This is a genomic window from Cryobacterium sp. M15 (genome assembly GCF_002929675.1).
In the GTDB taxonomy this organism is placed as follows: domain Bacteria; phylum Actinomycetota; class Actinomycetes; order Actinomycetales; family Microbacteriaceae; genus Cryobacterium; species Cryobacterium lyxosi.
On sequence record NZ_PJJW01000030.1, the window covers coordinates 1 to 56,763 of the forward strand.

Here is a 56,763-nt window from a genome sequence, read left to right on the forward strand (position 1 = left end):
GCGCACAATGCGCGCAAAAAAGCGGCCGGACCTGCACTAACAGGCCCAGCCGCATCCAATTGCCAAAATAAACAAATTTCGCGTTTGTGCTTCGCGCGCGCGCCGGGCTACGCGGCTACGGACCATGGGCGACGGGCATGGGCGTGGGCGTGCGAACGCACGCTACTGGCCGGACACGGTGGAGTGGCGCGGGCGAGCGGGGTCAGGAGTCGACGGGGGGCCAGATGCCGTCGCATCCGCTTTGATCACAAGCGAACTGCCATGCATCCCCGTTCGGCACGACCTGCATCGGCATGAGGCAGCGCACGCAGTTGGGCGGGCCGAGCACGACCGTGTTGTCGCTGGCTAGTTCGGCCTCGGTATAGGGCGGACCGCAGTAGACAAGCGAGCACGCATAGTTCTCGCAGCCGTAGTCGTAGGAGATGCCGTGCCAGGAGACCTGCATGGGGTCGTTGCACTGCGGGCACAGGCGCGGCCGGGCCACGTCTTTCTTTTGAAAAACCCACGACACGTTGTCGTCCATGAGGTGAGACTAGTCCTGCTAATGGGAGCTCGGTATGGTTTTGCCAATTTGTGGAGAGCCGAGCGGTTCCTACTCCGGTCGACGTTCACACGTGCGCAGAACTTGGGTCAGCGCAGGGGCATAGTGGCGTCGCTGGCGCGGCTGGCGAAAATTTGCCCAGGTATTCGCGGCATCAGACTCCTGCCGCGATGAGGGCTGCCGTGATCGTGGTGACGGAGCCGTTGATGGCCGCCGCCGCACGGGCGTACACAATCGCGGACTGCCGGTAGGGGTCATCGACGTCGTCGAGAGTGGCGGGAGTGGGCGAAGGATGGAGTCCGCGGGTCAAGGCGATGTCGGCGATGAAGGCTGCGAAGTCGAGGTGCGGCCGGGCCCTGGAGACGGGGGGCAGGACCCTCATGGAGGTCTCGACAGGCTCGACCGCCGAGTTCCGGGCTGCGGAGCCGGCGCCGGCGCCGGCCGAGGCCGACGCGTCGATGAGAGCAGCCGGGGCTACCAGACGCGCAAACTGGTTGAGGGTGAAGGTATAGCGGGTTGCCTTAGGCAGCATCGATACGACCTGACGACGGTGCTCTCTGGTGGCAGTCAGCACCAGGTCAGCATCGGCGATAAGTTCTTCGGTGAGTTGCCGCGCTACGTGCCTGGTGTGTGACGCACCGTACTGCGACGACAGCGCCGCTGCCTCGGGTGTCATGTCACTGCCGGTCATGGCTCGGGTTCCGGCACTGGTGATGACGGCGTCGATGCCTGCTGTGCGCAGGTCTTCGCGCAGCAGCTGCTCGGCCAGCGGTGATCGGCAGATGTTGCCGGTGCAGACCATGAGAATACGGGGGGCGCGAGCGGACACGGCGCTCACGTGCGCGGATGCAGCGGCCTTCAGGTCTCTACTGGCCTGGGGTTCGTTCATGTTTTGCTCTCGATCGGCGGGAGTTTGTGGGGACGATAACTTCGGGGCCGGAAACGTCACCGTCGGTGTGTCCATTTCCTCAGTGGCTTTAGCCGTCAGTATCCGGTCTCTCAGTATCCGGCCTCTCAGTAGGCATCCTCTCAGCATGCAGCATGGTCACGACGGCTCCGCGAGCACGACCAGAAGTTTTCGAAGGTGAATCCCTTGTAGTGCGTTGGCACCAAATGGCTCTGATCACCCAGGATCACGGCGTTCTGCGATCACTGTGGTCATTCGTGGCGAACCTAACACGTGAATTCTAATGATGCGGTGTCGTTGAGAACGATCAGTGGTGTGCTGCGCAGTTCGAGCTGGCCGGTAAAGGGCTCGGCGCCCAGCCAGTTGAAGCGCAGCACGGTGCTCTCGCCGGGTGCCAGTTCGATGCCGATCGAACTCACCGGATACCCGGCATCGGCAGCCGGATGGTACGGCACTTCGACGCCGTCACGGGTGAGGCCGAGGTTTTGCACCTCGGGGGTGCCGTAGCCCGCGATCATGGTCTTAATATTGCCGGGTGCCACACCGAAGGCGCCGCCACCGGTGATGTAGGCCGGGAGGCTGGTGGCGGCATCCGCTGGGGCAGTGTTGGTGAGGGTCACCTCGAACGCATACTGCGGGCGCCGGTCCTCGCGGCAGGTCTGCTGGCCGATAGCTGTCTGCACGTCGAGGTAGAGGTCCATTTTGGAACCGGTTCCGTCGTTCAGGTAAAGCCCGAACCGGTTGGTCTTGTCGTCACTGACCGGTCTGGCGCCGGCCAGGGTGGTGTCGTTGAGAATCGTCTGCTCGGCTTCGTCGGCATTCCAGACCAGCACCCGGTTCTCGTCAGCGGCCCTGGCGAGTGCTGCGATGAGCTTGGTCGGGTCGGCGTTGCCGCTTTTTACTGCGTTGAACACGGCGCCGGCTGCGGCCGCGAAAAAGATGTCTTGCTGCTTCGGGTCGTCATACCGCGCGTACACGTCGCTCAGCAGCAACTGCACGGCATTGTCGGCGTTGAGCTGGTCGCCGGTGGGGAGGGTGATCGGACCGGTGGCCTTGAGCAGGTAGCTGAGCGCGACCGGGTCGATCGACAGCACACCGTTTGCTTCCAGGCCGAATTCCAGGCGCCACATTTCGCGGGCGAGCTCACCGGTTTGCGCAAAGTCAGGGGCCATCGAGACATTCTGAATGAACTGCCCGGTGATGTCTCCGTAAATGCTGCGAATCTCGTCGCCGAGGGGTAGCACCGGAGCCGGGTATTGCGGAAAGGAGGTCGAGCTGGCCTGCTGGGTGAGTTCAATGCTGCCGTTGTCAGTGTGGAGTAGCGCGAGCGCACCGGGGATGCCGCCGGTGGAACGCAATTCGGCCGGGTTTTGGAATAGCAGAATGTAGTCGCGCGGCTCGGTAGCGCCGAGCATGGCCGGCAGCAGGGTCACTGCCCGGTTCATACCGTCGAGCGTGGCCGACGTTTCACCGGTGACCGTCTGCAGCCGGGTGACGGCACCGCGCACGACGTCGAGCACGTCGTTGGTCTCGATGGCTTTCACGTTCGTGACTGCCCGGGCCAGGGCTGCATCGGCAGCTGCTACTGCCGGCTGCGCATCGAGCAGCGGTTGCAGGGCAATGGCGCCGTCGACGGGCTTGAAATCGGTCAGGTCGAGATTGCCGGCCAGCGCAGCCAGGGGGGTGACGGCACTCAGCGCAACGTCGTCGACGACCGCGGCGATTTGACGCACGGCCACGAGGTTGGAGCCGAGAAAGGGCAGCAGCTCGTAGGTGCGCCAGACCGGATCGCTCGTGCGTGACCGGGCGGTGTTGGTGTATGCGGCCAACAGTGCAGCGGTCCGGGCAGCAGCCTCACCGTCACCGGAGACGACTTGGTCGGTGATTTTCTCGGCCAGCGGCACCGCAGCTTCGAGTGCGTCCTTGGCCTGCAGGCCACGAATGCCGACCCAAGCGGTGGCCGCCACCACGATGACCAGCAGGCCGAGCACGAGGAACCCCACGGTGGTGCGTGTTCGCGAGTGCTTCGGAGGCATGGTCTGGGCCGAGCGAGAAGAGGACATGGCCATATTCAAGCAGACCTCGGATGTCGGCTACGGCTTGACGCGCGCCGATGCGGCATCCGTTTCGCTGGCCTTCGGGCGGAGCGCTGGCGCAATCATCGCGGACGTGACTTTCACCGGCCTCGTGATCGAGCCAGCGCTGGTGATTTTCTGACGATATGCGTGCTGGGCGTGCGCTCACATTGTGGCACCGATCTAACTGTCCCCAGAATTGGGGCTGGGTTATAGCTACCTAAGCGAGAGACTCTGTGTCGGAGTTCACTAGGCTCGGCAGCACATGGAAATTGTCGTTCCCGTTTTGGAAATGAAACCCGTGGTTGTATGCGATTCGGCCTGCCGTTCGCGTTCGCCGATGAACCAGCGCGAGGCAGAAAAATGGGCAAGTTGACGTATGACTCGAGCCTCACCGTCGATTTCGACGACCGAGTACTCGCGCACATTCAACTCGTGGTCGGCGCCAAACTGCGCCGCGGCGAATCGTTCTATTTCTCTTGGCGCGACGACCCCCCCGTCGGGGGAGGCCGCAGCACCGTTTGGATGCACCCCGGCATTTCCTTGGCCTATAAGTACTTCGGCAGCAAGGTGCCGGTACTCAACCGCGACTGGGTTGAGGCGCTGTCGCTCTCGGCCAACTCCGCGACCGGCCTGCAGCTGATGGCGGAACCGGCGCAACGCACCCCCCTAGCGCTGCGTCCGGGCGGTTAGCCCCACGTATGCCCCGGCTGCTTCCAAGGGGCTGAACTCGCACGGGCTGGGCGTCGTCTCCCCCGGTGAAGGCGCGCACGGCCGCGCCCCGGGCGCGGAGGCGGTCGACGTTGCTCGTGGTTGTTGGCCCGTCCGAGAGGCGCGATCATGGGAACGAGCGCCCCACCGGCTTTATGCGGGCGCTGGCCGGCTGCGATTGTTCAGCACGCCGTGGCTCTCATCGAGGTAACAACTGCCGCAGAGTGACTCGTAGGTGACTTCTTCGCCATCGATGGCTACCTGGTCGCCGTCGAACACGAAGACGCCGTCGATCTTGCGACCGTTGAACACGGCCTTGCGCCCGCAACGGCAGATGGTCTTGAGCTCTTCGAGGCTATGAGAAACTTCGAGCAGGCGGCGACTGCCGGGAAAAGCGACGGTCTGAAAGTCCGTGCGGATGCCGTAGGCCAGCACGGGCACGTTCTCCAAAATCGCGATGCGCAGCAGGTCATCGACCTGGGTTTCGGTAAGAAACTGAGCCTCGTCGAGCAGCAGTGCACTCACGTCTCGGCCGGACCTGTGCAGAACCTGCGCGCGGTGCTGTTCGAATGCGGCGTACGCATCCGTCTCGGGGGTCAGCAGAAAATCGACGGTTCTGGTGACGCCGAGGCGGGAGAGGATGCCGCGGTCCCCCTTGGTGTCGACGCTCGGCTTGGCCAGCAGCACATGATGGCCGCGTTCCTCATAGTTGTAGGCCGCCTGAAGCATGGACGTGCTTTTGCCGCTGTTCATGGCGCCGTATCGAAAGTACAGTTTTGCCATTATTTGATGCCCTTGATCGTGGTGCGTTCAGCATTGAATTCTAGCGTGAGCAGCGCATGCCGACTGGTCACCCGCACCCGAGTGAACACGGCGCGCAGCACACTGAGGTACGGTCGCAGGGCGCGGCGGCGCTGGTGCGGCGGCAGTGAGAGTACGACCTGGATGGTGATGGTGTCTACGTCGCGGTCATCTCGGCGGGCTTGTATCTGGGAATGCAGCTGCGCTTGGGCACGCGCCTGGGTGCGGGCCTGCGCGGATGCCTGTTCCTGGGCGGCGGTGACGATGGCAATGGTCGTGGTGTCGGTAGCCGGCGTGGGAAGAGATCCGCGCAGTCCGAAGGCCTGGGTGACCTGGGCGGTATCGGTCGGGGCGGCGCCGGATCCGTCGATCTGCACGACAAGGCTGGTCGGGTCGAATCCCTTGAGGGTGCACAGAGCCACGATCATGGCGCCAGCGGCGGCGCGCTGGTCGGAGTCGAAAGCGGTCGCTCGACGGTCGGGGTCGGCGATGACGCAGAGCGGGTCGAGGCCGCGATCGGTGAGGCCGATGCGTTCGCGTCCGATGAGGTCGTCGAGCCAGGTGTGGTCGACCTCGGCGACGAGCACCCGCCGCACCTGGAAGGCGAGGGAGCGTGCGCGTTTGATGTCGGCGGCAGTGAGTTCTTGCCGAACGAGGACGTCGGCCAGAAAGGGGAGTACATCGGCGCCGAGATTGGTCAGGCGATGGTCCACCACCTCGTGCGCGAGGGGGCCGCGGCTCTCTTCCGTGCGCGCGCGGATGGCGCGGCGGGCATCCGTCTGCCAGCGGTGAATGGAGTTGACGACCTGTCGGGAGTATGCGGCGGAGGCCAGGGCGGGCGCGAGCACCTGCGTCATGGCGATGATGGCGAACAAAACGGGCGGCGTCTGCACACCGAGAAACAGTGACTGAACCAGGGCCGTGATGCCCACTACGGTAGCGGACGAGCCGCCGAGCACGAGGATTTCTTTCCACGGCCGGAACGGCGCGAGGGCCAAGAGCAGCAGGCCGAGTCCGATCGGGGCGAAGTCGTCCTGGATCATGCCATTGAACTGCCAGGTGCTCGCCGCGGCGAGCAGGTGCGCCGCGAGCCCCAGGGCCACGATCACGATGGCGCGGATGCGAGTGAACGGGGCCAGGTCGGGACGAGCGGCCCAGACGAGCACGGCGGCTGCGATCATGAGCACGCCAACGGACACCACCGCGAGCTCTATGAGCACAATCTCATGCATGCGCGAGATCGTCGCGGCGACGGCGTAGGTGACGACGATAGCCGAGACAACCGGAGCGAGCGGCCAGGCGGCAAGGCCTCCGATCGGGTCGAGCCGCTGCTGAGAAGCGGATGCCGGCGCGCGCGGCCGACGCGGAGTGGGGGTCGCGCGGGTCATGCGGCGGGCCGTTTGACGCGGTTCGGCTGATCCTGGGGCTGTATTTGTGCCGCCGGCACCGTCAGGCGCACGTTTGTGCCGGCGCCCGGCCTGCTCCAGATCAGTACGGATCCGCCGAGTTGTTCGATACGGCGCCGCACGGACTGGCGGATACCGAGGCGGTCGGATGCGGATTCCGATTCGGTGAAGCCGCGGCCCGCATCTGTTATGAGGAGTGAGATAGTGCTCAGGTCGGATTCGACGGCAACCTCGGCGGAGGCGACGCCGGCGTGCAAGATGACGTTGACGAGGCAGTGCTGTACGGCGAGGCCGACGTCGCGGTCGCTTTCGGCGTCGAGGCGGGCGAGGGCGTCGCGGTCACCGGTGACCTCGACGACGAGTCCGCGGTCACGGCTCCGTTCGATGGCTGTGTACACGGCGCTGGAGAGCCAGGCGTCGCTAGGCAACTTCTGGGTGTCGGTCGGTTGTAGGGCGGTGTTGGTGCGGGCGTCGATGTCGGTGAGCCAGTTGGTGTCGTGCAGGGTGGTCAGAGTGTATTTGAGGCTCGCGGTGAGGCCCGGTGAAAGCGCTCCGGGCTCGGCGAGCGACAGCGCGACGAGCTGAGCCACCGTCGTGTCGTTGAGTAGGGCAATGGCGCGGGTGTCGAGGGCATCACGCAGCTGCCGGTTGGCGCCGTCTTGCACTGCGCGGTGGATCGCGGGCTGGGCGGCGTTGCTGGCCCGACGGTCGATTCCGGCGAGCACCATGGCGCCGACCAACACGAGGTAGGTGGACAGGGTGAACAGATCGGGCCGGTACGGCACGGTGGTGGTGAGGATGGCAAGGAAAGCGGAGGCCTCGGCAAGAATAAAGGCGGCGGTGCTCCAGAGCACGCCGCCGACAGCGGTGATTCCGGCGCCGCCGACCATGACGAGCGCCATCTTGGGCATGGCAACGAGGAACATATTCGACGCTGGGAATGCGTCTGGGACGCCGAGCACGGTCGTGGTGAAGACGTAGACGCCGAGGGTTCCCACGACAAGGTAGGCGACCGCGAATGCAATGCGGCGGTGCCGGGTGAAGAGCACGAGCAGGGCGCCCATGGCCACGACGACCCCGACTGTCACCCAAAGTTCGGGACTGTGCAGACTAAGAACGGCAACCGAGACGACTGCGGCCATGAGACAGGTCAGCACAAACCAGTGTGCGGCCCGCGCGAGGGCGCGCGTGAGCGTCAGCTGGACCAGGTGGCCGGGTAACCCTAGAGACATATTTCCCCCGCGTTAAGTATGCCACCGGGGGTGGGCGGTGGTTGAGCGGGGGTGCTGTTGGGGTGCTTGGGGTTGGCGTTCGCGGCATCCGCTCGCCGGGCCCATGTTATGGCCCCGGGTCCAGTTTCTAAGCTGGGCCCACGGTCCGGGCCCGGGCCCCGTCCCGGAACGGAGTCAGAACAGGGTCGGCGCCAGATCGGGCGGAAGCTCCGCCGCGATCAGCGATCGGGGCGCCTCCGCAGCGCGGGCCCACGTTATGACCCCGGGCCCAGTTTCTAAACTGGGCCAACGGTCCGGGCCCGGGCCCCGTCCACTTGACGCGGCCGGCACACTTGACGCGGCCAGCACACGGGGCGCGGGCGGGGGCGACGCGGGCGTGCGGGAGCCGGACGTCGGCATCCGCTCTGGGGAGACCGGAAGGGCACTTGACCGCAGGCCACCGGTGGCTGGGTCGACGATTCCACGCTCCAGGCCGTGCGCACGAATGAGGGGTTTGATGCGGGCGGCGAGCCAGGTACGGTACTCCTTGGGCGCGTATTGGCCGCCGGCGTAGAGTTCTCGATAACGGCCAACGAGTTCCGGATGCTCGCGCGCCAGCCACAGCAGGTACCAGTCTTTGACGGCGGGCTTGAGGTTGAGTCCCGAGTAGAGCACGCTCGTGGCGCCGGCGGCCTTGGCCCGCCGCAGGGCCTCGTCGAGGTGGGCGCGGGTGTCGGTGAGAAAGGGCAAAATTGGCATGAGAAAGACGCCGCAGTCGAGTCCGCGTTCGCGGACCGCGGTGACCGTGGCAAGGCGCGCCTTGGTGGTGGGGGTTCCGGGCTCGACCGACTGCTGCAACTCGTCATCGTAGATTGCGATCGACATGGCCAGGTCCACCGGAACGTGTTCGCTCGCCTCCACGAGCAGGTCGAGGTCGCGGCGCAGCAGCGTGCCTTTGGTGAGAATGGAGATGGGCGTCTTGCTGTCGGCGAGGGCCGCAATGATGCCGGGCATGAGGCGGTAGCGTCCCTCCGCGCGTTGATAGGGGTCGGTATTGGTGCCAAGAGCCACTGGATGCCGGCCCCACGTCGGCTTGGCGAGTTCTTTTCTCAAGACCTCGGCCACGTTGACCTTCACGATGATCTCGCTGTCGAAATCTTTGCCGGCGTCGAGGTCGAGGTATTGGTGCGTGGTGCGCGCAAAGCAGTAGGTGCAGGCGTGTGAACAGCCGCGGTAGGGGTTGATCGTGTAGCCAAACGGCATCGTGCTCTGGCCGGGAACATGGTTCAGCGCCGACTTGCACAGGATCTCGTGGAACGTGATTCCCGCAAACTCGGGCGTCTGCACGCTGCGCACGAGGTTGTTCAGGCGGGCGAGTCCCGGCAGCGCCCCAACTTGTTCGGTCTGTAATTCTTGTGAGCTCCACCGCATGCATCCAGTCGAACACAGGTACTAGTCAAATGCAAGTGCTGCGCAATATATCCGGACTGAAACGAATGCCGGCGGCCGCCCCGCGCGCGCTGCCTCTTCGCGGCACTCGTCCGGAAAGCGGGCACCCCTAACACGGGGTGCCGCGAAATGTACCGGGTGCCGCGAGGCCTGACGTGCGGCGCGACCTCCGAGACTGGGGGCGCCGCATCCGTTCGCGGGTGATTCGCACTACTCTTCCGGGCAGGCGCACAGAGAGGGGATCCGCATGACCCGGTTACGACGCAGCGACCCGACCCGACCTGGGTATTCCCGGCGGCGGGCGGGTACGGGGTTCAGCTATCGCGACCCGGCCGGGCAACAAATCACCGACACGGAACTGCGGCAGCGGTTCGCGGCCCTCGCTATCCCTCCAGCGTGGAACGACGTCTGGATCTCACCGCACTTGAACGGTCATATCCAGGCGATCGGCATCGATGCCGCCGATCGCCGCCAGTACATCTACCACCCGGCCTGGCGTGAACAGAAGGACCGCCTCAAGTTCGAGCGCGCGCTGCAGTTGGCCTCGTCTCTGCCGCGGGTGCGCGGCCAGGTCACCCGTGAACTGCGCGGCGACGGCCCGCCGCGCACTCGGGCACTCGCCGCGGCATTTCGCATGCTCGACCTGGCCTCACTGCGCATCGGTAGCGAGCGCTATGCCGACACCTACGGCAGCCACGGACTCTCGACCCTGCTCTGCTCGCACGTCACGGTGCGCGGCGACGAGGTCAGGCTTGATTTCCCGGCTAAGAGTGGGCAGCAGTTCGAGGGCGTGATTACGGATGCCGACCTCGCCACCTACCTGCGTGCCCGGCTGCGCGAACGGCCGGCCGCACCCCTGCTGTCCTGGGTGTTGGATGGCGTCGAGGACGTCGTCTCGGCCTCCGACATCAACGATTTCATCAAGGAACGCACCGGCGGCGAGTTCACCGCAAAGGACTTTCGTACCCTGCGGGGCACGATCGCGGCCGCACAGAGCCTGGCGCAGAGTTTGACGGCGAGCCTGGCGGCGAGCGCGCGACCGGCGGGGCCGGCTGCCGGGGGGCCGGCCGGTGGGGCGGGCCCCAGTGGTGTGCCCACCTCGTTTGCTGTGTCCCCGGCATCCACTGCGCGGCCACCACGCGCGGCAACGCGCAGCCGACGCTCCGATGACCGCGCCATCGCCGAAGCGATGCGGCAGGCCGCCGATGCGCTCGGCAATACGCCGGCGATCGCCCGCACGAGTTACGTCGATCCGCGCGTCGTCGATCTGTTTCGCGCGGGTGAAACCATCGACCCGGCGAGCCGGGTATCGGTCGAAACAGCCCTGCGGGCACTTTTGCTCGGCGACACGGAGTGAGCAAAAAAGTCACCCGGCACATTGTCGCGCCGGCAGCGCGAGCCAATTTCAGTGAATGTCCCCCGTTCGGGGTATAACTTAAACGTCGCCGGTCGAGGCGCAGCTATGGTCATCGAGAAAGGTATGCCCGTGTCCCACGATTCTGATCCCGTTGAAGAGCCGCCGCTCAGTATTCCAGAGCCGCCGAGCACACCGACCAATCCCGACCAGCTCGTGGGACCGGACGGCCCCGACGGCCCCGACGCGGAACACGCGGAGCCTGACGGGAAACCAGGCGGGTCTTCCAGGGAACACCCCAAACCGACCATTCCGGTCGCGAGTGCGAGTGCGAGCACCGGCCCGGACGGTCCAGCTCCGAGCACCGATGGGTCGACTGCGGGAGAAGCTGCCGTCGCAGCCGCGGTCGAGCCGGACAGCGACACCGAGGTGAACCTCGACGACGTGGACCCGGTCGACGACCCCTCGAACCCTGATCTGATCGGCCGCGACGTGGGTGACGATGATCCCACCCGCGCCGAACCCACGACGCCGATCCCACCCGCGCCGAAGCCAGGGCCAACACCCCGCAACCTGAAGGAGTCCCCATGAAAGGCAAATTCCTGTTCCTCGCCGGCACCGCAACGGGCTTTGTGCTCGGGTCCAAGGCTGGCCGCCAGGCCTACGACCGGCTGAGCGCGAAAGCCCACCGGCTCTGGGGCGACCCCACCACGCAGAAGGTTATCTCGCAGGCCGAGACCATTGCGCGCGACGCGGCATCCGTGGCGCAGACCAAGGTGAGCGATCTGCTGGATCGCACCGAGGCATCCGTCAAGAAAGAAGAGTCCAAGACCACCCCGAAAGCGGATGACGGGGGCCACGTCATATAGACCACCGGGGAGTCGGCGGCCACGCGGGCTCCCTACCGGTGCACGGGCTCCCTGCCGGTGCACGGGCTCCCTGCCGGTGCACGGTCTCCCTGCCGGCGCACGGTCTCCCTGCCGGCGCACGGTCTCCCTGCCGGCGCACGGTCTCCCTGCCGGACATAGGCCCTGTACCGGTACACAGCTTCTCTGCCGGAAACGGTCTCTGTGCCGGTACACGGTCTCCCTGCCGGGAACGGGCTCTCTACCGGTACACAGTTTCTCTGCCGGAAACGGTCTCTGTGCCGGTGCTTAGGCAGTCGCGTCGTTTCACACGGGCCAATCGCGTCGGCCACTCCGCTGTGCGTGAACCGACCGGCTGGACCGGCTGCGATACACGCAGGTTTCCGCATCCGAAACGCCAATGTTCGGGTTCACGTGCCGCCTCCGGACCGTTCTGAGCCTCGAGTAGACATCAGCTGGTAGACATCAGCTGACTGCCTCGATCGAAGGGTTGACCGGGCGCAGCTCCAAAACTCTCACGCCACTCCAAAGCGCCGCCCGCGCATGACTCCGGCAAAGCCCTCCGGCCAACTTCTCTCAGGCGCATAACTCCTGCAATTTGTACCAGGCACGCCGAGGCTCCCGCGTGATCACGCAGGAGCCCACGTAGCAGCACGCAGATTGCAGGAGTTATGCGCCTCGCCGGCCACCCAGCAGACGCTGAGCAGACGCCGAGCAGACGCCGAGCAGTAGCCGCGCAGGCGAAAGCCACGTAGACGCCCGCCCGGCCGGTGCCGGACGGCTAGTTGCTCAGGTGCAGGATTTCAGCGGTGGCGGCCAGCGACGCCGCGGCCGCGGCAGGGTCGTCGGAGAGTTTGGTGCCGTAACTGGGGATCATCTGACGTATACGCGGCTTCCAGCCCTCGATGCGGTCGGGGAAGCAGCGGGCCAGCAGGTCCACCATGATCGGCGCGGCCGTCGAGGCCCCCGGCGAGGCACCGAGCAGGCCGGCGATCGACCCGTCAGCGGACGCGATGACCTCGGTGCCGAACTGCAGCACCCCGCCGAGCTTGGCGTCGTGCTTCATGACCTGCACGCGTTGGCCGGCCGTGATGAGCTCCCAGTCGTCCGAGACCGCAGCGGGAATGAACTCGCGCAGGGCCTTGAGCTTGGCATTTCGCGAGGCGAATACCTCGCCGAGAAGGTATTTCATCAAGTCGAAGTTGTGACGTGCGACGGCGAGCATGGGGCCGAGGTTGTGCGTACGAATCGAGAACGGCAGGTCGAACCAGGTGCTTGTCTTCAAGAACTTCGGGCTGAAACCGGCGTACGGGCCGAACAACAGCGACATTTCGCCGTCGACCATGCGGGTATCGAGGTGCGGCACCGACATGGGCGGCGCGCCCTTGGCTGCCTTGCCGTATACCTTGGCCTGGTGCTGGGCTACGAGCTTTGGATTGGTGGTGCGCAGAAACTGGCCACTGATCGGAAACCCGCCGAAACCCTTGATCTCGGGGATTCCACTCTGCTGCAGCAGCGCCAGGGCTCCACCGCCGGCACCGACGAAGACGAAGCGGGCGTTGATGCTGGTGCGGGTCTGGCCGACATGGCGCAGCAGTTTAAGGTTCCAGGTGCCATCCGCTTTGTGCTTGAGACCGACGACCTGCTCGTTCATGTGCATCGTGACCCCCTGCTGTTCGAGGGTGTCAAACATGAACCGGGTGAGGGCGCCGAAGTCCACGTCGGTTCCGCTCGCGATGCGCGTCGCGGCAATCTTCTGGCCGGCCGGGCGCTTGCGGGTGAGCAGCGGCGTCCACGTACCGATCTTCGCCGCGTCGTCGCTGAACTCCATGCCGGAGAACAACGGCTGGGTGACCAGCACGGCATGACGTTTGCGCAGGTACTCCACGTTGGCTTTACCGTGCACAAAAGTCATGTGCGGGGTGGAGTTGATGAACTTGTTCGGCTCCGGCAGGGCGCCGATTGAAACGAGGTGGGCCCACAGCTGGCGGCTGATCTGAAACTGCTCGTTGATGACGACGGCCTTGTCGGCCGTGACCGAACCGTCGGGCGCCTGCGGCATGTAGTTGAGCTCGCACAGGCCAGCGTGGCCGGTGCCGGCGTTGTTCCACGGGTTCGAGCTCTCTTGGGCAAGTTCGCCGAGACGCTCGTACACCTCGATGCGCCAGTCGGGCTGCAACTCCTTCAGGAGTATGCCGAGGGTGGCGCTCATGATGCCGCCACCAATGAGGACTACGTCGACGGTTCCCGAAGAATTCACACTGCTGAGTGTATCGCTGCGAGCGGTTGCGCCCTACCGTGCCGCCCAGTTCCGCGGCGGCCTACACCTATCGGCGCGCGGGCGCTTTGAGGCGCCCAAAGGCGCGCAGTACCGCTCCGCGGCTACTGTCGCGACGCAGCGGACACCAGGGTCGATCACCGCCCAAAGCCCACCCCCTGCCAGCAGCCAGCAGCTGGCAGCTGGCAGCTGGGAGCTGGGAGCTGGGAGAACGTCGCAGTGATTTTCGGCCGGCGTCGGAACGGTCAGTTTATTAACGCAATAAGTCACCTCGGTGAGGATCTGCCAACTTAACGGGATACTGGAATGTATGTTGTCAGAAAAACCCGAGCAGCGCGTCGCCGTCATCATCGAAGACGACGCAGATATTCGTAACCTGCTGGAGGCCGTGCTCACTCAGGCCGGGTTCGAGACAATCGCCGCGAGCAACGGCCTCGACGGTATCGCCGCGGTACGCGCCCACGATCCGATCGTCACGACCCTCGACGTGAGTATGCCCGGTATGGACGGCTTCGAAACAGCCAAGCGTATCCGCGCGTTCAGCCCCACCTACCTCGTCATGCTCACCGCCCGCGACGACGAAATCGACACCCTCCAGGGCCTCGAAGCCGGCGCTGACGACTACCTGACCAAACCGTTTCGTCCGCGGGAGCTGCGTGCTCGCATCGAAGCAATGTTGCGACGCCCTCGACAAACCATCACCGCGGCTACCGCCGCCGTGCCCGCCGCCGCGCCTATCGTGCCCGCGCCGGTGGCCGCCCGTACTGAGGCGGTGGTGGCCGACCCGCTGGTCGCCACGCCCGCCAGCACTAGTTTGACCAACGCTGCGCCAACTGACACCCCTCTTGGCCCGGTATTTCGACAGACCCACGTCGCATCCGCTCCGACCTACGCACCGGCCGAAGACGCCGCGAGCCCGCTGCGCAGCGCCACACCACGAAATGGCTGGTTTGAACACAACGACCTGCGGCTGAATCCGGAGGAACGCCTCGTGCAACTGGCCGGCACTCAACTCGAACTGACCCGCACAGAGTTCGAACTGCTCGCCGCCCTGCTCGAATCACAGCGGCGGGTGCGCAGCAAGAACGATCTCGCCCTGCTGCTGCGCGGTGAAGCCTATGCGAGCGCCTATCCGGTGAACGAGGCCGATCGGCGCGCGGTCGAAGTGCACATGGGCAACCTGCGTCGCAAACTCGGTGACAGCAGCACGACACCGCACTGGCTGGAAACCGTGCGTGGCGTGGGCTATCGCCTGGCAGCCGAGGAATAGTACGACGAGAGCAATCGCTGGGCCAAATCCGGCCGGCTCAAGCGATCTAACGCGCGATATACCGCGACAGCGCCAAGCAGGTATCTGTGGCCACCGCGGCGAGAAGGGGCAATTGCTGCCGGCACCCCGGCAGATCCTGGTCCTTCAGGGTGCGGTGCAGAAGGCCCGCAGTGTTTTCGAGACGCACGGCTCCCAGCATTTGGCTGCTTGAGCGGATGCTCAACAGCACAATGTCGGCATCCTCGAGGTCTGCTGTGGCCAAGGCGCGGCACAAGCGCAACTCCCGGTTGTGCCAGAGATCGAGAAAATCGTTCACGAACCGGTTTTGTATAGCGACGTCCCCGCCGAGATCTCTTCTCAGTCGCTGCAGTGTGGCTGGGTCGACCAGCGAACTCATGCCGAGCCTCCGCTGGTCAAGGTAGCAGAATGCATCGGCAAGGTCACGCCTATCACTCTGACAGATCTGGGTGCACTTCGGAGCTGCTTCGCGTCAAGATCTGATCAAGATCCGTCGTGGCCGGTCGCGGCGAGTTCGACGGCGATGTCGTTACCGCCGCGCTCCTTGACGGTCTCTATGGCCGTATTGACTGCGATGCTCAGCGCGGTCAGCGCATAGCCGTGGTCGAACGTGTCGGCAATACCAAAACTCGCGGTCAGTCGAATCAGGGAAGCCTCCTTCAACGGTTCGTCGACGAGGGTCGCCTGCATGCGTTCGGCGACCGCGCGGGCTTCGGCCGCAGACCCGGCGCCGACGAGCACTAGAAACCGCCCGCTGGCCGGGTGCCCGATGATCGAAAGCACCGGAGCACTCGCACGTAGTTTCGAGGCGAACGAGGCGATCGCCTCGTCGCCGGCCACCCGGCCGAAGGCAACGTTGATTTCCGGCAGATTGTCGATATCGGCACCGATCACGGCAAGCCCCACGCCCGCATTTCTCGCACGACTCAGATGGTCGGTGGCCGCCTGCCCAAAGGCGGCCGCCGACAGCACGCCCGCCGCCGAGTGGATGCCGTCGGTCAGGTCACCGACGGCACTGCCCGACATCTGCTGCGCGCGCAGGGCGGAAACGGCGATGGTCAGGAGCACCACGACACACAGGCTGAGCGCCGTGGCGTTGGCCGTGTTGAAATAGGTCAGGAACAGCGCCCCGGTCTCCCCATCCACGGTGAAGACGATGGAGCGAGCCGTAGCCGCCGCTGCAGTGACCCACAGAGCCACGGCCAGAATCTGTCCGCTCAGGTTGCGGCGCATACGCCCGCGCACGGCTTCAAGTGCACCGAGAAGGCACAGGACCGCCACAGCAATCCACAATTCTGCGGCGCCGGCCCAGCGGCCGGCGGATTCTCCGTGCAGCAGCGTTGCGGCGAGCACAAGAACGCTGATCGCGCCGATCACCCACAAGCAGCCACGGCTGCGCCGGTTGTACCGCCGGAGCCCGGCCCACAGCGACCCGACGGCGATCGTCAACGATACGTTCGCGACAACAGTGGCCCACCAGATCAGCTGGCCGGTCGCGGAAGCGTCGTGCGCGATGGTGACGACCATGGCGGCGATGAAGCCCACGCTCCAAATGCGGCCGACGGAATCCGTGCGATGGAACGCGGTGTTCAGGATGAAGGACATCCCACACAGCGCGACGATCACTCCGTTCATGACGAGCAGAGTCAGTGTGTCCAGGTTCATGCCCCTACCCCTTGATTGCCGTTCATGATGTGCGTGGTAACGTCGCGATCGCGGTGGTGCCCTTGCCAAGCTCCGATTCGAGCCTCAGGTCTCCCCCATGCTGGCGGCAAATGTCCCGGCTTATGCTCAGACCGAGTCCGGTGCCGTGGACGCTTGACCCGCGCACCGAATCGGCACGGTAGAACCGATCGAACAGGTTCAGCTGCTCGCCGGGGGACATCCCCCGGCCGGTGTCGGTCACGCGCAGCTCGATCTGGGTGTCGGAATCGAGCAGGGTCACGTCGATGCGTCCGGATGCGACATTGTACTTGATCGCGTTCGAGAACAGGTTGTCGATCACCTGGCGCAGGCGAAAGGCATCCGCGTGCAGTTGCACGGTTGGCAGCGCCGAGAGTACGAATGTGATGTCGCGCTCGGCGGCGACCGGCCGCAGCGATTCAATGGCGTCGGTGATGATCACCGACAGGTCACAGGGGGCCGGGATCATCGCCAGCTCGTGCTTGGCCGCGGCGGCCGTTGCGAGCAGGTCGGCGACGAGAGCCAGCAATCGGTCGGAGTTCTTCGACGCCACCTCGAGCATGCGCCGGGTCGACGGGTCGAGGGTGTCATCATCGAGGGCCAGCTCGAGATACCCCATGATCGAGGTCAACGGCGTACGCAATTCGTGCGAAACGGATGCCACCAGGTCATCGCGCGCCTTGATCGCGCGCAGTTCGGCGGTGACGTCCCGCACGACCAGGACACCGCCGTCGTAGTTGTTGTTTTCGTCGAGAATAGGGCGCGCGGAGACGAGCACGGCGGTCTGCTGCTTGCCTTGTTCCCCCAACCAAACCGTCACGCGGTCGACCGTTTCGCCGCGCATCGCTCGCCGGAACGGCCGATCCTGCTCGGCCCAGGGGGTGACCTGGTCCTCGTGGTACGCGTCGATAAAGCCGAGCTGGTCAGCTTTCGCCCCGAACCGGGAGAACATTTCACGCTGGGCGCGGTTGATGAGGTTCGGCTTGGCGTCGCGGTCGAATCCGACGACGCCGAAGTCGATGGCGTTGAAGATCTCGTCGAGGGTGCGCTCCTCCCGGCGAGAGCGACGCAGGGCCCCTTCGAATAAAACGGACTGCTGGGTGAGCAACACCCGCTGCGCCGCGGCACGTTTCGTGGTCGTGTGGGTCGTGGCGGCGACAAAGGCCAGCACGATGGTCACAATGGCCAGTCGCGGAATCTCACTGCCTTGCAGTGCCTCGGTCCGAAACAGGCCGGCCGCCCACAGCATCGCGGAAGTGAACACCACGCCACCAAGAGCACCCCGGCCACCGAAGTGCGTTGACAGCCAGATGATGGGAAAAACAAGGAGAAACGTCGTGCCGAGCAGCGGCTCGCCTTCCCGGGCGATCACCAGCCCGACCAGGTCGACGACCGGCAGAACGATGATCCATTTTTTGTCGAGACGCCGCCAGGGCACCCCCGCCGCGACCGCGGTCGCGACAAAGATAATGAGGATACCGGCCAGAAACAGCTGGTTGGTGAAAAAGACGATGTCGAGCATCCCCGACACCGCGACCAGGAGAAGGGTCGACGAACCGACCAGCAGCTGGGAGAGAAAGACGGAACGTTCGACCCGATAGCGAAGTGCCCGTCCGGGTCGTGGGCGGCTTTGGATTACGACGGTGTCACCGTCGCATGCGGCGTAATCGACGCGAGCGCGGGGCTTGCCGAGGTCGGCAGCACGGCCTGCGCCCCAAATTCATCGAGCCGGTCGACGGTTTCGGTGAACCCCTTCGGCACACCGAAGTGAAAACCCTGGGCGCTGCGAATGCCGAGCTGCGCCAGCTGCCCAGCCATGTGTTCGTTTTCAACACCTTCGACGATCATCGAATACTCGAGCTTGTCGCCGAAACTTTGCAGGGCGGTGAGCACTTCGCGCTGGCGCACGTCGGCAAGGTCATCGACCAGGCTGCGATCAATCTTGAGAATGTCCATCGGCACCCGAACGAGCGAATCGACCGAGGAATCTTCGGACCCGTAGTCATCGAGTGCGATCAGAATACCCACCTCGCGCAGCCGATCAGCCTGCTCTCGTATCTGCGCCGAGACCCGCGCCGCCGAACGTTCGTTAAGCTCGAGGCACAGCAAAATCTCGGGGTAGCGACTGTTCAGGTTTTCTGCGAACGCGCCGAGTCGTTCCGGCGCCAGCTGCCCGGCCTCAACGTTGACGGTAATGCAGATGATGCCGGGTTCGACAAGTCGAAATTCGGCGGCCGCGGCCATGGCCTTCTCGGCAACCTGCCGGGTCAGCTTGTCGAACCGGCCCAGGCTCTTGGCCTTTTCCACCAGCGACGGCGGTGAGATCGCGCCCAGCTCCGGGTCGACGTAGCGCAGCAACGCCTCAAACGCCCAAATGCGGCCAGTGACCAGGCTGACGATGGGTTGATAAGCCAATTGCAACTGGTTTTCGTCGATAGCACGAGCAACCGCGGCGTTGAACCGCGAGGAGCGGTGGCCAGACACGTTGATGCTCGCCACGCCGTCTGTGCTGCCACGGCGGCGCCTTTTCTTGACCATGAGCATGCTGTGGTCAGCGTCGCGAACGAGCGAGGCGATATCCGTTTCGATGACAGCGGAAAACGCCACGCCGATGCTGAGGCTCGGAGTGAAGGTGTCGGTGCCGACAACGAGCGGCGCCGCGGATGCTCTGAGGATCGTTTGAGCGATGGCCGTGGCTTCGTCGAGGGTGGCCAGGCGCGTGAGGATGATGACAAATTCGTCGCCGCCGACCCGGGCGACGACATCGTGCGGACGCACAGCCTGACGCAGTCGTTGGCCCAGAACCCGCAGCACCTCGTCACCTACCTGGTGCCCGCAGGTGTCGTTGAGGCGTTTGAACCCATCAAGGTCCATGAACAATACGGCGATGGCTTCGGTGTCGCTGCGGGTGCTGTTGATGGTGTTCAGGGCCTCCTGGAAGGCGCCATAGTTGGGCAGGCCGGTGAGCGGGTCGGTGTTGGCTTTCGCTGTGAGTCCGGCCACATTCTGCCGGGCTTTTCCGGCTAGTTCAGCGGTGGCAGCGAGGGCTTGCAACGTGTGCCGGTCGACGCCGGAGAACGCGCCATCCATCGCGTCACGACGGGCCACCAAAAACTGAGGTTCCCCGGGGGTGAACGTGACGGGGACACCGATGGCACCGGCCTCGGCGGGGCCGGGCTGCAGGGCGATCGACTGCACACCGACCGCGGCGGCCGCAGCCTGGCACAGGGCATCCGCGAGGCTATCCACGCTGCGTGTGTGGCTGAGGATGCTGCTGCCGACCACGATACCGTTCAGCCTCCGTCGCATATTCCACGCGGAGCGCACAACAATGACGATCGTGGCTACCGTAAAACTCCCCAGGAGCGTGCCGACCGCAGTTTGAATGCTGGTGCGACCTTCTCCAGGGGTGGGCAAGCCGACGCTGACCCAGTGGACCGAGAACATAGTCAACGCGGCAACGGTGCCCAGCAGCGCAGCCAGTCGCAGCGGCGAGACGAATAGACGGCCGCCCCGGTCTGCGGGAGTGTTGAGCAGGTGCATTCTGAGGACTTCGAGTGCCAATACGAACAACACATATCCAGCAGATGCCACGGCGGCGGCTGGCAGCGCGGCTGCACCGAACTGACCGAGAAGCCAATCGATCAGGAAGTAGACCATGCAGCCCACACCGGCGAGGCCCGAGCTGTAGACGGCCAATTTGATGCGACGGGATTTCAGCAACAGCACCACGAGAATTCCGAACATCACGACGCCGATGATGGCCTGCCCGGGCAGTACCGGAACGAGCGCGGGGACAGCGAGAATTGGCAGGCTGACAACGGGCGTTCGATGACGCACACTGCCCACTCGAATCCAAGCTAATTCGAGGGCGGCAACGCACAGGATTCCGCTCACCGCAGCGGCGATTCTAGTGCTGGGATCAGCCAGAACGGCGACGATTGCGCCCGTGATGAACGCCAAAGCCACGGCCGTGAGCACGCCAAAGGAGACGCGCTGCAGCACGCCAGACACCCCACTTCGACTCACGCAGTCAAAGCCTACGCGACTTGTCTTGGAACGCACGCGCGTGACCGGATTTGATCGCGGTCGTTTGGTGGGGCTGTGGTGACAAACGGCGTTCAAAGTTCGGGCGCACCAGCGAAAGCGGGCCCGCGCACGACGAGGTTAGGCTACGACGAGGTCGACCGCAATGAGCTCGGCGATCTGCACGGCATTCAAGGCTGCCCCCTTGCGGAGGTTGTCATTACTGATGAAGAGGGCGAGGCCGCGACCATCCGCTACGCCTTCGTCCTGGCGGATGCGACCGACGAAGCTGGCGTCCTGGCCGGCCGCCTGCAGCGGGGTGGGGATGTCGGTCAGTTCGACGCCAGGGGCGGATTTTAGTAATTCCTGGGCGCGGGCAACGCTGATCGGCTTGGCGAACTCGACGTTGATCGACAGGGAGTGGCCGGTGAACACGGGTACGCGCACGCAGGTGCCCGAAACGAGCAGCTCGGGCAACTCGAGAATCTTACGGCTCTCATTGCGCAGCTTCTTCTCTTCGTCGGTCTCGAACTGGCCGTCATCAACGATGGAGCCAGCCAGCGGAATCACGTCGAACGCGATCGGACGGGCGTAGATGGTGGGCTCGGGCAGGGCAACCGACCTGCCGTCGTGCACGAGCTGTAGAAGGTTTTCGTCTTGCGCGGCGACGCGTACCTGGCTGGCCAGCTCGAACGCGCCGGCCAGGCCGCTGCCAGACACCGCCTGGTAGGTACTGACGATGAGCCGTTCGAGGCCGGCCTCATCGTGCAGCACTTTGAGCACGGGCATAGCTGCCATGGTGGTGCAGTTCGGGTTGGCGATGATGCCCTTGACGGCTCGTTTGATGGCTTCGGGGTTGACCTCGCTGACGACCAGCGGAACGTCGGGGTCCATGCGCCAGCCCGAGGAGTTGTCAACGACGAGCACGCCGGCCGCGGCGAAGCGCGGGGCCTGGGCCTTCGAGAGGGTGGCGCCGGCCGAGAAGATGGCCACGTCGAGCCCGGCGGGGTCGGCGATCGACGCATCTTCGACCGTGATGGGCTCACCCTTGAAGGTGAGGGTACTGCCAGCCGAGCGGGCCGAGGCGAAGAAGCGGATGCTCTTGACCGGAAAATTGCGCTCCTCGAGCAGGCGCCGCACCACGGCGCCGACCTGTCCGGTGGCTCCGACGACGCCGATGTTGATACCGGCTGTGTTGGCTGAGGTGGTCACGTGTGTTTCCTAACGTCGTTCGCCCTCACGGGCACTTCATGCTGTCGAGGGGCTAGCGGCCGGAACCGCCGTGCACGACGGCCTCGATCTCGCCGTCGAGCCCGAACGCGGTGTGCACCACGCGGAGGGCTTCGTTGATGGTGTCGGCCCGGGTGACCACCGAGATGCGAATCTCGCTCGTGGAAATCATCTCAATGTTGATTCCGGACTCGTAGAGGGCCTCGAACAGTTTCGCCGATACACCGGTATTGGTGCGCATGCCACCGCCGACGAGGGCGAGCTTGGCGATCTGGTCGTCGTACTGCAGGCTCGCGAAACCGATGAGGTCCTTCTCGTTGGTCAGCGCGGTGAGTACCCGCTCCCCTTCCGACTTAGGCAGCGTAAACGAGATATCGGTGAGCCCGGTGGCGGCAGCCGACACGTTCTGCACGATCATGTCGACGTTGGCGTTGGTGCGCGCGACGATCTTGAAGATGAGCGCGGCCTTGCCCGGGATGTCGGGCACACCGACCACGGTGACCTTCGCCTCGCTCAGGTCAGCGGCGATTCCGGCGATGATTGGCTCTTCCACGATTTCTCCTTTTTCTCGCGCGGTCACGGCGTTGTACACGATGGTGCCGGTGTTGTTGTTGAACGAGGAGCGCACGTGGAGCGTGACGCCGTGGCGACGCGCATATTCCACAGCGCGAATATACAGAACCTTGGCCCCCGCAGCGGCGAGTTCCAGCATCTCTTCGCTCGTGACGCGCTCGAGTTTGCGAGCGCGGGGAACGACGCGCGGATCCGCTGTGAAGACGCCATCGACATCGGTGTAGATCTCGCAGATGTCGGCGCCGAGGGCAGCGGCGAGGGCGACGGCGGTGGTGTCGGAGCCCCCGCGTCCGAGGGTGGTGATGTCTTTGGTGTCGCGGTTGAAACCCTGGAAACCGGCAACGATGGCGACGGCGCCCTCGTCGAGCGCCGAGCGGATACGCCCCGGTGTGACGTCGACGATACGCGCGGAACCGTGCCGGGCATCCGTGATCATGCCGGCCTGGCTTCCGGTGAAGGAGCGTGCGTCGTAGCCGAGGCTTTTGATGGCCATCGCGAGCAGCGCCATCGAGATGCGTTCGCCGGCCGTGAGCAGCATGTCGAGTTCGCGCGGGGCGGGCAGCGGGGTGACCTGGTGGGCGAGGTCGAGCAGTTCGTCAGTGCTGTCGCCCATCGCCGAGACGGCGACGACGACCTCGTTGCCAGCCCTGCGGGTGTCGACGATGCGCTTGGCGACCCTCTTGATACTTTCGGCATCGGCGACGGATGACCCGCCGAACTTCTGCACGATCAAGCTCATGTGACTCCTGAGATGGGGGTTTGCGGGCCGATGATGCGCGCCCCGTCCAAGGTTCCATCCTAAATGCTGGCGCTCGGGGTCGGTGCCATGTGACGCTGCGCTGCAGGCTGGGGCGGGGTGGGAGTGGCTAGTGCGCGACCTCGCGGCGACCCTCGAAGGCGCGGCCGAGGGTGACCTCGTCGGCGTACTCAAGGTCGCCGCCCACCGGAAGACCGGAGGCGAGGCGGGTCACCTTGATCTCGAGGGTTGTGAGCAGGCGCGACAGGTAGGTCGCGGTAGCCTCCCCCTCGAGGTTCGGGTCGGTCGCGATGATAACCTCCTGCACCGTGTTATCGGCGAGACGCTGCATCAGCTGGCGAATGCGCAGGTCGTCGGGGCCGACGCCGTCGATCGGGCTGATGGCGCCGCCGAGCACGTGGTACAGCCCCTTGAACTCGCGGGTGCGTTCTATCGCTACGACGTCTTTGGCCTCTTCCACCACGCAGATCGACGTGGGGTCGCGACGTGGGTCGCGGCAGATGAGACAGGTCGGCTGTTCGGAAACATTGCCACAAATTTCACAGAATCGCACCTTGTCGCGCACCTCGAGCAGCACGTTCGCCAACCGGGTCACGTCGAACTTCTCGGTCTGCAGAATGTGGAATGCGATGCGCTGGGCGGACTTTGGTCCGATACCCGGAAGCTGGCCGAGCTCGTCGATCAGTTCTTGAACGATGCCTTCATACATGGTCTAGTAGTCGTTTCTGGTTCGGGGCGCCGCGGTGTACGGCTGCTCTTCGATGAAGGTGGCGCCGAGTATCTCGCGCACGACGGCCTCGCCGTAACGCTGCTTCGTCGCGAACGACGGCGCCCGCGACGGATCTTTTGGGGCGCCGCGCTGGCCGGCGTTCGGGTGCTGTCGCCCACGCTGCGCGCTGGGCTGGACGGCGTTTGTCTGCACGGCGTTTGTCTGGACAGCGTTTGTCTGCACGGCGTTTGTCTGGACAGCTGATGCCTCAGCCTGCCCCGCGTAGTTCGGCACACGTTCGTCGGCGGGTGCGTCCATCTCGGGGGGAACGTCGTCATCGAACGGCGGTGGTACGTCGTCAAACGGCGGCTCGTCGTGGCGCTGCGGCGCGGCAAACGGCGCAGCAAACGGCGCAGCGGCCGAGGCGTCGGGTACCGCGGAGTTCGCAGCCCCGGAAGTCGCAGCCTCGGAAGTGGCAACTGAGGTCGCGGACGAGAACGACGAAACCGGGACCGGGGCAGTCGTCGAAACCGGCGCAGCAGCGTCGGCCGTGGCGTCCGTTGTCTCGTCGGCGATGACGGGTATTGCCGGACCATTGGGCGAACCGGGAATGGCCACGGTGGCCCACCCACTGGTTGATGCGGCGACCGGTGACGCGCCTGCGCCCGGCGACGCTACCGCGCGCGCAGCAGCGGCCGGAACGGACGCTGTGCGCGGGGTAGCACCAGCCCCACGTGCAGTCGGTGTCGCTGCAGTCGGTGTCGCTGCAGTCGGTGTCGCTGCAGTCGGTATAGCTGCAGTCGGTACGGCTGACCGGGATGCCGCCGAAACCGCAGTCCCTGGATCTGGCTCGGCCGCTTCGAGCGCCTTAGCGGCAGGTGCTGCAATTGCGGTTGATTCGAGTGCGGGGTTCGCTGGCGCAGGCTCCGCGGCGACGGTCGGCGATGCCCCGGACGACGCGCTGGGCGAAGAGGTCTCACGGCTCGCTTCGACGCGCGCGATGAACTTGACCCGCAGGCCGAGCACAGCCACGATCGCCGTGCGCAGAAAATCGCTGGTTCCCATTCCGGGAACCTTTTGCTGCTTGAAGCTCTCGACGTCGGCTTGGCTCGGGAACGAGAGGGCGAGCACGTCGCCGTTCAGGCCGAGCACCTGAGCGGTGTAGACGACGAGCCACGCCGTGGTCTTCTCGTTTTTGACAGCTTCGAGAATCTCCGGCCAGGCGTCCTTGAGCTGCTGCAGAGTGACCGGGGCGCCGGGGGCGACAGCGGGGCGGTCAGCCTGCATTCCCGAAGTGGCGGACTCGGCCACCGGTTGTGGAGACACGACCGGTGGTTGTGGAGACAGGATCGGCACCGAGGCTGCGGGCGCGGAGGATGGCGACGTTTGAGAGACGGGCAGCATTCCCTGTGCGGCGGTCTTGGCGGGCTCGACCAGCGGTGCGGGCGCAAAGGAGGCGTGCACCACAAGAGGCGCGACAAGCACGCCCGAGGCCGGCGGCACAGATCCCGCGGAATTCGCCGAGCCACCAACGGCGGGCGCCGCAGCAACACCGTCGACGCCGATGCGACGCTCGAGGCGCTCGACCCGGGCCAAAGCGCCGCGCGTCGTGTCATCGGTCGCGGGAATCAGGGCGCGCGCGATCATGAGCTCGAGGTGCAGGCGCGGCGAGGTGGCCCCGCTCATCTCGGTGAGCGCGGCGTTGAGAATATCGGCGGTACGGGAGAGTTCGGCCGCCCCAAAAGCGGCGGCCTGCACGTTCATGCGCTCGAGTTCATCTTGCGGCACACCGCGCAGCACTGCCGCCGCCCCCGCGACGCTCGTCGCCGCGACGATAATGAGGTCGCGCATGCGTTCCAGCAGGTCTTCGACGAACCGGCGCGGATCTTGCCCGGTCTGGATGACCCGGTCGACCGCATCGAACGCGGCGGCTGGATCGCGGGCGCCGATGGCCTCAACGGCCTCGTCGAGTAGGGACGCACTCGTATAGCCCAGCAGTGCCACGGCGCGCTCATATTCAATGGACTGCCCGTCGGACCCGGCCATGAGCTGGTCTAGGAGCGAAAGAGTGTCGCGCGGCGAGCCGCCGCCGGCGCGCACCACGAGTGGCAGCACCCCGGGAGCGACGACCATCTTCTCGGTGTCACACATCTGCTGCACGTATTCGAGCATCGGTCCCGGCGGCACCAGCCGAAACGGATAGTGATGGGTGCGCGAACGGATGGTACCGATCACCTTTTCGGGTTCGGTGGTCGCAAAAATGAACTTCACGTGTTCCGGCGGCTCTTCGACGATCTTGAGCAGCGCGTTGAAGCCCTGCGGCGTAACCATGTGCGCCTCGTCGAGGATGAAGATCTTGTAGCGGTCGCGGGCCGGCGCAAAAATAGCGCGCTCACGAATGTCGCGGGCATCGTCGACACCGTTGTGGCTGGCCGCGTCGATTTCGACGACGTCGAGGGAGCCCCCGCCATCGCGGGCAAGTTCCACACAGCTCGGGCAGACACCGCAGGGGGTGTCGGTAGGACCCTCAGCACAGTTCAGGCAGCGGGCCAGGATGCGCGCCGACGTGGTCTTGCCACAGCCACGCGGACCACTGAACAGATAAGCGTGATTCACCCGGTTGGTGCGAAGCGCCGTCATCAGCGGATCGGTCACTTGGGACTGGCCGATCATCTCGGCAAAGGTCTCTGGCCGATAGCGGCGATACAGGGCGGTAACCACGTTCTCAATGGTACTTGCCTGCACCGATACTCGCCCGCGCTCGCGCCGCTTTACTGTTCTGTGCCTGCGTGTAAATCCGGTCGATCCGCGACACACCGGTCGAACGAGCTAACCCACCGTCGCCAGGGTCTGGCGGGCGATCTCAAGCTCTTCGTTGGTGGGAATCACCAGTACGGTGACCGCGGAATCGTCGGCGCTGATGACACGCGCGCCTCGTTCGGTGGCCGTGTTGCGCTCGGGATCGATGTGGATACCCAGCGCCTCCAGCCCGGCAAGCGACCGTTCGCGCACGAGCGGCGCGTTCTCCCCGACACCGGCCGTGAACGAGATCACATCGAGCCGGCCGAGCTGCGCGTAGTACGCCCCGATATAGCCCTTGATTCGGTGCACATACACGTCGATCGCGAGTTGCGACGGCCCGTCACCGGCGGTTGCGGCTTCCATGACATCGCGCAAGTCGCCGCGTCCGGTGAGGCCCAGCAGCCCGCTACCGCGGTTGAGCAGGGTGTCGAGGTCATCGAAGTCGAGTCCGGCCCTGCGGTGCAGGTGAAAAAGCACGCCGGGGTCGATGTCACCGGAGCGGGTGCCCATGACGAGTCCCTCGAGCGGCGTCATGCCCATGCTGGTCTCGACCGAACGGCCGCCGGCGACCGCGCAAACCGAGCCTCCGTTGCCGAGGTGCAGCACGATCTGGTTGAGCTCCGTCACCGGGCGCGCGAGAAAGTTGGCCGCCTCGCGGGCCACGAAGCCGTGGCTCGTGCCGTGAAAGCCATAGCGACGAATGCGAAAACGCTCCGCCAGATCGGCATTGATCGCGTAGGTGAACGCCTCCGGAGGCAACGTCTGGTGGAACGCCGTGTCGAAGATGGCCACATGCGGCACATCCGCGAAAGCTTCACCGGCCGCGACGATGCCCTGCAGCGCGCCCGGATTGTGCAGCGGCGCGAGCCCGGACAAATCATCGATGTCACGCTCGACCTGCGGCGTCACCAGGGTCGGCTCGTGAAAACGCGCTCCGCCGTGCACGACCCGGTGCCCGACCGCGACTGGCGCGTGGGCCGCGAGCGATGGCCCATGGGTCGCGAACGCCTCAAGCATCACGGCAAATCCGGCCGTGTGGTCGGCAATAGGCAGCTCACGCTGCCATTTCTGATCAGCGGATGCCGGACCTGGAGTTTTCGACGCGACGTCCGCCTCTGCGGTAGTCGCCGCCACCCCGGCGACAGAGTGTGCGGCCGCCCCCATGAGCTCGCCGATGCGCTCGACCAGACCGCTCGCCAACGTGGTCTCGGTATCCATTTCGATCAGCTGATATTTGAACGAGCTCGAGCCTGAGTTGACGACGAGAACCGCAGTCACCGAGTTGCCCCGGCGGGTGTGGCATCCACGACAAGACTGTTCCGCGCGCCGGTGTCCAAAGCGGAGGCAAGCCCGGCCGCCTGGATGGCCGTGATCGCGACGGTGTTGACAATGTCCTGCACCAGGGCACCGCGGGAGAGGTCGTTGATCGCCTTGCGCAGGCCCTGCAGCACGGGGCCGATCGCGACGGCGCCAGCGCTGCGCTGCACCGCCTTGTAGGTGTTGTTGCCGGTGTTGAGGTCGGGAAAGATGAACACCGTGGCGCGGCCAGCCACGCTGGAACCGGGCATCTTGGTGGCGGCGACCGCGGCATCCGCTGCCGCATCGTACTGAATCGGGCCTTCGACCAGCAGGTCGGGCCGGCGCTCGCGCACGAGGGCGGTGGCGGCGCGTACCTTCTCGACGTCGGCGCCCTCGCCGGAACTGCCGGTGGAGTACGACAGCATGGCGATGCGCGGCTCGATGCCGAACTGTACTGCCGTCGCCGCAGCGGAGATAGCGATGTCGGCGAGTTGCTCGGCCGTGGGCACCGGGATGACGGCGCAGTCGCCGTAGACCAGCACGCGGTCGGCGAGGGCCATGAGGAACACGCTCGACACGACTCCGACACCGACCTGGGTCTTGATGATCTCGAAGCTCGGCCGGATGGTGTGCGCGGTGGTGTGGGTGGCCCCGGAGACCATGCCGTCGGCGAGACCCTGCTGCACCATCATGGTTCCGAAGTAGCTCACGTCGGTGACGGTCTCGTTGGCCTGGTCGAGCGTGATGCCCTTGTGGGCGCGCAACTGCATATATTCGTGCGCGAACTTGATGCGCAGCAGGTCGTCATAGGGGCTCACGACGTGGGCCTTGGAGATGTCCAGCCCCAGGTCGATGGCGCGCGAGCGCACCTCGAATTCCTCGCCGAGGATGGTCAGTTCGACCACATCGCGGGCCAGCAGGGTGGCAGCGGCGCGCAGCACGCGGTCGTCCTCCCCTTCGGGCAGCACGATGTGCTGGCGGTTCTGCCGGGCCCGTTCAAGCAGCGTGTACTCGAACATGAGCGGGGTGACGACCTCGGCCCGGCTCACATCGAGCCGATCGAGCAGTGCGGCCGCGTCGACGTGCGTTTCGAACAGGGCCAGCGCCGTGTCGTGTTTGCGTTGCGAGTCGGCGGCGAGCCGCCCTCGGGTGCGGGTGATGCGCATGGTCGTGTCGTAGGAACCGAGCGACGTCCGAATGATCGGCAGCGATGGGGCGAGGCCCTCCATCAGCTGCTGGATAGCGTCGGGGAGTTCGAAGCCGCCATTGAGCACGATGCCGGCGATCGATGGGAACGTTGCGGAGGCGTTGGCGAGTAGCACGGCCAGCAGCACGTCTTCGCGGTCACCAGGCACGACGACGACAGCGCCTTCGATCAGTCGTGGCAGCACGTTGACCATCGACATGGCCGCCACGACAACGCCGAGCGCCTCACGGGCCAGTAGCGCCGGGTCGCCCTCGATCAGGGTGCCATCGGTCGCCTCCATGATGCTCTGCATGCTCGGTGCGACAAGGTAGGGGTCTTCGGGAATAGCCCAGATCGGCACGCCGAAGGCTCCGCCCGAGCGCGCCGGCTGGGCGTTGGTCGTGGCGCGCACCGACTGGATGATCTCGGCCAGGGCCATTTCGTCGGCGCGGTTGACAATGATCGCCAAAATGGATGCGTGTTCGTCGCGCAATTCCGCCAGCGCTACGTCGGTCTGCTGACCGATGTCCACGGCGGAGCGGGCGTCGCTCTGGCCGAGGCGTTCACCCTCGCCGGGGCCGACACGGCCGCCGAGCACGAGCAGTACCGGGGCGCCGAGGTTCGCGGCGATGCGGGCGTTGAAAGCGAGTTCGGTGGGGCTGCCGACGTCGGTGTAGTCACTTCCGATGACGACAACAGTGTCGCAGTTGGCTTCAATCGCCTTGTAGCGCGCGACGATACGGGCCAGGGCCGCGTCGGGGTCGGTGTTGACGTCGTCGTAACTGACCCCGATGCTCTGCTCGTAGGTCTGCCCGGCCGCAGCACCGGGTCCGGCGTTGGCCTGCAGGTGGCGAAGCAGGAGCTCGACGACGTAGTCGGGTTCGGTTGCGGTGCGGGCAACAGGGCGAAACACGCCCACCCGCTCCACCAGGTGGGTGAGCGTGTCGAGCACGCCGAGAGCGATTGAAGATTTGCCGGTATTGCCTTCGGCGCTGGTGATATAGATGCTTCGAGCCACGGTGTCCATTCAAGCGTATGTGGGGTGTGAGTTTGTTCTAGCTAGATGTTGTCGCTGCCGGTTTGGTCGATGCGCGGCGCGACATCCGTCTTCGACCAGGACCAGTCGGTGACCGCTGGCAGGTCCTCGCCGAAGTCCCGGGTGTACTGGCGCGCGGCCAGGCGGGCGTCCTGCATCTGCTGCCGGAGCAGGCCGGCGCGGGCAGCGAGACCGGGGGTGCGGTCGATGACGTCCATGACGAGGTGATACCGATCGAGGTCGTTGAGCATGACCATGTCGAATGGGGTCGTCGTGGTGCCGTTCTCCTTATAGCCGCGGGCATGCAGGTTCTCGTGGCCGTGGCGCTTGTAGGTGAGCCGATGAATGAGCCACGGGTAGCCGTGATAGGCGAAAATGATGGGCTTGTCTGGCGTGAACACGGCATCGAAGGCGCTGTCGCTCAGGCCGTGCGGATGGTCATCCTCGGACTGCAAGCGCATCAGGTCGACGACGTTCACGACCCGCAGCTTGAGATCCGGCAGGTTCTCGCGCAGAATCTCGGCGGCGGCGAGCACCTCCAGCGTCGGAACGTCGCCGGCCGCGGCGAGCACGACATCGGGCTCCTGACCGGCAATTTCGGTGCCCGCCCAGTCGAAGATGCCCAGTCCCCGGTTGCAGTGGGCGACGGCCTCGGTCATGGTGAGCAGGTTCGGCGCTGGCTGCTTGCCGGCCACGACCACGTTGACATAGTTGACGCTGCGCAGGCAGTGGTCGTAGGTGCTCAGCAGCGTGTTCGCGTCGAAGGGCAGGTAGACCCGCACCACGTCGGCGCTCTTGTTGACGACGTGGTCGATGAATCCGGGGTCCTGGTGGCTGAACCCGTTGTGATCCTGCCGCCAGACATGCGAGCTGAGCAGGTAGTTCAGGCTCGCGATCGGTGCCCGCCACGAAATATCGGCGGTCACCTTGAGCCATTTGGCGTGCTGGTTGAACATGGAATCGACGATGTGAATAAACGCTTCGTAGCAGTTGAACAGTCCGTGCCGCCCGGTGAGCAGGTAGCCCTCGAGCCAACCCTGGCACTGGTGCTCGCTCAGCACCTCCATGACGCGGCCAGCGCGCGCCAGGTTCGTGTCACCGGGCCGGATCTCGGCGTCCCACTGTTTGCTGGTCACCTCGTAGACCGGCGGAGCCAGCCGGTTGGAGGCGGTTTCATCCGGCCCGAAGATGCGAAAGTTGTCGGGATTCAAGCGGATGACTTCGGCCAGGTAGCCGCCCAGCACCCGCGTGGCCTCATCCGTCGTCGCAGCCGGCTCTGGCACGTCGACGGCGAAATTGCGAAAGTCGGGCAGGTGCAGGTCACGGCGCAGGAGTCCGCCGTTGACGACCGGGTTGGCGCTCATGCGCAGGGGGCCGACCGGGGCGAGAGCTCGGATGTGTGCGACGGGAGCACCGTTGGACTCGAACAGCTCTGCGGGACGGTAGGAGAGCATCCACTCTTCGAGCAGGGCCGTGTGCTCCGGGGTGTCACGGGCGTTGGCGAGCGGAACCTGGTGGGCGCGCCAGGTGTTCTCCACCTGCACGCCGTCGATGATGGCGGGACAGGTCCAGCCCTTGGGAGTGCGCAGGATGATCATCGGCCAGCGTGGACGGGCAAAATCCTCGTTGTTTTTATCGGCCTTCGCGGCCGCTGCCTTGATCTCGGCGATCTGGTTGAGCACCCGATCGAGGGTCTCGGCCATGCGGGCGTGTACGAGCAGCGGATCTTCGCCGTCGAAGCCGCCAGAGACGATGTACGGAGTGTGACCGTAGCCGCGCATGAGGTCGAGCAGCTCGTCTTCGGGGATGCGCGCGAGCACGGTGGGGTTGGCGATCTTGTACCCGTTGAGGTGCAAAATGGGCAGCACGACGCCGTCGTGAATCGGGTCGATGAACTTATTGGAGTGCCAGCTGGTGGCGAGCGGCCCGGTTTCAGCCTCGCCGTCGCCCACCACCGCGGCCACGAGCAGGTTGGGATTGTCGAATGCGGCCCCGTAGGCGTGGCTGAGGGCGTAGCCGAGTTCGCCACCCTCGTGGATGGATCCGGGGAGTTCGGGCGAGGCATGGCTGGGGATTCCGCCGGGAAAGGAGAACTGGCGAAACAGCTTCTGCACGCCGCGGGCGTTCTGTTCGATGTCGGCGTAGACCTCGGTGTAGGTGCCGTCAAGGTAGGCGTTGGCGACCATTCCGGGGCCGCCGTGGCCCGGGCCGGTGATGTAGATAGTGCTCTGGCTGCGTTCCTGGATGGCGCGGTTCAGGTGCGCGTAGAGAAAGTTGAGGCCGGGCGTTGTGCCCCAATGGCCGAGCAGGCGCGGTTTGACGTGGTCGCGGGTGAGGGGCTCGGTGAGCAGGGCGTTGCCGAGCAGATAGATCTGGCCGACGGTCAGGTAATTCGCGGCACGCCACCAGGCGTCGATACTCGCGAGGGCCTCCGGGCTAAGCGGTGCGGGTGCACGCGTAGGCCAGGTCATGGTGCCGGAATCATGGATCATCGGTCCTCCGCATCGTCTCGCGGCCACGCAGCCGCGCTTCCTCCATCCTATTGAGCCTTGGTCGTGCCTCAAGTGCCAAAGGTCCCGTTGGCCGCGGAGGCGTCCACCCCCGGGCTTCAGTCCAGTAGATTCACTTCTGAACGCGACCTGATCCAGTCATAGGATCGTTGAATGGAACTCCGTCAACTTGAACATTTCGTTACGGTCGCCGAGGAACGTCACTTCACCCATGCCGCCGACCTCTTACAGATCTCACAGTCCGGCCTCTCGGCTTCGATTCGTGCCCTCGAAGGTGAACTCGGGATGTCGCTTTTCGCCCGCAGTACTCGACGGGTAGAACTGACCGCGGCCGGACAGGCGCTTCTGGCGGACGCCCTGCGCACGCTGGCCAGCGCCGCCGCCGCGCAGAATGCGGTCGCGGCCGTTCGTGGTCTCATGCGCGGCCGGCTCACCGTCGGGGCCGAACCGTGCGCCGGCGCAATCGACCTGCCCGCCGAGCTGGCGCAGTTCCGCACGGTCAACCGTGGTGTCGAGGTCAGACTGCGCTACGCGGGTTCGGTCGAACTCATCGAGAGCGTCGCAAGCGGGCGAGCGGATATCGCGGTCGTCGTCGAGACCGGTCCCACCCCGCCAGGGGTTACCCTGCACGAGCTCGGTACGCAAAGGCTCGTTGTACTCGCTCACCCCGAGCATCCGCTGGCCGGCCGATCCTTGATCACTCTGGAGTCTTTGCGCACCGAGTCGCTGATCGGTTTTCAGTCCGGTTGGGCCGCGCACGTGCTCGCCCGACGGGCCTGTGCCGCAGCCGGATTCGACTATCGGGCGGCGATGGAGGTCAACGACGTGCATTCTCTACTGGATCTGGTGGGCTACAACCTCGGAGTCGCCATTGTTCCGGCGAGCTTCGCCGCCAAGCGTCCCGAAACCCTGCGCACGATCGAATTGCCCGGCGGCCTGCCGACGTGGAGTGTCGCGGTCGCCGTCGCCGACGAGCCGAGCCCGGCCGCCACGGCGTTCCTGGATCAGCTCTTGGCAAACGTGGCGGTTCAGGTTGCGGGCAACTCGGTCGACGCTACCTCCGCCGCCGCCACCTGAGCCGAAACGCTTTTTCCTGTTTGCTAACCCCTCGTCCTCGCCGCGTCAATGAGCGCCTCGAAGCTGCGCTCGAGGCCCGTGTCTCTGATTTGCGCGTCGGGGTGTGCGTCGTACCAGCGGATGGTGTCGCGCGCGCCGAGCGCGAGCGGGGTGGTGCAGACAAAATCGGGCACGAGCGCCTTGATCTTGCTGTTGTCGAAGATGACGGAATGCGCCTTGTCGCCGAGTAGTGCCGGGCCGAGATGCGGCACCGCAGCCGCGATGGTCTCCGACGCCACGTGCACCAGCTCGGGCAGTGGCACGCCCGCTGCCTCGGCGTAAAGCTCGTAGATTCTATTCCACGGCAGAAATTCGTCGGAGGTGATGGTGAAACTGTCGCCGATGGCCTGCGGCAGGCCGAACAGCCCGACAAAGGCCTTTGCGAAGTCTTGGCTGTGCGTGATCGTCCAGAGCGAGGTGCCGTCACCGTGCACCAGCACGGGGCGGCCGGCGCGCATGCTGACGATGTCACTCCACCCGCCGGTGAGTGGAATCGCCGTCTGGTCGTAGGTGTGCGAGGGGCGCACGATCGTGACCGGGAATCCCTGCTCACGGTAGGCCGCGACCAACAGGTCTTCGCAGGCAATCTTGTCTCTCGAATACTGCGAGTAGGGGTTTCGAAGCGGCGTGGATTCCAGAATGGGCAGTCGAGCCGGCGGCTTCTGGTAGGCCGACGCCGAGCTGATGAACACGAACTGGCCCGTATGCCCCGAGAACAGCTCGATATCTGCCGCCACGTGCTCAGCCGTGAACGCAACGAAGTCCACGACGACATCGAAGGTTCGCCGACCCACGGCAGCCCGGATCGAGGCCGGGTTGCGCCCGTCTGCCGTGAGCACCTCCACACCGGCGGGAACCGGCCGCTGGGTCGTCGTCGCCCGGTTCAGCACCGTGAGGCGGTGCCCGGTCGCGACCGCTCGTGCAGCGGCGGCAGCGCTGATCACGCCGGTACCGCCGATGAACAAGACGTCGAGCCCGCGCATCACCATGCGTAGTCTTCCGGAGCGCTCTTCTTGCCGGGGAAGATCTCGTCGAGGCGGGCCAGTACCGACGCGTCGAGTTTCACATCGAGTGCGCGGATGCCCGCAGCCAGCTGGTCCTGCGTGCGCGGACCGATGATCGGGGCGGTGACGCCGCCCTGGTGCAGCAGCCAGGCGAGCGCGACGTCGCCGGGTTCGTGGCCGAGTTCGGCGGCGAAGTCTTCGTACTTCTCGATGGCGTCGCGGTGAGTCGCGAGGGCTTGCACGGCATGGTCGGAGAGGCGACGCTTCCCGTCTCGCTGCTGGCGGAGAACTCCGCCGAGCAGTCCGCCCTGCAGAGGAGACCAGGCGATGACGCCGATACCGTTGGCCTGTGCGGCCGGCAGCACCTCGAGCTCGATATCACGGGTGATCAGGTTGTAGATGGACTGCTCGCTGACCAGTCCGGTGAAATTACGTCGACGCGCTTCGGCCTGGGCCGTGGCAATGTGCCAGCCGGCAAAGTTGCTGCTGCCGGCGTAGAGGATCTTCCCTTGCGCAACGGCCGTCTCCATGGCCTGCCAGATCTCATCCCACGGGGTGCTGCGGTCGATGTGGTGAAACTGGTACACGTCGATGTAGTCGGTCTTGAGCCGGGTGAGGCTCGCGTCGAGGGCGCGGCGGATGTTCAGGGCCGAGAGCTTGCCGTTGTTTGGCCAGTCGGTCATGTCACCGTAGAGCTTGGTGGCGAGCACGGTCTTATCGCGACGCTCGCCGCCCTGGGCGAACCAGTCGCCGACGATCTTCTCGGTCGCACCGTGCCCGAGGCGACCGCCGTAGACGTTCGCAGTGTCGACATAGTTGATTCCCGCGGCCTGGGCGGCGTCCAAAATGGCGAACGATTCGGACGGGTCCGTTTCCGGGCCGAAGTTCATGGTGCCGAGGCAGAGGCGAGAAACTTTGAGGCCGGAGCGGCCAAGCTGGGTGTATTCCATATCTTTAGGTTGGCCGCGCATCGGTCGGCTGTCCAACAGCACCCACGGATACCACTGTGCACCTGCGCTTCTCAATCGAGAACGCCTGCCCAGCCGTTTCGGCACAAGGGCGCAGCCCTGATTGCCCCCGCGCTTCCCCGTAGAGAAAAGACTCCTCGCGCACCCGCCAGAGCCCGGTTACCCTTGCTACGTTTCCGTCCTGGGGGAATTGGCCAAGGTGGCGCCACGCGAGGAGCCGAACCTCAGTTTAGGGTACGACGTGGGGCGTGGCCAACCGAGCGCGGTCTGGGCCGGTGGCGGCAGCATCCGCTGGAAACAGGTAAGATTCTCTGGTGCCGTTGCTTTACTGAAACGGCGGCCAGGAGAATTCGCCTAGTGGCCTATGGCGCACGCTTGGAAAGCGTGTTGGGTGAAAGCCCTCGGGGGTTCGAATCCCCCATTCTCCGCCAGATAAGCAAACCGCAGCGTGTTGGGTGACGCACAGCCCCACTTGCGGGGTTCGAATCCCCCATTCTCCGCCAGATAAGCAAACCGCAGCGTGTTGGGTGACGCACAGCCCCACTTGCGGGGTTCGAATCCCCCATTCTCCGCCAGATAAGCAAACCGCAGCGTGTTGGGTGACGCACAGCCCCACTTGCGGGGTTCGAATCCCCCATTCTCCGCCAGATAAGCAAACCGCAGCGTGTTGGGTGACGCACAGCCCCACTTGCGGGGTTCGAATCCCCCATTCTCCGCCAGATAAGCAAACCGCAGCGTGTTGGGTGACGCACAGCCCCACTTGCGGGGTTCGAATCCCCCATTCTCCGCCAGATAAGCAAACCGCAGCGTGTTGGGTGACGCACAGCCCCACTTGCGGGGTTCGAATCCCCCATTCTCCGCCAGATAAGCAAACCGCAGCGTGTTGGGTGACGCACAGCCCCACTTGCGGGGTTCGAATCCCCCATTCTCCGCCAAAACAACAAACGCAACGTGTTGGGTGACGCCCGCGGCTCAGGCGCCGGCGCGATCGGCGAGACCGCGCACGAAGGCGGCCTGACCGGCGTGCTGCAGGTCGTCGGAGAGCACACTAGCGAGGCGCACACCGACCGTGACGGCGGGGGTCCAGGACTCGTCGACGACCCGGTCCAGGTCCGCCGCGCTCAGACTGGCTAGATAGGCGAGGGTCACGGTGTGCACGGCGTCGTAGTAACCGCCAAGCAGGTCGGCGTCGGCGCGGACGTCGGCGACCTCGGCGGATGTGAAGCCATAGCCGATCCTCTTCGGCTCGAACGGCAGGTCGAATCGTTCGGCCCACCCCTGCTCGGTGTACACCTGCTCGGTGCCCGCCAGGTCGGCGATGTGGTCGTCCTGCAGGCGGGACAGGTGCCAGGTGAGCCAGGCAATGGTGTTGGCATCGGCATCCGCTCGATACGTGAGGGTGGCGACGGTCGCGTTTTTCAGGGTCGCACCTACGTATCCCTGGATACGGGAAAACTCTTCGATGAGCAGTTCGGACGGGGTCATGGCTCTCCTTAGTCGTTCTGCCACCGTACTCCCGCGCTGCGCCGCGATGCTGGCGATGTTATTGCTACGCTCCGACCAGACGTGTCCAGCCATGATGGTCACAATCCCGAAATCGCGCAGGCCATCGATTCCGGCCGAGCGCAGTCTTGTGTTGTTTACGTGGCGTAATCCTAAAACTTCGTGCCCCGATCAGCGGTGTGGCCCAACGAGCAAGCGTTGCCGCGTGAGCTCGAGCCCGAGGGCAACGACGCGCGCCGAAAGGCCCACGGGCCCTTCGGCGAGCACCCTCACCTCGAGCGCGTGCTGCAGCACCGACGCACTTCGGATGGGGAGCGCGCGCCAGATGTCAGCAACGGTGTGGCACAACAAGATCGAGCCCGTGGCGCTGGTCACCGACCATCCCGCGGCGAGCGCCGCGATGCGAGGTGCGCCGGGCACGCCGGCACAGACGGAGGACACCGTTCGCGCCACCAGAATGCGATTTCTGAGGGTGTGTTCGTTGCCCATCACCGGGTCGGGGTAGACCGTCGTGCCGCATGCTCCGCACATTTTTGGTTCCTGACTGACCTGACGGTCCGAGTTACTGCATCACGTCGCCGGAGTTGGGCCCGAGGGTCTGCCCCACATAGAGGTTTCCTCCCGGCTCACTCGCAAGCAGCAGCGCCGTCGGGGCGACTTCGGCCGCAACGCCGAACCGCCGAAGCGGCAATTCGGCGCGCTTGGCATTCTTCCAATCTTCGGAGATGCCCTGCACGAGCGGGGTCTCGATCGGGCCGGGAGCGATGCTGTTGACGAGCACGTTGTCGCTGGCAACTTCAAGCGCCAGCGATTTAGTCAGAGCCACGACCCCGGCCTTGGCCGCCGAATAGTGGCTCAGGCCGGTGCCACCCTTGATGGCGAGCTGGGAGGCGATATTGATGATGCGGCCCCATTTCTGTTGGCGCATCTCCCCCACCACCTCCCGGCAGCACAGGAACACCCCGGTGAGGTCGACCGAGAGAGTCTCGTTCCACATGGCGAGTGTCATGTCTTGCAGGGGCGACTCGGTGAGCAGGCCGGCACTGTTCACCAGAACGTCAATGGTGCCAAGTCGTTGGCGAGCGGTCGCGAAGGCCGCGCGCACGCTGTCTTCCTGCGACACGTCGACGTTGATCGCGTCAATGTCGGTGCCCGCGCGATCGAGGACGACCACGCGGTCACCGTTGGCGACAAATGCTTCAACGATCGCCCGGCCGATTCCGCTACTGCCGCCGGTGACGACGACTCCGCGGCCGGTGGACGCGCGATGGTGCAAGGTCATTTCTGTTCCATATCTAGGCGCGCATTTTCACGGTGAGTCCGCCGTCAACGATGAGGGACTGCCCGGTGACGTACCCGGCCTGCGAAGAAGTGAGAAACGCGATGACACTGGCCACTTCTGCCGGTGTACCCACGCGACCCCAGGGGATGTCCTTGCCGGCTCGGGCGAGTCCGTCCGGTCCCAGCGAATTGACCGGGTCGAGTGACTGCGGAGTTTCGATGAGTCCGGGAATGACCGCATTGGCCCGGATGCCCTGCGGCCCCAGTTCAACAGCCACACTGCGAATCAGACCGAGCACGCCGGCTTTCGCCGCAGCGTAGTGGGCATGACCCTCCCACCCGTAGACCGCGCCGGCGATCGAGGAGACCGCCACCATGGCGCCGCCCTCGGTCATGTGTTCGGCTCCGGCACGCAGCGTGCGCAGCACACCGGTGAGATCGACATCGAGCATGTCGGTCCACCGGGCATCCGTCATGTCAGCGAGGGATGAATGACGAAGAATGCCCGCGTTGGCGACGGCGTAGTCGAGGCGGCCGTACTCGTCGACCGCTCGTTGGGCGAAAGCGTCAACGGATGCCGTGCTGCGCACGTCAACTTCGTGCACGACGGCTTCGCCACCGGCATCTCGCACCAGCCGCAGTGTTTCCTGCGGGTCGTGCGGGTCGCCTGGGAAGGTGCCGATGACGCTGCGCACCCCCTCGCCGGCGTAATGCACGGCGAGGGCCCGACCGATGCCGCTAGCGGCTCCGGTGATGATGGCGACGCGGGCTTCAGACACGCTGGGCTTTCAGCTCGTTTTCCGGTGCGACAGCGAGGGGTGCTTCTGCCATGGGCTTGGCGGCGAACATGAGCACACCCGAGATGAGGGTGCCGAGGGCGCCGACCCAGAGCGCGGCGGTTCCCGTGTTGGATCCGGCGGCAACGGCGGTGAACAGCGCGCCACCAAGGACGATGCCGGGCTGGCTCATCGCGCCGATGAACGCGGTGCCGGTGGCGCGGCAGCTCACCGGGTAGCACTCGGCCATGAAGTACTGAATAGCTGCGTACGGGCCCACCAGAAAGAACAGGCCGGCGCCAAAGCTCGCCACGATGGTCACGGGGCTGTTCGCGAGGGGACTCAACATGATGGTGAAGGCGACCGATGCAAGGATCCAGCCGCTGATGATGGTGCGCTTGCGGCCGATCTTGTCGCCGAGCCACCCGTGGAAGACGTAGCCGAAGTAGGCCAGGGCGTTGATGATGATGAGCATCCAGAAGGCATCGGAGAGTTCGACGCCCTTGGCGTTCTTGAGAACGGAGCTGCCCAGAATGCTGAAGATCATGATGCCAAAGAAGTTGAAGATCCAGGCGAGCGAGAACACGATCGTGTTGCGGCGCAGCTTCGGCTCCCAGATGAGCTTGAGTGGTGCGGTCGAGGAATGCTCGACGCCGTACGACCCGGCGAGCAGGTGGGCTTCTTCGGTGCGCCCGGCCTTGTCGAGTCGGGTGAGTTCACTGTGCAGTTCGAACTGGGGAGTTTCTTTGAGCTTGCGTGCGATGGCCCAGACGATGAGGGCGGCGGGGATGGTGGCCATCAAATAGAGAGCACGCCAGCCGAAGGTCGGGAGAAAAGCCAGGGCGAGCGCACTGGCGAGCAGAAAGCCGAGCGGCCAGCCGCCCTGAATGAAGGAGTAGCTCAGGCCCGGGCGCTTGCGCTTCTTCTCGTCTTCGGTGACCTGGTAGACCTCGTTCATGTAGGTCGCGTTGACGGCCTGCTCGGAGAACCCGAGACCGCCAAAGGAACGCACGATCACGAGTAGGCCACTGCTCAGGAAGGCCATTCCGGTGGGGATGATAGCGGTGAGGCCGGACACGATGGCCGTGCCACCGACGGTGACCATCATGCCCTTGCGTCGTCCAAGGCGGTCGATGACCGGACCGACGCCGAAGCAGACGATCGCAGTTCCGACGGCGATCCAGGTGTTGATCGCGTAGGCTTCCGGCGCGGTCCAGCCAAAGGATTCCTGCATGGCGGGAAGGAGCGTGCCGAACAGTCCGTAGTCAAAGACGGCAACGGTCCAGGCCAACAGCGCCAGAATCGTGGCGGTGCGGGTCTGCTTCACGGTGAAGGCGGGAAAGCGACGTTTCTCGTTGACGGTCGCCGCCGTGAGATCGAGGGTGGGAGATTTCAGTTTCATGTGGAGGGAACCTTTCGGGGGGAACGGGCGAGGAACGAATCTGCAATCTGGTCGAAGGTGTTCCAGCTGACGCCTTCGTGGGAGTTGAAATGCTCGATGAGACGCTCGAGCATGAGGAGCACTTGCGGTCGTCCGGAGACGTCGGGGTGGATCGTCATCGTGAAGACGGCCTGATCCATTTCGCGGTAGACCCAGTCGAACTGGTCTTTCCACATCTGCTCGATATCGCGCGGATTCACGAAACCGTGTGAGTTGGGGGCGGCCTTGATGAACATCATCGGCGGCAGGTCATCGAGGTACCAGTTGGCGGGAATCTCCACCAGGTCGGTCTCGATGCCGCGCACGAGCGGCTCCATCCAGGTCTGGGCGTTCTGGGCGTAGTCGATCTTTTTCCAGCTGTCACCGACACGCACGTAGTAGGGCTCGAAGTCATTGTGCATGAGCGAGTGGTCGTACTTGATGCCGCGTTCGAGCAGAATTTCGTTCGTCACCGTCGAGAATTCCCACCACGGGGCGACATACCCGGTGGGGCGGCGGCCCGAGACGTTTTCGATCAGTTCGATGGATCGGTCCAGGATCGTGGTCTCCTGTTCGCGGGTCATCGCGATCGGGTTCTCGTGGGAGTAGCCGTGCACGCCCATTTCGTGGCCCGCGGCAACGATCATGCGGGTGAGCTCGGGAAAGGTCTCGATGGAGTGCCCTGGAACGAACCAGGTGGTGGGCAGGTCGTACTTGTCGAACAGGCGAATAAGACGCGGCCCACCGACCTCGCCGCTGAACATGCCGCGCGAGATGTCGCATGGGGAATCTTCGCCGCCGTAGGAACCGAGCATGCCGGCGACAGCGTCGACGTCTACTCCAAATGCAATCTGGATATCTTTTTTCATATCTGTGCCTTTCGTTGCACTAACAAATTTGGGTGGACTCGACGATGGCTGCCCCGTACAGGGCAAACGCGTCGGCGATCTCGTCATGATTGCGATCGAGCTGCAGCAGAAGGCTGAGCAGAATCAGCGATTGTGAGGGCCGCAGCAGGCCAGTGGGGATGGCACCGGCCGCGACGAGGTCTCGTCCTCCGCCGGCACCGTAGATCGGGAGGACCGGGCCGGCACCCACCCGGGTGCTCGTCACCACGACGGTGCCGGCCGCGGCGGCCGCGGTGACGGCGGCGCACAGGGCGGGGTTGCCGTTGCCGCTTCCCGTCGCTTGCAACACGATTCCGCTGGCCCCGGCAGCCACGGATGCCTGCAGCAAGATTCCGTCAGCCCCCGGATAGGCAGACACCACGTCGACGCGCCTGGCCTGGCGGGGAGGGATGGGCGGGAGCGGGAGCGGGGGCATCCGCTGGTTATGGCGGGTGATGACGACGTCACCGGTGGCGGTCAAAAAACCGGCCGAGCCAAAGTCGGGGTTGGTGAAGGCATGAAGCGCGAAGGTCTGTGCTTTGCGCACGCCGTGGGCGGGGAATATCTCGCCGGCGAAAACGATCAACACGCCGAGGTCTGCTGCCGCAGGTGATCCAGCGACCGCGATCGCATCGGCGAGGTTGCCGGGGCCGTCGGGGTCGGCGGCGTCGGCGGATTTTTGCGCCCCGGTAAAGACCACCGGGCTCACGTGGTCGTGGGTGAGGTCGGCCAGGTAGGCGGTCTCTTCCATCGTGTCAGTGCCGTGCGTGACGACGACCCCCCGCACCGATGGGTCGGCGAGGGCAATCTTGATCTGCGCGCAGATCGCGATCATGTCGACGAGAGTGAGCAGGTAGGACCCCTCACAGGCGACGTCGACGACCCGCACGGGGTAGGCCGGGGCTGTGGCCAGACCGCCGAGAACTTGGGCACCGGCGTCGGCGGCAACCGCGGCACCGCCTTCCGCAGAGTGGGCGCGCGACGAGATTGTTCCCCCGGTCGCCAGCAACACCACGTGGGTGCCGGCACGATCTGTCATTATTTTCTCCGAGGGTCGGTACCCAAACGATTGGGTTTCTTGATGAAAGAGTAGATACCCAATGTTTCGGCCGACTGCACGCGTCATTGCGGGTACGTAACGCTCACTACCCAATCGTTTGGGTAGTGAGGTTGTCAAACTATAGAATGAGATCGACAGGCAAGTCAAGCTTCGTATCCGGCTCTCTCGGATCACGGAAACTGGAGACAGCGACATGACAGGCATCGGACCGGGGTCCGTCACCCTAAAAGATCTGGCCGCCGAACTCGGCCTGCACCCGTCGACCGTGTCACGGATCCTGCACGGGAAAGCTGACACGGCACGCGGCGCGGCCGCGCCGGTGACGGCCCAACGTGTGCGTGACCTCGCCAAGAAGGTGGGCTACTCCCCCGACCCCCAGGCCACGAGCCTGCGCACGCGGCGCACGCATCTTCTCGGAGTTATCGTTCCGCGTCTTTCCGACCTCGTGCTTGCGGTTATGTACGAAGGGATCGACGAGGCAGCCGACGACGCGAACTATTCCACATTCGTCATGAACTCTCGTGACGATACATTGATACAGCGGCGCAAGATGGAAATCATGCTGTCTCGGCGGGTAGATGGCCTCATCATCGGTGACGCGCACCTTGACGGCAATATTCTCGACGATCTCACCGAACGCAAGGTGCCGTTCGTGCTCATGAACCGCGCCATTGCCGGCTTTGCATCAGCCACCTGCGATGACGTCCTTGGCGGAGCTCTGGTGGCACAGCACCTCTGGGACCAGGGCCACCGCGATGTTTCCATCATCGCTGGTGAACCCTACGCCAGCACTGGGGTCGATCGCACGCACGGTTTCGTCTCCCGGTTTCGCGCGCTCGGCGGAACAATCCCCGAGAGCGCCATCGTGTGGTCGCGCTTCGACACAACGGGCGGGCACACTGCGGCGGATAGCATTCTGCGAGGCACACATCGTCGCCCCAGTGCGATCTTCGCGGTCAACGACTTCGCGGCCATCGGCGCCATGGGCGCGGCAAATTCTCACGGATTGCACGTGGGCCGCGATCTGGCAATTGTCGGATTCAATGACACGTCGCTGGCCGCGCAACTGCCCATCGCGCTGTCGTCGGTGCGATCGCCGATGCACGACATCGGCCGGGTCGCCGTGAAGTTGCTCCTCGGCGTGCTGAACGGAGACGCCGTGGAGTCGGTCAAACTCCTTCCTGTTTTATGCGTGCGAGACAGCAGTGATTTCACGTGGGCGGCGGGGTAAGAGACGGTTCCTACCCGAAAACGGTGAGGCTCCCCCGGCTACTTGGATGGTGCCACGTCACAGGTGACGCTCTCCGGCACACCATCGTGAAATACCTTTTTTCTCAACGCTGACCCCGTCCCTGGTACCCGGAACGTAAACGTTAGCGACGGTAGGCACTCACATCGGTGGCCTTGACCGAAAGCCAAACCGTCGAGCCCACCTGCAGGCCGAGGTCGGCAACCGCGGCGGGGGTCAGCTCCGCGATGACCTCCGGGTCGCCGCTCGTGCGCAGGCGCACTCCGCCCGTGCCCGGCTCAATGCCTCTCACCCGGGCCGACCAGACGTTGCGGGAGCTCGCGTGATGGGGCCGTTCCGTGAGCACGACGACGGATGCCGGGCGAAAGACGGCCGCGGCGGGCGCGGGGGCTTCTGCTGCGGGGGCTGCGGGCGCGGGGGCTGCTGCGGCGGGGGCTGCTGCGGCAGGGGTCGCGGGCGACAGGGCCGCGGCATCCGCTGGGCGCACCCAGAACATGCGGCNGGGTCGCGGGCGACAGGGCCGCGGCATCCGCTGGGCGCACCCAGAACATGCGGCCGTCTGGGGCGACGACCGCGCCGTTCTGCGCGGTGCCCACCACGAGATTGACGCCGGCGAGGGCCGCGACGAAGGGGTTCTGCGGGGCCGCGAGCACCGCTGCGGTCGTGCCTTCGTCGATGAGCGCGCCGTGGTGCAGTACGGCGACGCGGTGGGCGAGCACGACGGCGTCGACGATATCGTGGGTGACGATGATGGCGCTGGTGCCGGTTTCGGCAAGCTGCTCGCGGATGAGTTGACGGATGAACGGTGCTGTTTCCGCGTCGAGGGCGGCCATCGGCTCGTCGAGCAGGAGAACACGAGGGCCGGCCGCGAGGGCTCGGGCGAGGGCGACGCGCTGCTGCTGCCCGCCGGAGAGGGCGCCCGGCAAGCTGTTGCCGAGGCCGGCCAGGCCGACCCGGTCGAGCCAGCGGTCAGCCTGCACCCGGGCCGAGGCGGCGTTCAGTCGCGCTTCGCCGACCCGGAGCGCGAAGGCCACGTTGGCGCGGGCACTCAGGTGCGGAAAGAGCAGGGGCTCTTGTCCGAGCAGGCCGATAGCGCGATTCTCGGGTGCCACGAGCCGACCGGGCGCGGTGAGGGTCGCGCCATCGAGGGTGATGGTTCCGGTATCGGGGGTGGCCAGTCCGGCGAGCAGGTCGAGCACGGTCGACTTGCCCGAGCCGTTCGGGCCCAGGAGGGCCAGCACCTCGCCGGGCGCGAGCGTGAGTTGCACGTCGAGGGTGAACCCGCCTCGGGTGAGTTGTAGGTTCGCAGCGAGAAGCGTGGTGGCGGCGTCCTGGCCGAGGGTGGCGGTCACGAGAGTACGCTCGCCCGGCGGGTTCCGACCAGCACGAGGATGATCACAGCGACCGCGATCAACAGCAGTGACAAGGCGACAGCCTGGTCGGTCGTCACGCCCGAACCGTTGAAGGCGGTGTAGATGGCAAGGGGCATGGTGCGGGTGACTCCCACCTGGTTGCCGGCGAATAGGGCGGTCGCACCGAATTCGCCGAGCGCGCGGGCGAAGCTCAAAACGGTGCCGGCGAGAAGTCCGGGGGCGACGAGCGGCAGCGTGATGCGCGCGAAGACCGTGCCGCGACCGGCGCCGAGGGTCGCGGCGACACGCTCGTAGCGGATGCCGGCTGTGCGCAGGGCGCCCTCGACCGCGATCACCAGGAACGGCAGGGCCACGAAGGTTTGTGCGATGACGACCGCCGCGGTCGTGAAGGGAAGGCGCAGCCCGGCAAGTTCGAGGGTGTTGCCGAGTACGCCACCGCGGCCGAGCAGGGAGAGCAGCGCGATGCCGCCGACGAGCGGCGGCAGCACGAGCGGCACGGTGACGAGCGCCCGCAGCAGACCGGCTGCACGCGGCTGCGACCGCGCGATGACGACGGCGAGCGGCACGCCGAGAAGCAGGCAGAGCAGCGTCGAAACGGATGCTGTCACCAGCGACAATCCCAGCGGCTGCAGGGCCTCAGGTGAGAGCAGCAGGGCGGGCAGGGCGGCCCAGTCGACCTTGAGCAAGAGCCCAGCGAGCGGCAGCACGAGCAGGGCGAGACCGATGCTCGCGGGCAGATAGAGCAGGCGCGGGATCACGCGCGACACCTCTTGGATTCGTTCGCGTTCGCGGCTCCGTTCCGGGTGTCGTTCCGGGTGTCGTTCCGGGCTCGGGCCCGGGCCCGGAACGTGGGCCCAGGTTCTAACCTGGGCCCACGGTCACAAGGTGGGCCCAGACGAACCAGAACCCTCACGGGGCAAGAAAGCCGTGGGCGGCGAGCACGGCCTGACCGGCTGGGGAGAGGACCAGGTCGACGAAGGCCTGGGCGGCCTCGGCGTGCGCGCTGTCAGCGACGACCGCGATCGGATAGTGCCCGACGACCGCATCCGCTCCAGCCGGCGTCACGCCCTGGATGCGGTCGGGATTGGCGGCGACGTCCGTGGCGTAGACGAGGCCGGCATCCGCTTCGCCGCCGGCGATCTTGGTGACGACGGCCGTCACATTCTGTTCCTCGCTGGCGGGTGTGAGGCTGACGCCCGCGTTGGCAAGCAAGGCAGCGGATGCCGCGCCGCACGGCACCTGCGCCGCGCACAGCACGGTGATCACGCCGGGGCGGGCGAGATCTTTCAGGGTCGCGATCTTGAGCGGGTTGCCGGGGGCGACCGCAATGCGCAGGGTGTTGCCGGCGAACAGCGTGGCGGGGCCGACCAGCGCTTCGTCGCCGAGCGGCTGCATATTCTTCTGGTCGGCACTGGCGAACACGTCGGCGGGGGCGCCGGCCGCGATCTGGGTAGCGAGGGTGGAGGATCCGTCGTAGGTGACCTGCACGTCGACGGCCGGATTCTCGTGTTCGAGCAGGGTGGCGAGCTCGTCGAAGGCGCCGGTCAGGGACGCGGCGGCGTAGACACTGAGGGTCTGGGACGCCAGCCCCTGACCGGTCGGCTCATCGGTGCTCGAGGTGTTCGAGGTGTTCGAGGTGTTCGAGGTGTTCGAGGGTGCACAGCCGGTGAGGGCCAGGGCGAGCACGGCCAGAACGGCCAAGGCCTGCGGGAGGCGGCTCACGGCATCCGTCCCGGAGTTTCGACGATCACGTTGGTGGCCTTGATCACGGCGACGCTGAGCGAGCCGACCTCGAGGCCGAGTTCGCGCACGGCCTCACTCGACATGAGCGAAACTACGCGGTGCGGGCCGCACTGCAGTTCGACCTGGGCCATGACCGTGTCCAGGGTGATGGCGGTGACGATGCCGACGAATCGATTGCGGGCACTGCGCCCCACGCTCGACGGGTCGGTCGGGGTGCTCGCCTGGTCGACCGCGAAGGCCGCGAGCGCGGTTCCGTCGACCGCGAGGCGACCGGTGGCGTCGGCATCCGCTGCGAGACGGCCACCGTCGACCCAGCGTCGTACGGTGTCGTCGCTGACGCCGAGCAGCTCGGCGGCCTCACTGATCCGATATTGCGTCATAAATGGCACGATAGCACCGCATGTGCGGTCTCAACCCATCCGGCGGTCCCGGAAACCACGCCTAGCTGGTCCCGGAAACCACGCCCAGCTGGCCCAGGAACCACGCCCAGCTAACCCGGAAACCACGGCGGGCTGTCCTGCGCCATGCGCATAACTCCTGCAAATTGCTCAGCCCGACCGGTACGAACCGCTCAGATAGGGGCAGAGTGACGGCGACGACGACAGATTGCAGGAGTTATGCCTCTGCGCAGGGCGGTTCGGCAACGCTCTTCCCCGAGCTGGTGGCCGCGGGGCCGCGCAGCGCCTAGCGTTAAGTCATGGCTATTCCTCCCCTTGTCGAGCCCGTTGATCGGCTCACCGCCTCCGAAACCGTGCGTACCGCCCGCCAGCGCCGCCTCCCCCAGCTCAATGAACTCGGTCAGCGCCGCCTCGCCAACGCCCGGGTGCTCGTGCTCGGCGCCGGTGGACTCGGCTCCCCCGCCCTGCTCTACCTCGCAGCGGCCGGCGTGGGCACCATCGGTATCGTCGACGATGACGACGTGGAACCGAGCAACCTGCAGCGCCAGATCGTTCACGGGCAAGCGGATGTCGGCCATCCCAAGGTAGACAGCGCCGCCGAGCGCGTCGCCGAGATCGCTCCGGAAACCACGGTCGTCCGGCACTCCGAGCGTCTCGTGGCGAGCAACGCGGCCGAGATCATCGGCGGCTACGACATCGTCATCGACGGCACCGACAACTTTCCCACCCGGTTCCTCGTCAACGACACCTGCGCGCGGCTGGGGCTGCCGCTGGTGTGGGCATCCGTTTTGCGGTTCGACGCCCAGCTCTCGGTATTCTGGGCCACTCCGCCGGCTGGCAGCGGCATCACCGGAGTGCACCTGCGCGACTTGTTCCCGACGCCACCGGCCGAGGGCGAGGTGCCCAACTGCGCCGACGCCGGTGTGCTTGGCGCGCTGTGCGGCCAGGTCGGATCGCTCATGGCGACCGAAACCATCAAGCTCATCACCGGAATCGGCTCGCCCCTGATCGGTCGGGTGCTCGTGATCGACGCGCTATCGGGTCGGTTCAACGAGATTCCCCTGCTCGGAACCGGCATTGCCGCGGAGCCGACCGCCGCCGAGATTGCCGCCGAGCGTTCAGCCGAGCTCGCCCAAGCGGCCCTGAAGAGCACCCCCGAGGTCTCGAGCGTGGAGCTTGTCAACCGCCTCGCCGCGCAGAGCGCCGGCACCGACAATTTTCTCGTCGTGGACGTGCGCGAGCCGAATGAATTCGCCGAAAGCTCGATTCCAACGGCCCGGCTTTTGCCCATCGGTGAGCTTCTCACCGATGGGGCGCTCTCAGACAGTGGCCGCGCCGCGCTGCCTCAAGACACGCCACTGATTTTGCATTGCCACGCCGGCGGCCGGGCCGCCCGCGCCGCGAACGCGCTGCGTGAGGCGGGATTCACCGATGTTTCGGTGCTCACCGGCGGGATCCTCGCCTGGGATGACCTCGTCACCGCCGGGGGCGCCTCGGGTATCGGCAGCCGCTGGGATTCACCAGAGCCCGTCCCCACCAGGCAGCACGCCTCGGCGGGCGACGACGGCACCACCGACCAGTCAGACAGTCTGGTCTAGCCGGTGACCGACACGGAACGCACACACGGGCACACGCACACCGAGCGGGCGGATGCCTGCGCACCCGCCGCATCCGCACGCAGCGTTGCCGAGCAGCTCGCGATCGTGCTCGGCAGTGTCGATCCCCTGCCGCCGGTGCGGGTCGAGCTCGACGAGGCCCGTGGGCTCGTATTGGCCGAAGACATACTCACGGTGACCGACACGCCTCCCTTCGACAACTCCGCGATGGACGGCTACGCCGTTATCCGCGCCGATCTGCTCGAAGCATCCGCTCAGAACCCGATCACCCTGCCCGTCGTGGCCGACCTCGCCGCCGGCACGGACCAGAACCCGCGCCTGGTCCCCGGGCAGGTCGCGCGGATCATGACGGGCGCGCCCATTCCCGACGGTGCCGATGCCGTCGTGCCGATCGAAGACACCGACCAGGGCACCGAGCAGGTCACCATCCTTCAGGCGCCCAAGCCCGCAGCGCACATACGCCGGGCTGGCGAAGACGCCCACGCCGGCGACCGGGTGCTGCGCGCGGGCAGCGTGCTCTGGCCCACCCGGGTCGCCGCAGCGGCGAGCGCCGGAACCAGCTCTGTTCTCGTGCACCCCGCTCCTCGGGTGGCCGTCATCTCCACCGGCAGCGAACTCGTCACTCCCGGCAGCCCGACGCGTCGCGGCCAGATTCCCGATTCCAACTCCTTTCTGCTATCGGCGGCCGTCGCCGAGGCCGGCGCGATTCCCGTACGGATCGGCGCCGTGCCCGACGACGACGATGTGCTGCGGGCGGTGTTGACCGAGCTGGCCGGCCAGGTCGACGTGATCGTGCTCTCCGGCGGGGTGAGCGTTGGAGCGTACGACGTGGTCAAAGCCGTGCTGAAGCCGCTCGGCACCGTCGACTTCGGACCAGTCAAGATGCAACCCGGTAAGCCGCAGGGGTTCGGACGCTGGCCCGCCACCGACAGTGTGCCCGGACCGCTGATCTTCGCCCTGCCCGGCAACCCGGTCAGCGCCTACGTGTCCTTCGAGGTGTTCGTGCGACCCGCGCTGCGGCGTCTGCTCGGCCAGGAGACCCTGCATCGGCGCACCGTCACCGCTACGGTCGTCGATGGCTGGCGTTCCCCGCCCGGACGTGCCCAGTACATGCCCGTCATCCTCACGCGCCGCACCATTGACGCCGACAGCACAGACGGCAGCACAGACGGCAGCACAGACGGCAGCACAGACGGCAGCCCAGACAACATCGAGGCACGCCCAGCTTCTCGCGGCGGGTCGGGTTCGCACCTCGTCGCCGGCCTCGCGCAGGCTAACGGGCTCGCCATCGTTCTCGAAGACACGACTCACATTCGCGGCGGCGACCTCATCACTGTCATGCTGACATCATGACGCACACCACCGACACGACCGGAGCGACTATGGCCGCACAGCTGTTCACCCACCTCGACTCGGCCGGACAGGCTCGTATGGTCGACGTAACCAACAAGGTTCCGACCGTGCGCAGCGCCACCGCCGCCGGTTTCGTGCGCTGCGGCGCGACAGTGATCGCCGCCCTCCGTGACGGCACCGCGCCCAAGGGCGACGTGCTCGCCGTGGCCCGTATCGCCGGAATCCAGGGCGCCAAGAAAACCGCCGACCTGCTCCCCCTGGCCCATGTGATCGGCGTACACGGCGCCGTCGTCGACCTCGTCGTTGACGATGACGGCGTCAGCATCACCGCCACCGTGCGCACCGCCGACCGCACCGGCGTCGAAATGGAAGCGTTCACCGCCGTCACGGTCGCTGCCCTCGCGGTCGTCGATATGGTCAAGGGCCTCGATAAATCCGTCACGATCGAAAACGTGCGCCTCCTCGCCAAGAGCGGCGGCAAGAGCGGCGACTGGCTGCGCGCTTGACCCGGCGCGATTCCGGCACATCCTTCGCTCCAAACGGATGCCCCGCCATCATCACGGGCGCGCCCCGTTTCGGTAGCCGCTATACCGGTTACCGGAGCGCGCACCGAAATCGGGCGCTCCCCTCCGCTGGGCAGGCGACATGAGTGCACCTGCAGGCGCCACTGTCGATTTACTCGTGCTCGCCGGCGGCCGCGGCCGCCGACTCGGCGGCGCACTCAAGCCCGCGGTCGAAGTGGCCGGGCGCACCCTGCTCTCCCGGGTTCTCGACGCCCGCCCGGCCGCCCGGAACGCCGTCGTCGTCGGCCCGCCCGCCGCCCGGCCCGCCGCCGGCGACCTACCGGACGACGCCCTGGTCTGGGCCCTGGAGGATCCTCCGTTCGGCGGCCCGGTGGCCGGCATCGCGGCTGGCCTCACAGCCCTTGCGGCGAACGCCGATGCACCCGCCGATTGGGTGCTCGTACTCGCCTGCGATCTGCCCTGGGGAGCGGATGCCGCCCGCCTGCTCGTCGCGGCAGCATCCGCTGCCGAGACCATCGGTGAACAGACCGAGGGCGTGCATCTCACCGACGACACCGGCCACGCCCAATGGCTTGCCGGGATTTACCGGGCACCCGCCCTGCGCGCCGCCGTGGACCGACTGGGCACTCACGTGAATGGTGCCAGCATGCGTGAGCTGCTCGCGCGACTCAACCTCACGGGGCTGCTGGACGAATCCGAAGCCGGCGCTGACGTGGACACGTGGGAAGATGTTGAGAGCAGCACCGCTCGCTTGACCGGTGCTCCGACAATTCAGCCCGACCAAAGGAGTGACCCCGAATGAGCTCTACACCGTTGCCTCCCGAAGCGCTCGACGAGTGGCTCACGGCCCTCGCCGATCGGCTGCAGCTCGACCCGGCCGACGTGCCGGTGGGCGACCTGCTCGACGCAGCCCGCGACATTGCCCACAACGTGGCCCGGCCGGCCGCTCCCCTGAGCACCTTTCTGATCGGCCTCGCCGCCGCGAAGAACGGTGGAACGGGCACCGATATTGAAGCTGCCTGCGCCGCCGCGAGCGAACTCGCCCGCGACTGGGCACCCGAGAAGCTCTGATGGCGACCCTGCGATTCTTTGCCGGCGCAGCCGAGGCCGCCCAGACCGACACGGCCACGCTCAACGCGGGCACGATCGGCGAGTTGCGCGCCGAGCTCGCTGAGCGCTACGGCACCGAGTTCATGCGCGTACTCGAGCTGTGTTCCCTGCTGGTGAACGGCGCCCGCGCCGGTGATGACGCGGTCACGCTCGCACCCACCGACGCGGTCGACGTGCTCCCACCCTTCGCCGGCGGCTGACCACCCGGTTTTCCGTACGCGACTTCCAAGATGTACCCCGTCGCTTCGGCCCTCGTAGTTCCTGACCGGTCGAAGCTATAAACCGACCCAGGAATGCGTTCCGTCAACCTCGTACTGCTTCTTCCAGATCGGCACCTCTGCCTTCACGGCCTCGACGAGACTCTCACAGGCCGCGAAGGCGTCGCCGCGGTGCGCGCTCGCCACGACCGCCACGAGGGCGAGGTCACCGACCTCAAGGTGTCCGATGCGATGGCTGACCGCCAGTACCACCAGCGGATGCTTCCCCCGCACCCGGTCAGCGATCTCACCGATGATGCGCCCCGCGTCGGGATGCGCACTGTAGTCGAGGCCCGTGACGCGGCCGGAAGCATCCGGATCATGATCGCGCACCTGCCCGATAAACGTCACCACTGCCCCGTGGGTCGCATCGGACACCGCCGACAGGTGTTCACTTACGTCGAGCAGCGACTCGGTGACCAGGGCGAAGCCAGCAGCCATCAGTGGTCCCCCCCGTCGAGCTGGTCGATGATGTGCCGCACGAGCGGCGCAAGGATGGCCACACCGTCGCGCACCGCGCCGGTGGAACCGGGCAGGTTCACGACCAACGCACCGTTGTTGCCGACCGAATCGGCGATGCCGGCGATACCGCGGGACAGCACCGCGGTGGGGATCGTCGCGGCGCTCAGCGCGCGCATCCGCTCGGAGATTCCCGGCAGAATAGTGTGGATCACGGTCGTCGTGCCCTCGGGTGTGAGGTCGCGCGCCGACACGCCGGTGCCACCGGTCGTCACGACGAGGCGAGCGCCATCGCCGAGCGCTGCCAAGATCGCTCCCGCCACACTCTCGATGCCGTCGGGCACCACCCGCGGTGGCCCGCACGGAATGCCGACCTCCGCAAGCGCATCGACGGTGGCCGGTCCCGACCGGTCTTCGCGCTCCCCGCGCGACGAGCGATCAGACACGGTGATCACGACGGCCCCGAGTTCGGCACCAAGCTTGAGCTGAGTTTTCACCGTTCTACACTACCGCGACGCAGCCCGAGCGGTCCGGTACCGGCATCCGCTCTGGGCCGAATTCATTTATCACGGTGTTTGCGCGGTGCACGCCGATCGGCAAACGAACAGGCTGGTTACGCAGCGGGCCGTATGCCCGACAACCATCCGAGGAAGCCCATGTCAACCGTCTTACCACCACGCGTTACGTCCACGCTGAAGCCGGACCTCTCCAATTGGGATCCGGAACACGACGAAACGTGGGATTCGCGCCTTGCCTGGCGCACCCTGTGGATCACGACTTTCAGCATGACCCTGGGCTTCGCGGCCTGGTACCTGGTCAGCGCTATCGCCCCACGGCTCAACGACATCGGCTTCGACCTCGGCACCAGCCAGCTGTACTGGCTGGTCGCGCTGCCAGGCCTCGCCGCCGGCCTGTTGCGACTCATCTTCATGTTTTTACCGCCGATTCTCGGCACCCGCGTACTCGTCGCCCTGTCGAGCGCCCTGCTGCTGCTGCCGATGATCGGCTGGACCCTCGTCGCCCGCGACGCATCCACCCCCTACTGGGTGCTGCTGGCACTCTCGTTCGCCGCGGGTATCGGCGGCGGCAGCTTCTCGGGGTTCATGGCGTCGACGAGCTATTTCTTTCCCAAGCGCCTGGCCGGAACGGCCCTCGGCCTGCAGGCGGGGCTCGGCAACTTCGGCATCGGTCTCATTCAGCTGCTCACTCCGTGGGTGGTCGGTTTCGGCCTGCTCGGCACTGCCGCCCTCACCCCGGAGAGCGACTCGAACGGTGAACTGGTCTGGCTGCACAACGGCGGGCTCGTGCTCATCCCCTGGGTGATCTTCGCGATCGTCCTCGCCCTCCTCTGTCTCAAGCGTGTGCCGATCAAGGCCAACTTCACCGAGCAGCTCGACATCTTCACGGTCAAGCACACCTGGATCATGACCGCCATCTACCTCATGAGCTTCGGCGCATTCAGCGGCCTGGCCGCGCAGATGGGCCTGATCATTCTCAACGTGTACGGCGATTTTCCGGATGCTCCCAACCCGCTCGCTTTTGCCTTCATCGGCCCCGTCGTCGGCGCCCTCGTGCGCGCGGCCTCTGGCCCGCTCTGCGACCGGTTCGGCGGCGCCATCTTCACCTTCATCGGCGGCGCAGGCATGGCCGTCGGCACCACCGTCACGGTATTCTTTCTCACCCCGACGAGCGTCGACGAGTTCGACGGCTTTCTCACCGGCATGATCATCATCTTCTTCTTCTCCGGGCTGGCCAATGCCGGAACGTTCAAACAGATGCCGATGATCTTTCCCAAGCGGCAGGCCGGCGGAGCGATCGGCTGGACAGCGGCGATCGCCGCCTTCGGACCGTTCATCGTCGGTATGGCCCTCACCGGCATGAGCCCGACCACCTTCTTCATCGGCTGCTCCGCCTTCTGCGTGCTCTGCACCGGGCTCGCCTGGTTCTATTACGCGCGTCCCGGTGCCCCCAACCCGAGCTGACGCTCCCTCCATCGACCCGAAGCCTCCTCCTCCTCCAGCGGGGGGCTTCGGGTTTTTCCTGCCAGCAGGGGGTCATACTGAAATGAGGAGGTCACCGATGACCAAAAATGAAGAACCAGTAGGCGGTGACCCGGTCTGCTGGCTCGAACAGGTTTGCCCGGAGTGCGGCGCCTACGTCTCCGGCGAGTTACCGGCCACCTGTTGGCGGTGCAACACGGTGGTCTCGCCGTCCTGACGGCGTGAACCGGGCATCCGTCAGCCATTGTGTGAAGCGGATGCCGGGCCGCGCCTGAATGCGTTGTACTCGGTACGGTTAGACGCGCGTCTCGGACAGCTCAGACGGCGCGGGCTCCGCTACGTCGTCCGTAAAGGGCTGCGAGGTTCGCGGCGCGTTGTACAGCGTCTCGTCGAGGATTCCCTGGCGCTTGGCCACGATCGTGGGCACGAGCGCCTGACCGGCCACGTTCACGGCGGTGCGGCCCATGTCGATGAGCGGATCAATAGCCAGCAGAAGGCCGACCCCGGCCAGCGGCAGACCCAGCGTTGACAGGGTCAGCGTCAGCATGACGACGGCGCCCGTGGTGCCGGCCGTGGCTGCCGAACCCAGTACGGATACGAGAACGATGAGCAGGTACTGGGTGAGGTCCAGCTGAATTCCAAAGAACTGTGCCACAAAGATGGCGGCGACGGCGGGGTAGATAGCCGCGCAACCATCCATCTTGGTCGTCGCCCCGAGCGGAACAGCGAAGGATGCATATCCGCGCGGTACGCCCATGCTGCGTTCCGTGACGCGCTGCGTCAGCGGAAGGGTGCCAATGGATGAGCGCGACACGAAGCCCAGCTGAACAGCCGGCCAGACACCCGAGTAGTACTGCTTGACGGAGAGACCGTGAGACTTGATCAGTACCGGGTAGACCACGAACAGTACCAGGATCAGGCCAACGTAGATCGTGGCTGCGAACTTGCCCAGCGAACCCATCGTGTCCCACCCGTAGACCGCGACGGCATTACCGATCAGGCCGATCGTGCCGAGCGGCGCGATGCGAATAATCCACCACAGCACCTTTTGAATGACCGCCAGAGCTGACGCGTTGAGGTTCAGGAATGGCTCGGCAGCTTTGCCCACCTTCAACGCGGCAATGCCTACCGCGATGGCGATGACGAGAATCTGCAGCACGTTGAAGCTGACGGTGGTACTTGCGACGCCATCGACGACAGAGGTATTGGCGCCGAGTCCGAGGAAGTTCTTCGGGAAGAGCCCGGTCAAAAATGCCCACCAGTCCCCGGTCTTGCCGGTGTATTCGGCATTTTCGATAATGCCCGTTCCGGCTCCCGGTCGCACCAGCACGCCCAGTCCGATGCCGATCAGAACGGCAATCAACGCGGTGATGGCAAACCACAGCAGAGTGTTCCAGGCCAGCTTCGCCGCGTTGGACACTGCGCGCAGGTTCGCGATGGAGCTGACCACGGCCGTGAAGATGAGCGGTACGACGGCAGCTTGCAGCAGCGAGACGTAGCTCGACCCGATAATTTTCAGGGTCGCACCGAGACCGTTGGGGTTCGCTTCGGTACTGCCGGTGTATTTGGCCATCAGCCCGAGGCCAAGACCGATGATGAGCGCGGCGATGATCTGAACGCTGAACGAGCGCACCCATTTGGGAAATCTGCTGCCGTGGGTACTGACGGGAACTACTGAAGTCACTGGTTCGACACTTCCTATTGTCATTCGTGAGTCACACTGGCGCCCCTGTCCCGCGCAGCGGGAGCCCCTCGAGAGTCCACGGCCGCGTGCAGGCGCCTTTATTCCCAAGGCTGAAAGGGGGCGCAGTATTCCTTCACGTGGTACGTGACCTTCTGCGGCTACTTCTCCTGCAGGTATTCGGCGAGCACCCGCGCATGGTTCACCCGTGGGTCCTTTGCTCCATAGACCAAAGTGGTCACGCCGGCCGCGGCGAGCGCGCGAAGCTGCACGACGGCCGCCTGGGT

The 56,763-nt window shown here is 65.6% G+C and carries 52 protein-coding genes, 1 tRNA gene and 1 other RNA gene (1 of these 54 only partly in view); 16 read left to right on the plus strand and 38 right to left on the minus strand.

The window, feature by feature from the left end; all coding sequences use genetic code 11:
* Positions 1-202: 202 nt before the first annotated feature.
* From CXY83_RS03250 to CXY83_RS03260, 3 genes are all read right to left on the minus strand, one after another.
* Entirely contained in the window at positions 203-523 is a 321-nt protein-coding gene (locus CXY83_RS03250) for a hypothetical protein (RefSeq protein WP_104195975.1), read from the minus strand.
* A 172-nt stretch (positions 524-695) separates the two neighbouring features.
* Positions 696-1,430, minus strand: a complete 735-nt coding sequence (locus tag CXY83_RS03255; RefSeq protein WP_104195976.1) for a low molecular weight phosphatase family protein — start codon at positions 1,428-1,430, stop codon at positions 696-698.
* 284 nt (positions 1,431-1,714) lie between these two features.
* A complete protein-coding gene (locus CXY83_RS03260) occupies positions 1,715-3,511 on the minus strand; it encodes a DUF4012 domain-containing protein (RefSeq protein ID WP_158251818.1) in 1,797 nt (598 codons plus the stop codon).
* On the opposite strand from CXY83_RS03260, the gene CXY83_RS17585 reads away from it, so the two are divergent.
* Both CXY83_RS17585 and CXY83_RS03265 read left to right on the plus strand, forming a co-directional pair.
* A complete protein-coding gene (locus CXY83_RS17585) occupies positions 3,510-3,665 on the plus strand; it encodes a hypothetical protein (protein WP_158251819.1) in 156 nt (51 codons plus the stop codon). The two genes, CXY83_RS03260 and CXY83_RS17585, sit on opposite strands and share 2 nt — an antisense overlap.
* A gap of 221 nt (positions 3,666-3,886) precedes the next feature.
* Entirely contained in the window at positions 3,887-4,216 is a 330-nt protein-coding gene (locus CXY83_RS03265) for an ATP-dependent DNA ligase (protein ID WP_104196045.1), read from the plus strand.
* Positions 4,217-4,387: 171 nt separating this feature from the next.
* Here CXY83_RS03265 and CXY83_RS03270 read toward each other — a convergent pair whose 3' ends face one another.
* From CXY83_RS03270 to CXY83_RS03285, 4 genes are all read right to left on the minus strand, one after another.
* The gene (locus CXY83_RS03270; RefSeq protein WP_104195978.1) at positions 4,388-5,017 is read right to left on the minus strand and encodes a thymidine kinase; all 630 of its coding nucleotides are present in this window, start codon (positions 5,015-5,017) and stop codon (positions 4,388-4,390) included.
* Positions 5,017-6,423 carry a hypothetical protein gene (locus CXY83_RS03275; protein ID WP_104195979.1) on the minus strand — a complete coding sequence of 469 codons (1,407 nt, stop codon included), beginning with the start codon at positions 6,421-6,423 and terminating at the stop codon, positions 5,017-5,019. Before CXY83_RS03275 ends, CXY83_RS03270 begins: the two co-directional genes overlap by 1 nt.
* Positions 6,420-7,673 carry a sensor histidine kinase gene (locus tag CXY83_RS03280; protein ID WP_104195980.1) on the minus strand — a complete coding sequence of 418 codons (1,254 nt, stop codon included), beginning with the start codon at positions 7,671-7,673 and terminating at the stop codon, positions 6,420-6,422. Before CXY83_RS03280 ends, CXY83_RS03275 begins: the two co-directional genes overlap by 4 nt.
* Positions 7,674-7,847: 174 nt before the next feature.
* Positions 7,848-9,083: an Rv2578c family radical SAM protein gene (locus CXY83_RS03285; RefSeq protein ID WP_104195981.1), complete on the minus strand. Its 1,236-nt coding sequence runs from the start codon at positions 9,081-9,083 to the stop codon at positions 7,848-7,850.
* A gap of 265 nt (positions 9,084-9,348) precedes the next feature.
* On the opposite strand from CXY83_RS03285, the gene CXY83_RS03290 reads away from it, so the two are divergent.
* The 3 genes from CXY83_RS03290 (at position 9,349) to CXY83_RS03300 (ending at position 11,324) form a co-directional block, all read left to right on the plus strand.
* On the plus strand, positions 9,349-10,458 hold the full coding sequence (locus CXY83_RS03290; protein WP_104195982.1) for a DNA topoisomerase IB: 1,110 nt from the start codon (positions 9,349-9,351) through the stop codon (positions 10,456-10,458).
* Positions 10,459-10,563: 105 nt separating this feature from the next.
* Entirely contained in the window at positions 10,564-11,046 is a 483-nt protein-coding gene (locus CXY83_RS03295; protein WP_104195983.1) for a hypothetical protein, read from the plus strand.
* Positions 11,043-11,324 (plus strand): hypothetical protein, encoded by a 282-nt coding sequence (locus CXY83_RS03300; RefSeq protein WP_104195984.1) that lies wholly within the window; start codon positions 11,043-11,045, stop codon positions 11,322-11,324. Before CXY83_RS03295 ends, CXY83_RS03300 begins: the two co-directional genes overlap by 4 nt.
* A gap of 778 nt (positions 11,325-12,102) precedes the next feature.
* Here CXY83_RS03300 and CXY83_RS03305 read toward each other — a convergent pair.
* Positions 12,103-13,581, minus strand: a complete 1,479-nt coding sequence (locus CXY83_RS03305; RefSeq protein WP_104195985.1) for a malate:quinone oxidoreductase — start codon at positions 13,579-13,581, stop codon at positions 12,103-12,105.
* Positions 13,582-13,909: 328 nt separating this feature from the next.
* Here CXY83_RS03305 and CXY83_RS03310 point away from each other — a divergent pair, with 328 nt between their 5' ends.
* Complete coding sequence (locus CXY83_RS03310) at positions 13,910-14,869, plus strand: response regulator transcription factor (protein ID WP_104195986.1); 960 nt, start codon at positions 13,910-13,912, stop codon at positions 14,867-14,869.
* Positions 14,870-14,915: 46 nt separating this feature from the next.
* On the opposite strand, the gene CXY83_RS03315 is transcribed toward CXY83_RS03310, so the two are convergent.
* The 11 genes from CXY83_RS03315 to CXY83_RS03365 all read right to left on the minus strand — a co-directional run bounded on the left by CXY83_RS03315 (position 14,916) and on the right by CXY83_RS03365 (position 32,680).
* Positions 14,916-15,266: a hypothetical protein gene (locus CXY83_RS03315; protein WP_104195987.1), complete on the minus strand. Its 351-nt coding sequence runs from the start codon at positions 15,264-15,266 to the stop codon at positions 14,916-14,918.
* Positions 15,267-15,370: 104 nt separating this feature from the next.
* Positions 15,371-16,552 (minus strand): diguanylate cyclase, encoded by a 1,182-nt coding sequence (locus tag CXY83_RS03320; protein ID WP_104195988.1) that lies wholly within the window; start codon positions 16,550-16,552, stop codon positions 15,371-15,373.
* Positions 16,553-16,574: 22 nt separating this feature from the next.
* Complete coding sequence (locus CXY83_RS03325) at positions 16,575-18,092, minus strand: ATP-binding protein (RefSeq protein ID WP_104195989.1); 1,518 nt, start codon at positions 18,090-18,092, stop codon at positions 16,575-16,577.
* A gap of 113 nt (positions 18,093-18,205) precedes the next feature.
* Positions 18,206-20,599: a bifunctional diguanylate cyclase/phosphodiesterase gene (locus CXY83_RS03330; protein WP_146069836.1), complete on the minus strand. Its 2,394-nt coding sequence runs from the start codon at positions 20,597-20,599 to the stop codon at positions 18,206-18,208.
* 138 nt (positions 20,600-20,737) lie between these two features.
* On the minus strand, positions 20,738-21,808 hold the full coding sequence (locus tag CXY83_RS03335; protein ID WP_104195991.1) for an aspartate-semialdehyde dehydrogenase: 1,071 nt from the start codon (positions 21,806-21,808) through the stop codon (positions 20,738-20,740).
* 52 nt (positions 21,809-21,860) lie between these two features.
* The gene (locus tag CXY83_RS03340) at positions 21,861-23,138 is read right to left on the minus strand and encodes an aspartate kinase (protein WP_104195992.1); all 1,278 of its coding nucleotides are present in this window, start codon (positions 23,136-23,138) and stop codon (positions 21,861-21,863) included.
* 127 nt (positions 23,139-23,265) lie between these two features.
* Entirely contained in the window at positions 23,266-23,865 is a 600-nt protein-coding gene (recR, locus tag CXY83_RS03345; RefSeq protein WP_104192574.1) for a recombination mediator RecR, read from the minus strand.
* Between the two features lie 3 nt (positions 23,866-23,868).
* A complete protein-coding gene (locus CXY83_RS03350) occupies positions 23,869-26,586 on the minus strand; it encodes a DNA polymerase III subunit gamma and tau (RefSeq protein ID WP_104196046.1) in 2,718 nt (905 codons plus the stop codon).
* A gap of 108 nt (positions 26,587-26,694) precedes the next feature.
* On the minus strand, positions 26,695-27,945 hold the full coding sequence (locus tag CXY83_RS03355) for an acetate/propionate family kinase (RefSeq protein WP_104195993.1): 1,251 nt from the start codon (positions 27,943-27,945) through the stop codon (positions 26,695-26,697).
* A complete protein-coding gene (pta, locus tag CXY83_RS03360; RefSeq protein WP_104196047.1) occupies positions 27,942-30,170 on the minus strand; it encodes a phosphate acetyltransferase in 2,229 nt (742 codons plus the stop codon). Before pta ends, CXY83_RS03355 begins: the two co-directional genes overlap by 4 nt.
* 41 nt (positions 30,171-30,211) lie before the next feature.
* Complete coding sequence (locus CXY83_RS03365; RefSeq protein ID WP_104195994.1) at positions 30,212-32,680, minus strand: phosphoketolase family protein; 2,469 nt, start codon at positions 32,678-32,680, stop codon at positions 30,212-30,214.
* A 171-nt stretch (positions 32,681-32,851) separates the two neighbouring features.
* Here CXY83_RS03365 and CXY83_RS03370 point away from each other — a divergent pair, with 171 nt between their 5' ends.
* The gene (locus CXY83_RS03370; protein WP_104195995.1) at positions 32,852-33,775 is read left to right on the plus strand and encodes a LysR family transcriptional regulator; all 924 of its coding nucleotides are present in this window, start codon (positions 32,852-32,854) and stop codon (positions 33,773-33,775) included.
* A gap of 23 nt (positions 33,776-33,798) precedes the next feature.
* Here the strand turns inward: CXY83_RS03370 and CXY83_RS03375 are convergent, their stop codons facing one another.
* The 3 genes from CXY83_RS03375 to ffs form a co-directional block, all read right to left on the minus strand.
* Positions 33,799-34,797: an NAD-dependent epimerase/dehydratase family protein gene (locus CXY83_RS03375; protein ID WP_104196048.1), complete on the minus strand. Its 999-nt coding sequence runs from the start codon at positions 34,795-34,797 to the stop codon at positions 33,799-33,801.
* On the minus strand, positions 34,797-35,768 hold the full coding sequence (locus CXY83_RS03380) for an aldo/keto reductase (RefSeq protein WP_104195996.1): 972 nt from the start codon (positions 35,766-35,768) through the stop codon (positions 34,797-34,799). The genes CXY83_RS03375 and CXY83_RS03380 overlap by 1 nt, the downstream gene beginning before the upstream one ends.
* A gap of 143 nt (positions 35,769-35,911) precedes the next feature.
* Positions 35,912-36,008: signal recognition particle sRNA small type (ffs, locus tag CXY83_RS03385), an RNA gene on the minus strand.
* 121 nt (positions 36,009-36,129) lie between these two features.
* Between ffs and CXY83_RS03390 the strand changes: the two genes are divergently transcribed.
* Positions 36,130-36,217 (plus strand) — tRNA-Ser (locus CXY83_RS03390).
* Between the two features lie 541 nt (positions 36,218-36,758).
* Here CXY83_RS03390 and CXY83_RS03395 read toward each other — a convergent pair.
* The 7 genes from CXY83_RS03395 to CXY83_RS03425 form a co-directional block, all read right to left on the minus strand.
* Positions 36,759-37,271, minus strand: coding sequence for a DinB family protein (locus tag CXY83_RS03395; protein ID WP_104195997.1), 513 nt, complete (start codon positions 37,269-37,271; stop codon positions 36,759-36,761).
* A gap of 189 nt (positions 37,272-37,460) precedes the next feature.
* Positions 37,461-37,820, minus strand: coding sequence for a hypothetical protein (locus CXY83_RS03400; RefSeq protein ID WP_104195998.1), 360 nt, complete (start codon positions 37,818-37,820; stop codon positions 37,461-37,463).
* 31 nt (positions 37,821-37,851) lie between these two features.
* The gene (locus tag CXY83_RS03405) at positions 37,852-38,571 is read right to left on the minus strand and encodes an SDR family NAD(P)-dependent oxidoreductase (protein ID WP_104195999.1); all 720 of its coding nucleotides are present in this window, start codon (positions 38,569-38,571) and stop codon (positions 37,852-37,854) included.
* Positions 38,572-38,584: 13 nt separating this feature from the next.
* The gene (locus tag CXY83_RS03410) at positions 38,585-39,349 is read right to left on the minus strand and encodes an SDR family NAD(P)-dependent oxidoreductase (RefSeq protein WP_104196000.1); all 765 of its coding nucleotides are present in this window, start codon (positions 39,347-39,349) and stop codon (positions 38,585-38,587) included.
* Positions 39,342-40,748: an MFS transporter gene (locus tag CXY83_RS03415; RefSeq protein ID WP_104196001.1), complete on the minus strand. Its 1,407-nt coding sequence runs from the start codon at positions 40,746-40,748 to the stop codon at positions 39,342-39,344. Before CXY83_RS03415 ends, CXY83_RS03410 begins: the two co-directional genes overlap by 8 nt.
* On the minus strand, positions 40,745-41,635 hold the full coding sequence (locus CXY83_RS03420) for a polysaccharide deacetylase (protein ID WP_104196002.1): 891 nt from the start codon (positions 41,633-41,635) through the stop codon (positions 40,745-40,747). The genes CXY83_RS03415 and CXY83_RS03420 overlap by 4 nt, the downstream gene beginning before the upstream one ends.
* A 19-nt stretch (positions 41,636-41,654) precedes the next feature.
* Positions 41,655-42,692, minus strand: coding sequence for an asparaginase (locus CXY83_RS03425; RefSeq protein ID WP_233200545.1), 1,038 nt, complete (start codon positions 42,690-42,692; stop codon positions 41,655-41,657).
* A gap of 214 nt (positions 42,693-42,906) precedes the next feature.
* Between CXY83_RS03425 and CXY83_RS03430 the strand changes: the two genes are divergently transcribed.
* Positions 42,907-43,944 carry a LacI family DNA-binding transcriptional regulator gene (locus CXY83_RS03430; RefSeq protein ID WP_104196003.1) on the plus strand — a complete coding sequence of 346 codons (1,038 nt, stop codon included), beginning with the start codon at positions 42,907-42,909 and terminating at the stop codon, positions 43,942-43,944.
* Between the two features lie 142 nt (positions 43,945-44,086).
* Here the strand turns inward: CXY83_RS03430 and CXY83_RS17590 are convergent, their stop codons facing one another.
* The 5 genes from CXY83_RS17590 to CXY83_RS03455 all read right to left on the minus strand — a co-directional run bounded on the left by CXY83_RS17590 (position 44,087) and on the right by CXY83_RS03455 (position 47,458).
* Positions 44,087-44,254 (minus strand): TOBE domain-containing protein, encoded by a 168-nt coding sequence (locus tag CXY83_RS17590; protein ID WP_158251820.1) that lies wholly within the window; start codon positions 44,252-44,254, stop codon positions 44,087-44,089.
* On the minus strand, positions 44,241-45,314 hold the full coding sequence (locus tag CXY83_RS03440; RefSeq protein WP_104196005.1) for a sulfate/molybdate ABC transporter ATP-binding protein: 1,074 nt from the start codon (positions 45,312-45,314) through the stop codon (positions 44,241-44,243). Before CXY83_RS03440 ends, CXY83_RS17590 begins: the two co-directional genes overlap by 14 nt.
* Complete coding sequence (locus tag CXY83_RS03445; protein ID WP_104196006.1) at positions 45,311-46,111, minus strand: ABC transporter permease; 801 nt, start codon at positions 46,109-46,111, stop codon at positions 45,311-45,313. The genes CXY83_RS03440 and CXY83_RS03445 overlap by 4 nt, the downstream gene beginning before the upstream one ends.
* 133 nt (positions 46,112-46,244) lie before the next feature.
* Positions 46,245-47,057 (minus strand): molybdate ABC transporter substrate-binding protein, encoded by an 813-nt coding sequence (gene modA / locus CXY83_RS03450; protein WP_104196007.1) that lies wholly within the window; start codon positions 47,055-47,057, stop codon positions 46,245-46,247.
* A complete protein-coding gene (locus CXY83_RS03455) occupies positions 47,054-47,458 on the minus strand; it encodes a molybdopterin-binding protein (RefSeq protein WP_104196008.1) in 405 nt (134 codons plus the stop codon). Before CXY83_RS03455 ends, modA begins: the two co-directional genes overlap by 4 nt.
* A gap of 317 nt (positions 47,459-47,775) precedes the next feature.
* On the opposite strand from CXY83_RS03455, the gene CXY83_RS03460 reads away from it, so the two are divergent.
* The 6 genes from CXY83_RS03460 to CXY83_RS03485 all read left to right on the plus strand — a co-directional run bounded on the left by CXY83_RS03460 (position 47,776) and on the right by CXY83_RS03485 (position 52,279).
* Positions 47,776-49,074, plus strand: coding sequence for a ThiF family adenylyltransferase (locus tag CXY83_RS03460; RefSeq protein WP_104196009.1), 1,299 nt, complete (start codon positions 47,776-47,778; stop codon positions 49,072-49,074).
* 3 nt (positions 49,075-49,077) lie between these two features.
* Positions 49,078-50,445 carry a gephyrin-like molybdotransferase Glp gene (glp, locus tag CXY83_RS03465; RefSeq protein ID WP_104196010.1) on the plus strand — a complete coding sequence of 456 codons (1,368 nt, stop codon included), beginning with the start codon at positions 49,078-49,080 and terminating at the stop codon, positions 50,443-50,445.
* Positions 50,442-50,951, plus strand: coding sequence for a cyclic pyranopterin monophosphate synthase MoaC (moaC, locus tag CXY83_RS03470; RefSeq protein ID WP_233200547.1), 510 nt, complete (start codon positions 50,442-50,444; stop codon positions 50,949-50,951). Before glp ends, moaC begins: the two co-directional genes overlap by 4 nt.
* Positions 50,952-51,090: 139 nt before the next feature.
* On the plus strand, positions 51,091-51,771 hold the full coding sequence (locus CXY83_RS03475; RefSeq protein ID WP_104196011.1) for a molybdenum cofactor guanylyltransferase: 681 nt from the start codon (positions 51,091-51,093) through the stop codon (positions 51,769-51,771).
* Entirely contained in the window at positions 51,768-52,040 is a 273-nt protein-coding gene (locus CXY83_RS03480; RefSeq protein ID WP_104196012.1) for a DUF6457 domain-containing protein, read from the plus strand. Before CXY83_RS03475 ends, CXY83_RS03480 begins: the two co-directional genes overlap by 4 nt.
* Positions 52,040-52,279, plus strand: coding sequence for a MoaD/ThiS family protein (locus tag CXY83_RS03485; RefSeq protein WP_104196013.1), 240 nt, complete (start codon positions 52,040-52,042; stop codon positions 52,277-52,279). Before CXY83_RS03480 ends, CXY83_RS03485 begins: the two co-directional genes overlap by 1 nt.
* A 75-nt stretch (positions 52,280-52,354) precedes the next feature.
* On the opposite strand, the gene CXY83_RS03490 is transcribed toward CXY83_RS03485, so the two are convergent.
* Both CXY83_RS03490 and CXY83_RS03495 read right to left on the minus strand, forming a co-directional pair.
* The gene (locus CXY83_RS03490) at positions 52,355-52,777 is read right to left on the minus strand and encodes a molybdenum cofactor biosynthesis protein MoaE (RefSeq protein ID WP_104196014.1); all 423 of its coding nucleotides are present in this window, start codon (positions 52,775-52,777) and stop codon (positions 52,355-52,357) included.
* Positions 52,777-53,292, minus strand: coding sequence for a molybdenum cofactor biosynthesis protein B (locus CXY83_RS03495; protein ID WP_104196015.1), 516 nt, complete (start codon positions 53,290-53,292; stop codon positions 52,777-52,779). Before CXY83_RS03495 ends, CXY83_RS03490 begins: the two co-directional genes overlap by 1 nt.
* 159 nt (positions 53,293-53,451) lie before the next feature.
* Here CXY83_RS03495 and CXY83_RS03500 point away from each other — a divergent pair, with 159 nt between their 5' ends.
* Complete coding sequence (locus CXY83_RS03500) at positions 53,452-54,777, plus strand: MFS transporter (RefSeq protein WP_104196016.1); 1,326 nt, start codon at positions 53,452-53,454, stop codon at positions 54,775-54,777.
* 313 nt (positions 54,778-55,090) lie between these two features.
* Here the strand turns inward: CXY83_RS03500 and CXY83_RS03505 are convergent, their stop codons facing one another.
* Together CXY83_RS03505 and CXY83_RS03510 are read right to left on the minus strand one after the other, a co-directional pair.
* A complete protein-coding gene (locus tag CXY83_RS03505) occupies positions 55,091-56,503 on the minus strand; it encodes a dicarboxylate/amino acid:cation symporter (protein ID WP_104196017.1) in 1,413 nt (470 codons plus the stop codon).
* A 134-nt stretch (positions 56,504-56,637) separates the two neighbouring features.
* Positions 56,638-56,763: the end of a DUF488 domain-containing protein gene (locus tag CXY83_RS03510; protein WP_104196018.1), read on the minus strand. Its footprint extends 228 nt past the window's final position; the window shows 126 of its 354 coding nt (coding positions 229-354); the start codon falls outside the window, past its right edge; the stop codon is at positions 56,638-56,640.

What these genes read in the sequence shown, in the direction of transcription:
- CXY83_RS03250 (WP_104195975.1), bottom strand. Translation starts at nt 523, where the DNA reads ATGGACGACAACGTGTCGTGGGTTTTTCAAAAGAAAGACGTGGCCCGG.
- CXY83_RS03255 (WP_104195976.1), bottom strand. Translation starts at nt 1,430, where the DNA reads ATGAACGAACCCCAGGCCAGTAGAGACCTGAAGGCCGCTGCATCCGCG.
- CXY83_RS17585 (WP_158251819.1), top strand. Translation starts at nt 3,510, where the DNA reads ATGGCCATATTCAAGCAGACCTCGGATGTCGGCTACGGCTTGACGCGC.
- CXY83_RS03260 (WP_158251818.1), bottom strand. Translation starts at nt 3,511, where the DNA reads ATGTCCTCTTCTCGCTCGGCCCAGACCATGCCTCCGAAGCACTCGCGA.
- CXY83_RS03265 (WP_104196045.1), top strand. Translation starts at nt 3,887, where the DNA reads ATGGGCAAGTTGACGTATGACTCGAGCCTCACCGTCGATTTCGACGAC.
- CXY83_RS03270 (WP_104195978.1), bottom strand. Translation starts at nt 5,017, where the DNA reads ATGGCAAAACTGTACTTTCGATACGGCGCCATGAACAGCGGCAAAAGC.
- CXY83_RS03275 (WP_104195979.1), bottom strand. Translation starts at nt 6,423, where the DNA reads ATGACCCGCGCGACCCCCACTCCGCGTCGGCCGCGCGCGCCGGCATCC.
- CXY83_RS03280 (WP_104195980.1), bottom strand. Translation starts at nt 7,673, where the DNA reads ATGTCTCTAGGGTTACCCGGCCACCTGGTCCAGCTGACGCTCACGCGC.
- CXY83_RS03285 (WP_104195981.1), bottom strand. Translation starts at nt 9,083, where the DNA reads ATGCGGTGGAGCTCACAAGAATTACAGACCGAACAAGTTGGGGCGCTG.
- CXY83_RS03290 (WP_104195982.1), top strand. Translation starts at nt 9,349, where the DNA reads ATGACCCGGTTACGACGCAGCGACCCGACCCGACCTGGGTATTCCCGG.
- CXY83_RS03295 (WP_104195983.1), top strand. Translation starts at nt 10,564, where the DNA reads ATGGTCATCGAGAAAGGTATGCCCGTGTCCCACGATTCTGATCCCGTT.
- CXY83_RS03300 (WP_104195984.1), top strand. Translation starts at nt 11,043, where the DNA reads ATGAAAGGCAAATTCCTGTTCCTCGCCGGCACCGCAACGGGCTTTGTG.
- CXY83_RS03310 (WP_104195986.1), top strand. Translation starts at nt 13,910, where the DNA reads ATGTTGTCAGAAAAACCCGAGCAGCGCGTCGCCGTCATCATCGAAGAC.
- CXY83_RS03315 (WP_104195987.1), bottom strand. Translation starts at nt 15,266, where the DNA reads ATGAGTTCGCTGGTCGACCCAGCCACACTGCAGCGACTGAGAAGAGAT.
- CXY83_RS03320 (WP_104195988.1), bottom strand. Translation starts at nt 16,552, where the DNA reads ATGAACCTGGACACACTGACTCTGCTCGTCATGAACGGAGTGATCGTC.
- CXY83_RS03325 (WP_104195989.1), bottom strand. Translation starts at nt 18,092, where the DNA reads ATGCTCGACATCGTCTTTTTCACCAACCAGCTGTTTCTGGCCGGTATC.
- CXY83_RS03340 (WP_104195992.1), bottom strand. Translation starts at nt 23,138, where the DNA reads ATGAGCTTGATCGTGCAGAAGTTCGGCGGGTCATCCGTCGCCGATGCC.
- recR (WP_104192574.1), bottom strand. Translation starts at nt 23,865, where the DNA reads ATGTATGAAGGCATCGTTCAAGAACTGATCGACGAGCTCGGCCAGCTT.
- CXY83_RS03365 (WP_104195994.1), bottom strand. Translation starts at nt 32,680, where the DNA reads ATGATCCATGATTCCGGCACCATGACCTGGCCTACGCGTGCACCCGCA.
- CXY83_RS03370 (WP_104195995.1), top strand. Translation starts at nt 32,852, where the DNA reads ATGGAACTCCGTCAACTTGAACATTTCGTTACGGTCGCCGAGGAACGT.
- CXY83_RS03375 (WP_104196048.1), bottom strand. Translation starts at nt 34,797, where the DNA reads ATGCGCGGGCTCGACGTCTTGTTCATCGGCGGTACCGGCGTGATCAGC.
- CXY83_RS03380 (WP_104195996.1), bottom strand. Translation starts at nt 35,768, where the DNA reads ATGGAATACACCCAGCTTGGCCGCTCCGGCCTCAAAGTTTCTCGCCTC.
- CXY83_RS03395 (WP_104195997.1), bottom strand. Translation starts at nt 37,271, where the DNA reads ATGACCCCGTCCGAACTGCTCATCGAAGAGTTTTCCCGTATCCAGGGA.
- CXY83_RS03400 (WP_104195998.1), bottom strand. Translation starts at nt 37,820, where the DNA reads ATGTGCGGAGCATGCGGCACGACGGTCTACCCCGACCCGGTGATGGGC.
- CXY83_RS03405 (WP_104195999.1), bottom strand. Translation starts at nt 38,571, where the DNA reads ATGACCTTGCACCATCGCGCGTCCACCGGCCGCGGAGTCGTCGTCACC.
- CXY83_RS03415 (WP_104196001.1), bottom strand. Translation starts at nt 40,748, where the DNA reads ATGAAACTGAAATCTCCCACCCTCGATCTCACGGCGGCGACCGTCAAC.
- CXY83_RS03420 (WP_104196002.1), bottom strand. Translation starts at nt 41,635, where the DNA reads ATGAAAAAAGATATCCAGATTGCATTTGGAGTAGACGTCGACGCTGTC.
- CXY83_RS03425 (WP_233200545.1), bottom strand. Translation starts at nt 42,692, where the DNA reads ATGACAGATCGTGCCGGCACCCACGTGGTGTTGCTGGCGACCGGGGGA.
- CXY83_RS03430 (WP_104196003.1), top strand. Translation starts at nt 42,907, where the DNA reads ATGACAGGCATCGGACCGGGGTCCGTCACCCTAAAAGATCTGGCCGCC.
- CXY83_RS03455 (WP_104196008.1), bottom strand. Translation starts at nt 47,458, where the DNA reads ATGACGCAATATCGGATCAGTGAGGCCGCCGAGCTGCTCGGCGTCAGC.
- CXY83_RS03460 (WP_104196009.1), top strand. Translation starts at nt 47,776, where the DNA reads ATGGCTATTCCTCCCCTTGTCGAGCCCGTTGATCGGCTCACCGCCTCC.
- moaC (WP_233200547.1), top strand. Translation starts at nt 50,442, where the DNA reads ATGACGCACACCACCGACACGACCGGAGCGACTATGGCCGCACAGCTG.
- CXY83_RS03475 (WP_104196011.1), top strand. Translation starts at nt 51,091, where the DNA reads ATGAGTGCACCTGCAGGCGCCACTGTCGATTTACTCGTGCTCGCCGGC.
- CXY83_RS03480 (WP_104196012.1), top strand. Translation starts at nt 51,768, where the DNA reads ATGAGCTCTACACCGTTGCCTCCCGAAGCGCTCGACGAGTGGCTCACG.
- CXY83_RS03485 (WP_104196013.1), top strand. Translation starts at nt 52,040, where the DNA reads ATGGCGACCCTGCGATTCTTTGCCGGCGCAGCCGAGGCCGCCCAGACC.
- CXY83_RS03490 (WP_104196014.1), bottom strand. Translation starts at nt 52,777, where the DNA reads ATGGCTGCTGGCTTCGCCCTGGTCACCGAGTCGCTGCTCGACGTAAGT.
- CXY83_RS03500 (WP_104196016.1), top strand. Translation starts at nt 53,452, where the DNA reads ATGTCAACCGTCTTACCACCACGCGTTACGTCCACGCTGAAGCCGGAC.
- CXY83_RS03505 (WP_104196017.1), bottom strand. Translation starts at nt 56,503, where the DNA reads ATGACAATAGGAAGTGTCGAACCAGTGACTTCAGTAGTTCCCGTCAGT.